Source organism: Burkholderia sp. Bp8984 (genome assembly GCF_003853755.1).
In the GTDB taxonomy this organism is placed as follows: domain Bacteria; phylum Pseudomonadota; class Gammaproteobacteria; order Burkholderiales; family Burkholderiaceae; genus Burkholderia.
This window is the reverse complement of sequence record NZ_QTQN01000003.1, coordinates 1-56,306: the sequence shown is the minus strand read 5'-3', so window position 1 is coordinate 56,306 and position 56,306 is coordinate 1. Positions and strand designations below refer to the sequence as shown.

54 protein-coding genes (1 of these 54 running past the window's edge) are annotated in these 56,306 nt (G+C 69.4%); 15 read left to right on the top strand and 39 right to left on the bottom strand.

Annotated elements, in window-relative coordinates:
- Nucleotides 1–112, top strand: the end of a protein-coding gene (locus tag DID98_RS04450) for a CBS domain-containing protein (protein WP_044843380.1). The gene continues 320 nt to the left of window position 1, outside the view; the window shows 112 of its 432 coding nt (coding positions 321–432); its start codon lies off the left edge, out of view; it ends in the stop codon at nt 110–112.
- Between the two features lie 91 nt (nt 113–203).
- Entirely contained in the window at nt 204–680 is a 477-nt protein-coding gene (locus tag DID98_RS04445) for a PRC-barrel domain-containing protein (protein ID WP_044843379.1), read from the top strand.
- A 96-nt stretch (nt 681–776) separates the two neighbouring features.
- On the opposite strand, the gene DID98_RS04440 is transcribed toward DID98_RS04445, so the two are convergent.
- The 10 genes from DID98_RS04440 to DID98_RS36580 all read right to left on the bottom strand — a co-directional run bounded on the left by DID98_RS04440 (nt 777) and on the right by DID98_RS36580 (nt 9,277).
- Nucleotides 777–2,141, bottom strand: coding sequence for an FAD-dependent oxidoreductase (locus DID98_RS04440; RefSeq protein ID WP_124570424.1), 1,365 nt, complete (start codon nt 2,139–2,141; stop codon nt 777–779).
- A 59-nt stretch (nt 2,142–2,200) separates the two neighbouring features.
- Nucleotides 2,201–3,022, bottom strand: coding sequence for an alpha/beta fold hydrolase (locus DID98_RS04435; protein WP_124570305.1), 822 nt, complete (start codon nt 3,020–3,022; stop codon nt 2,201–2,203).
- A gap of 32 nt (nt 3,023–3,054) precedes the next feature.
- Nucleotides 3,055–4,062, bottom strand: a complete 1,008-nt coding sequence (locus DID98_RS04430; protein ID WP_124570304.1) for a zinc-binding alcohol dehydrogenase family protein — start codon at nt 4,060–4,062, stop codon at nt 3,055–3,057.
- Nucleotides 4,063–4,099: 37 nt separating this feature from the next.
- A complete protein-coding gene (locus DID98_RS04425; protein WP_124570303.1) occupies nt 4,100–4,954 on the bottom strand; it encodes an alpha/beta fold hydrolase in 855 nt (284 codons plus the stop codon).
- Between the two features lie 40 nt (nt 4,955–4,994).
- Entirely contained in the window at nt 4,995–5,714 is a 720-nt protein-coding gene (locus tag DID98_RS04420; protein WP_124570302.1) for a hypothetical protein, read from the bottom strand.
- Nucleotides 5,711–6,757 (bottom strand): alcohol dehydrogenase, encoded by a 1,047-nt coding sequence (locus DID98_RS04415; RefSeq protein WP_124570301.1) that lies wholly within the window; start codon nt 6,755–6,757, stop codon nt 5,711–5,713. The genes DID98_RS04420 and DID98_RS04415 overlap by 4 nt, the downstream gene beginning before the upstream one ends.
- 10 nt (nt 6,758–6,767) lie before the next feature.
- The gene (locus DID98_RS04410; RefSeq protein WP_124570300.1) at nt 6,768–7,487 is read right to left on the bottom strand and encodes a hypothetical protein; all 720 of its coding nucleotides are present in this window, start codon (nt 7,485–7,487) and stop codon (nt 6,768–6,770) included.
- A gap of 98 nt (nt 7,488–7,585) precedes the next feature.
- Nucleotides 7,586–8,440 (bottom strand): alpha/beta fold hydrolase, encoded by an 855-nt coding sequence (locus tag DID98_RS04405; RefSeq protein ID WP_124570299.1) that lies wholly within the window; start codon nt 8,438–8,440, stop codon nt 7,586–7,588.
- Between the two features lie 107 nt (nt 8,441–8,547).
- Nucleotides 8,548–8,874 (bottom strand): response regulator transcription factor, encoded by a 327-nt coding sequence (locus tag DID98_RS04400; protein ID WP_260428036.1) that lies wholly within the window; start codon nt 8,872–8,874, stop codon nt 8,548–8,550.
- Between the two features lie 181 nt (nt 8,875–9,055).
- Nucleotides 9,056–9,277, bottom strand: coding sequence for a DUF3331 domain-containing protein (locus DID98_RS36580; RefSeq protein ID WP_409362329.1), 222 nt, complete (start codon nt 9,275–9,277; stop codon nt 9,056–9,058).
- On the opposite strand from DID98_RS36580, the gene DID98_RS36510 reads away from it, so the two are divergent.
- Nucleotides 9,174–11,135, top strand: coding sequence for a sensor histidine kinase (locus DID98_RS36510; RefSeq protein WP_409362328.1), 1,962 nt, complete (start codon nt 9,174–9,176; stop codon nt 11,133–11,135). The genes DID98_RS36580 and DID98_RS36510 overlap by 104 nt on opposite strands.
- 18 nt (nt 11,136–11,153) lie before the next feature.
- Here DID98_RS36510 and DID98_RS04385 read toward each other — a convergent pair whose 3' ends face one another.
- Both DID98_RS04385 and DID98_RS04380 read right to left on the bottom strand, forming a co-directional pair.
- Complete coding sequence (locus DID98_RS04385; RefSeq protein ID WP_124570296.1) at nt 11,154–11,789, bottom strand: response regulator transcription factor; 636 nt, start codon at nt 11,787–11,789, stop codon at nt 11,154–11,156.
- A 432-nt stretch (nt 11,790–12,221) separates the two neighbouring features.
- The gene (locus DID98_RS04380) at nt 12,222–13,181 is read right to left on the bottom strand and encodes a GlxA family transcriptional regulator (protein WP_124570422.1); all 960 of its coding nucleotides are present in this window, start codon (nt 13,179–13,181) and stop codon (nt 12,222–12,224) included.
- Between the two features lie 307 nt (nt 13,182–13,488).
- Here DID98_RS04380 and DID98_RS04375 point away from each other — a divergent pair, with 307 nt between their 5' ends.
- Nucleotides 13,489–14,784, top strand: coding sequence for an MFS transporter (locus tag DID98_RS04375; RefSeq protein ID WP_124485795.1), 1,296 nt, complete (start codon nt 13,489–13,491; stop codon nt 14,782–14,784).
- Nucleotides 14,785–14,839: 55 nt separating this feature from the next.
- Complete coding sequence (locus DID98_RS04370) at nt 14,840–15,622, top strand: substrate-binding domain-containing protein (protein ID WP_124485794.1); 783 nt, start codon at nt 14,840–14,842, stop codon at nt 15,620–15,622.
- A 24-nt stretch (nt 15,623–15,646) separates the two neighbouring features.
- Here DID98_RS04370 and dctA read toward each other — a convergent pair whose 3' ends face one another.
- The 3 genes from dctA to DID98_RS04355 all read right to left on the bottom strand — a co-directional run bounded on the left by dctA (nt 15,647) and on the right by DID98_RS04355 (nt 18,908).
- Nucleotides 15,647–16,969: a C4-dicarboxylate transporter DctA gene (gene dctA / locus DID98_RS04365; protein WP_124485793.1), complete on the bottom strand. Its 1,323-nt coding sequence runs from the start codon at nt 16,967–16,969 to the stop codon at nt 15,647–15,649.
- Nucleotides 16,966–17,925 (bottom strand): LysR family transcriptional regulator, encoded by a 960-nt coding sequence (locus DID98_RS04360; protein WP_124485792.1) that lies wholly within the window; start codon nt 17,923–17,925, stop codon nt 16,966–16,968. The genes dctA and DID98_RS04360 overlap by 4 nt, the downstream gene beginning before the upstream one ends.
- Nucleotides 17,926–18,014: 89 nt before the next feature.
- Nucleotides 18,015–18,908 (bottom strand): LysR family transcriptional regulator, encoded by an 894-nt coding sequence (locus tag DID98_RS04355; RefSeq protein WP_124485791.1) that lies wholly within the window; start codon nt 18,906–18,908, stop codon nt 18,015–18,017.
- A 223-nt stretch (nt 18,909–19,131) separates the two neighbouring features.
- On the opposite strand from DID98_RS04355, the gene DID98_RS04350 reads away from it, so the two are divergent.
- From DID98_RS04350 to DID98_RS04335, 4 genes are all read left to right on the top strand, one after another.
- Complete coding sequence (locus DID98_RS04350) at nt 19,132–19,392, top strand: DUF4148 domain-containing protein (RefSeq protein ID WP_124485790.1); 261 nt, start codon at nt 19,132–19,134, stop codon at nt 19,390–19,392.
- A gap of 41 nt (nt 19,393–19,433) precedes the next feature.
- Complete coding sequence (locus DID98_RS04345; protein ID WP_124485789.1) at nt 19,434–20,639, top strand: MFS transporter; 1,206 nt, start codon at nt 19,434–19,436, stop codon at nt 20,637–20,639.
- A gap of 325 nt (nt 20,640–20,964) precedes the next feature.
- The gene (locus DID98_RS04340; protein ID WP_124485788.1) at nt 20,965–21,624 is read left to right on the top strand and encodes a UdgX family uracil-DNA binding protein; all 660 of its coding nucleotides are present in this window, start codon (nt 20,965–20,967) and stop codon (nt 21,622–21,624) included.
- A complete protein-coding gene (locus tag DID98_RS04335) occupies nt 21,621–22,943 on the top strand; it encodes an NRAMP family divalent metal transporter (RefSeq protein WP_124570295.1) in 1,323 nt (440 codons plus the stop codon). The genes DID98_RS04340 and DID98_RS04335 overlap by 4 nt, the downstream gene beginning before the upstream one ends.
- A gap of 131 nt (nt 22,944–23,074) precedes the next feature.
- On the opposite strand, the gene DID98_RS04330 is transcribed toward DID98_RS04335, so the two are convergent.
- The 7 genes from DID98_RS04330 to DID98_RS04300 form a co-directional block, all read right to left on the bottom strand.
- Nucleotides 23,075–23,686 carry a DUF892 family protein gene (locus DID98_RS04330; RefSeq protein WP_044843370.1) on the bottom strand — a complete coding sequence of 204 codons (612 nt, stop codon included), beginning with the start codon at nt 23,684–23,686 and terminating at the stop codon, nt 23,075–23,077.
- A 59-nt stretch (nt 23,687–23,745) separates the two neighbouring features.
- Entirely contained in the window at nt 23,746–24,360 is a 615-nt protein-coding gene (locus DID98_RS04325) for a DUF4142 domain-containing protein (RefSeq protein WP_124485786.1), read from the bottom strand.
- A 28-nt stretch (nt 24,361–24,388) separates the two neighbouring features.
- Nucleotides 24,389–25,246 carry an SDR family oxidoreductase gene (locus DID98_RS04320; protein WP_044843368.1) on the bottom strand — a complete coding sequence of 286 codons (858 nt, stop codon included), beginning with the start codon at nt 25,244–25,246 and terminating at the stop codon, nt 24,389–24,391.
- Between the two features lie 127 nt (nt 25,247–25,373).
- Nucleotides 25,374–25,940 (bottom strand): hypothetical protein, encoded by a 567-nt coding sequence (locus DID98_RS04315; RefSeq protein ID WP_124485785.1) that lies wholly within the window; start codon nt 25,938–25,940, stop codon nt 25,374–25,376.
- A gap of 67 nt (nt 25,941–26,007) precedes the next feature.
- Nucleotides 26,008–26,307, bottom strand: a complete 300-nt coding sequence (locus tag DID98_RS04310; protein WP_044843366.1) for a DUF2795 domain-containing protein — start codon at nt 26,305–26,307, stop codon at nt 26,008–26,010.
- Between the two features lie 38 nt (nt 26,308–26,345).
- A complete protein-coding gene (locus DID98_RS04305; RefSeq protein WP_124485784.1) occupies nt 26,346–27,374 on the bottom strand; it encodes an SDR family oxidoreductase in 1,029 nt (342 codons plus the stop codon).
- 25 nt (nt 27,375–27,399) lie between these two features.
- The gene (locus tag DID98_RS04300) at nt 27,400–27,822 is read right to left on the bottom strand and encodes a BON domain-containing protein (protein ID WP_044843364.1); all 423 of its coding nucleotides are present in this window, start codon (nt 27,820–27,822) and stop codon (nt 27,400–27,402) included.
- A gap of 242 nt (nt 27,823–28,064) precedes the next feature.
- Between DID98_RS04300 and DID98_RS04295 the strand changes: the two genes are divergently transcribed.
- Both DID98_RS04295 and DID98_RS04290 read left to right on the top strand, forming a co-directional pair.
- Nucleotides 28,065–29,381: a glycosyltransferase family 1 protein gene (locus DID98_RS04295; RefSeq protein WP_044843363.1), complete on the top strand. Its 1,317-nt coding sequence runs from the start codon at nt 28,065–28,067 to the stop codon at nt 29,379–29,381.
- A complete protein-coding gene (locus tag DID98_RS04290; RefSeq protein ID WP_044843362.1) occupies nt 29,381–30,427 on the top strand; it encodes a UDP-glucuronic acid decarboxylase family protein in 1,047 nt (348 codons plus the stop codon). Before DID98_RS04295 ends, DID98_RS04290 begins: the two co-directional genes overlap by 1 nt.
- Before the next feature lie 87 nt (nt 30,428–30,514).
- Here DID98_RS04290 and DID98_RS04285 read toward each other — a convergent pair whose 3' ends face one another.
- Nucleotides 30,515–32,821 carry an ATP-binding protein gene (locus tag DID98_RS04285; protein WP_124570294.1) on the bottom strand — a complete coding sequence of 769 codons (2,307 nt, stop codon included), beginning with the start codon at nt 32,819–32,821 and terminating at the stop codon, nt 30,515–30,517.
- A gap of 103 nt (nt 32,822–32,924) precedes the next feature.
- On the opposite strand from DID98_RS04285, the gene DID98_RS04280 reads away from it, so the two are divergent.
- Both DID98_RS04280 and DID98_RS04275 read left to right on the top strand, forming a co-directional pair.
- Nucleotides 32,925–33,632: a PIG-L deacetylase family protein gene (locus tag DID98_RS04280; RefSeq protein WP_124570293.1), complete on the top strand. Its 708-nt coding sequence runs from the start codon at nt 32,925–32,927 to the stop codon at nt 33,630–33,632.
- Nucleotides 33,611–34,534, top strand: coding sequence for a glycosyltransferase family 2 protein (locus tag DID98_RS04275; RefSeq protein WP_124570292.1), 924 nt, complete (start codon nt 33,611–33,613; stop codon nt 34,532–34,534). Before DID98_RS04280 ends, DID98_RS04275 begins: the two co-directional genes overlap by 22 nt.
- Before the next feature lie 17 nt (nt 34,535–34,551).
- On the opposite strand, the gene DID98_RS04270 is transcribed toward DID98_RS04275, so the two are convergent.
- A complete protein-coding gene (locus DID98_RS04270) occupies nt 34,552–35,919 on the bottom strand; it encodes a sigma-54 dependent transcriptional regulator (RefSeq protein WP_124570291.1) in 1,368 nt (455 codons plus the stop codon).
- Between the two features lie 348 nt (nt 35,920–36,267).
- On the opposite strand from DID98_RS04270, the gene DID98_RS04265 reads away from it, so the two are divergent.
- A complete protein-coding gene (locus DID98_RS04265) occupies nt 36,268–37,359 on the top strand; it encodes a sigma-54-dependent Fis family transcriptional regulator (RefSeq protein ID WP_124570290.1) in 1,092 nt (363 codons plus the stop codon).
- A 26-nt stretch (nt 37,360–37,385) separates the two neighbouring features.
- Here DID98_RS04265 and DID98_RS04260 read toward each other — a convergent pair whose 3' ends face one another.
- The 11 genes from DID98_RS04260 to DID98_RS04210 all read right to left on the bottom strand — a co-directional run bounded on the left by DID98_RS04260 (nt 37,386) and on the right by DID98_RS04210 (nt 49,869).
- Complete coding sequence (locus DID98_RS04260) at nt 37,386–38,336, bottom strand: glycosyltransferase (protein WP_124521681.1); 951 nt, start codon at nt 38,334–38,336, stop codon at nt 37,386–37,388.
- Nucleotides 38,326–39,402 carry a glycosyltransferase family 9 protein gene (locus tag DID98_RS04255; RefSeq protein WP_124521679.1) on the bottom strand — a complete coding sequence of 359 codons (1,077 nt, stop codon included), beginning with the start codon at nt 39,400–39,402 and terminating at the stop codon, nt 38,326–38,328. Before DID98_RS04255 ends, DID98_RS04260 begins: the two co-directional genes overlap by 11 nt.
- Nucleotides 39,399–40,400 carry a glycosyltransferase family 2 protein gene (locus tag DID98_RS04250; protein WP_124570289.1) on the bottom strand — a complete coding sequence of 334 codons (1,002 nt, stop codon included), beginning with the start codon at nt 40,398–40,400 and terminating at the stop codon, nt 39,399–39,401. The genes DID98_RS04255 and DID98_RS04250 overlap by 4 nt, the downstream gene beginning before the upstream one ends.
- On the bottom strand, nt 40,397–42,142 hold the full coding sequence (locus DID98_RS04245) for a carbamoyltransferase C-terminal domain-containing protein (RefSeq protein ID WP_124570288.1): 1,746 nt from the start codon (nt 42,140–42,142) through the stop codon (nt 40,397–40,399). The genes DID98_RS04250 and DID98_RS04245 overlap by 4 nt, the downstream gene beginning before the upstream one ends.
- A 3-nt stretch (nt 42,143–42,145) precedes the next feature.
- Entirely contained in the window at nt 42,146–43,357 is a 1,212-nt protein-coding gene (locus DID98_RS04240; protein ID WP_124485775.1) for a glycosyltransferase family 9 protein, read from the bottom strand.
- Nucleotides 43,354–43,965 carry an HAD-IIIA family hydrolase gene (locus DID98_RS04235; protein ID WP_044848165.1) on the bottom strand — a complete coding sequence of 204 codons (612 nt, stop codon included), beginning with the start codon at nt 43,963–43,965 and terminating at the stop codon, nt 43,354–43,356. Before DID98_RS04235 ends, DID98_RS04240 begins: the two co-directional genes overlap by 4 nt.
- A complete protein-coding gene (locus DID98_RS04230) occupies nt 43,956–44,708 on the bottom strand; it encodes an SDR family oxidoreductase (protein ID WP_124570287.1) in 753 nt (250 codons plus the stop codon). The genes DID98_RS04235 and DID98_RS04230 overlap by 10 nt, the downstream gene beginning before the upstream one ends.
- Before the next feature lie 177 nt (nt 44,709–44,885).
- Nucleotides 44,886–45,413, bottom strand: coding sequence for a hypothetical protein (locus tag DID98_RS04225; protein WP_124528770.1), 528 nt, complete (start codon nt 45,411–45,413; stop codon nt 44,886–44,888).
- Nucleotides 45,355–48,195: an ABC transporter transmembrane domain-containing protein gene (locus DID98_RS04220; protein WP_260428035.1), complete on the bottom strand. Its 2,841-nt coding sequence runs from the start codon at nt 48,193–48,195 to the stop codon at nt 45,355–45,357. The genes DID98_RS04225 and DID98_RS04220 overlap by 59 nt, the downstream gene beginning before the upstream one ends.
- A gap of 53 nt (nt 48,196–48,248) precedes the next feature.
- On the bottom strand, nt 48,249–49,148 hold the full coding sequence (locus DID98_RS04215; protein WP_124485773.1) for a BON domain-containing protein: 900 nt from the start codon (nt 49,146–49,148) through the stop codon (nt 48,249–48,251).
- A gap of 355 nt (nt 49,149–49,503) precedes the next feature.
- Complete coding sequence (locus tag DID98_RS04210; protein ID WP_124485772.1) at nt 49,504–49,869, bottom strand: chemotaxis protein; 366 nt, start codon at nt 49,867–49,869, stop codon at nt 49,504–49,506.
- Between the two features lie 305 nt (nt 49,870–50,174).
- Here DID98_RS04210 and DID98_RS04205 point away from each other — a divergent pair, with 305 nt between their 5' ends.
- Nucleotides 50,175–51,770 carry an ATP-binding protein gene (locus DID98_RS04205; protein ID WP_124570286.1) on the top strand — a complete coding sequence of 532 codons (1,596 nt, stop codon included), beginning with the start codon at nt 50,175–50,177 and terminating at the stop codon, nt 51,768–51,770.
- 4 nt (nt 51,771–51,774) lie between these two features.
- On the opposite strand, the gene DID98_RS04200 is transcribed toward DID98_RS04205, so the two are convergent.
- From DID98_RS04200 to DID98_RS04185, 4 genes are all read right to left on the bottom strand, one after another.
- Nucleotides 51,775–52,107, bottom strand: coding sequence for a four-helix bundle copper-binding protein (locus DID98_RS04200; RefSeq protein ID WP_124485770.1), 333 nt, complete (start codon nt 52,105–52,107; stop codon nt 51,775–51,777).
- Between the two features lie 29 nt (nt 52,108–52,136).
- A complete protein-coding gene (locus DID98_RS04195) occupies nt 52,137–53,342 on the bottom strand; it encodes a zinc-dependent alcohol dehydrogenase (RefSeq protein WP_044848161.1) in 1,206 nt (401 codons plus the stop codon).
- A 396-nt stretch (nt 53,343–53,738) separates the two neighbouring features.
- On the bottom strand, nt 53,739–55,274 hold the full coding sequence (locus DID98_RS04190; protein WP_124485769.1) for an FAD-dependent oxidoreductase: 1,536 nt from the start codon (nt 55,272–55,274) through the stop codon (nt 53,739–53,741).
- A 318-nt stretch (nt 55,275–55,592) separates the two neighbouring features.
- On the bottom strand, nt 55,593–56,306 hold a 714-nt coding region (locus DID98_RS04185), incomplete at its 5' end, for a PLP-dependent aminotransferase family protein (protein WP_148093539.1).

Genomic DNA, 56,306 nt, shown 5'->3' with positions numbered 1-56,306 from the left:
GCGGCTCGTCGGCATGCTGTCGCTCGCGGACATCGCGACGCGCACGGCCGGCCCCGCACGCGACGACGTCGCGAACACGCTCGAAGGCGTGTCGCAACCGAAGCAGACGTGACGGGGCCATTCGCGCCCCGCCCCGACTACCCGCGCGACCCGCAGGGCCCATCCCGGGCACGGTCGCGCTCCACGCAGCCAGGAGGACAACCATGCAGACTCAAGGACAGACCCGCATCGTCGGCAAGGGGGCCGCAACCGCGGCCGGGCCCGGCCCGGACGTGATGGCAGCCGACACGCTGGAAGGCGACAAGGTCTATACGACCGATGGCGACGACGTCGGCAAGATCAAGGACATCATGCTCGATGTGCGCTCGGGCCGCGTCGCGTACGCCGTGCTGTCGAGCGGCGGCCTGCTCGGCATCGGCGACAAGCTGCTTGCGATTCCGTGGAGCGCGCTCACGCTCGATACCGAGCGCAAGTGTTTCCTGCTGTCGGTCTCATCCGAGCGAATCCGCAACGCGCCGGGCTTCGACAAGGATCACTGGCCGGCGATGGCCGACCCGCAATGGGCCGAGCCCCTGCACGAGTACTACGGCAGCACGCCGTACTGGAGCGCGGGCGACGAGCTCGGGCTGACCGATCCGACCGAGGACCTGAACGATCCGCGCGCGCGCGACCAGCATTGATCGCTCGACTCATCGCTCACGATTTGCCGGTGTCGTTGTAGCCGACGGGCCCCGCGGAATGCGGGGCCTTTTTTTGTCACCGGCATGCGGGCCGATTCAGCCCAACGTGGCAAACAGCAGGTTCAGTCCTTCCGACACGATCGGGTGAGCGATGATCGCGTCGCGCACCGCCGCATACGGCAAGCCGCCGAGCATCGCCATCTGGACAGCGGTCGTCACGTCGCCTGCGCCCGTGCCGAGCATCGTGAACCCCAGGATCGCGCCGGTACCGGGGTGCACGAGCGCTTTCATGAAACCCCGCGTATTGCCGTCGGTGCGCGCACGCGGCACGGACGTCATCGGCAGCTTCGCGACCCGGACGTCGATGTTTCGCGCCTTTGCTTCGGCTTCGTTCAAGCCGATGCGGCCCAGTTCCGGGTCGATGAACAACGCATAAGGGACGACGCGTCCGGCGGTGCTCGCCGGCCGGCGCTCGATACCGGCTTTCAGCACGCGGTAATCGTCGAACGACGCGTGCGTGAACATCGGCGTTCCCGCCACTTCGCCGATCGCCCACGTGCGCTCCGCGGTCGTCGCGAGCCGATGATCGACCTTGATGAACCCGCGCTCGTTCGTCTCGACGCCGGCAAGCTCGAGCCCGATGCCGGCCGTCTGCGGCGTGCGCCCGGTCGCAACGAGGAGGTGCGAGCCATCGACGACGCGGCCGTCGGCCAGCCTCAACGTGACCCTCTCGCCGCTTTTTCCCTGCACGTCGACGAGCCTTGCGCCCAGCTCGAGCCGAATGCCGTCGTCGGTCAGCGCCTGCTGGATGACCTCGCCGACATCGTCGTCTTCGCGCATCGCCACGCGCGGCGTATCGCTGACGAGCGTGACAGCGCTGCCGAGCCGCCGAAATGCCTGCGCCATCTCGAGCCCGATATAGCCGCCGCCGATGACGACGAGGTGCGCCGGAAGCGTCGTCAGGCGCAACGCCTCCACGTGCGTGAGCGGCTGCGCGTCGGTCAGGCCGGGCACGGCCGGGATCGCCGCGACCGTTCCGGTGTTGATGTAGACGTTCTCGCCCTCGTAGATCGTTTCGGTCCCGTCGGCTGCACGCACGGCGATGGTTCGCGGCGCGACGAATCGTCCGGTCCCGATCACCAGTTCGAGTCCCGATTGCGCAAATGCACGGCGATTGACGTCGACCATCCCGCCCACGACCGACGCAACGTACGAGGAAACGCCGGCCATGTCCGCGATCACGTCTTCGCGCCTTGCCGCTTCGCGCCAAGCGTGCATCGCGCGCGCCTGGTGAATCAGCGCCTTGCTCGGGATGCACGCGACGTTGATGCACGACCCGCCGATCAACCCGCGCTCGATCACCGCCACGCGCCGGCCTTGCCGGGCCATGTCCATCGCGAATGATTTTCCGCCCTTGCCGCCGCCCAGGATCAGGTATTCAACCCGTTTGACGTCCGCCATTCTGCTCTCCAGGTTCCATTCGTCCAATTCGAAGTCGGTGAATCCCGCGCGTTCCTGCGTCAGGACTGCAGGAACGCGAGCAGGTCCGCATTGATACGATCGGCATCGACGACGCACATGCCGTGCGACGCGCCTTCGTACACCTTCAGCGTCGCATGCTTGACGATCTGCGCGGACAGCCGGCCTGCATTGCCGATCGGCACGATCTGGTCGTCGTCGCCGTGCAGGATCAGCGTCGGCACGTCGATCTTCTTCAGGTCCTCCGTATAGTCGACTTCCGAGAATTCGCGAATGCACAGGTACTGCCCGTGGATGCCGCCCGTCATCCCCTGCGCCCAGAACGCGTCGACGGTTCCCGCCGACACTTTCGCGTGCGGCCGGTTGAAACCGAAGAACGGCACCGCGAGATCGCGATAGAACTGCGAACGGTTCGCGGCCACGCCGCTGCGGATCGCGTCGAACACGTCCAGCGGCAAGCCGCCCGGATACGCATCCGTTTTCAGCATGATCGGCGGCACCGCGCCGATCAGCACGGCCTTCGCGACCCGCGTCGTGCCGTGACGGCCGATGTAGCGCGCGACTTCGCCGCCGCCCGTCGAATGGCCGACCAGCGTCGCGTCGCGCACGTCGAGCGCATCCAGCAGTGCCGCGAGATCGTCGGCATACGTATCCATGTCGTTGCCGGAAAATGGCTGGCCCGAGCGGCCGTGGCCGCGCCGGTCGTGCGCGATCACGCGGTAGCCGTGCTGCACGAGGAACAGCATCTGCGCGTCCCATGCGTCCGCGTTCAGCGGCCAGCCGTGCGAGAACACGACCGGGCGGCCGACGCCCCAGTCCTTGTAGAAAATCTGCGTGCCGTCTTTCGTCGTGATGGTGGTCATGATGGTGTCGTTGGGGTTGTATCGGAGTGCGCTCAGAAGCCTTCCAGCACGATCTTGCCCTTCGCACGCCCCGCTTCGAGCAATGCGTGCGCGCGTCGCAAGTTGGTCGCGTCGATCTTGCCGAGGTGTTCGCCGACGGTGCTCTTGAGCACGCCGTCGTCGATTAGCGTCGCCACGCGCGCGAGCAGTGCGTGCTGACGGTCCATGTCCGGCGTGCGGAACATCGAACGCGTGAACATGAATTCCCAATGGAGCGAAATGGATTTGCGCTTCAGCGGCATCACATCGAGCGTGTCGGGATCGTCAATCAGCGCGAGCTGGCCCTGGGGCTTGAGGATGTCGACGATCTGCGCGTAGTACGCATCGGTATGCGTGAGGCTGATCACGCGGTTCACCTGCTCGATGCCGAGCGCCTGCAGTTGCGGTTGCAACGGTTTTCCGTGATCGATCACGTGGTGGGCGCCGAGCTCGGCAACCCAGGCTTGCGTGGCCGGCCGCGATGCCGTGCCGATCACGGTCAGATCGGTCAGCTTGCGCGCGAGTTGCACCAGGATGGACCCGACGCCGCCGCCCGCCCCGATCACCAGCAGGCTTTGCCCCGCACCGCCGCGCTCGGCGACGTTCAACCGGTCGAACAGCAGTTCCCACGCGGTGATGGCGGTCAACGGCAGTGCCGCGGCGTCGGCCGCGCCGAGCGTCGTCGGGCGGCGGCTCGCGATACGCTCGTCCACGAGACCGTATTCCGCATAGCTGCCTGGGCGTGTGATGTCGCCGGCATACCAGACCTTGTCGCCCGGCTCGAACAGCTCGACGTCGCTGCCGACCGCTTCGACCGTTCCGGCCGCGTCCCAGCCGAGAATGCGCGGGCCGCTCGGCTGAACGCCGAGCCGCAGCTTCGAGTCGACCGGGTTGACGGCGATCGCGTCGATCTTCACGAGCAGATCGCGCGCGCCGGGTGTCGGCACCGGGACATCGGTTTCGTACAACGCGCCGGGATCGTCGATCGGCAGACCGGCCTTGGCGTAAACGATGGCTTTCATCAATGGCTCCTTGAAGTGGCAAACGAGGGCTTCGCAATCACACGCCGCGCAGGAATTCCCGCACGTGCGAGACATACGTCGGCGCGTGCTGGAACAGCGCACCGTGTCCGGAATTCGGGTAGACGATCAACGTCGCGTCGGGCAAGCCTTCCGCCAGCGCGAAACTGTTGGCGGTCGGAATCATGCGGTCGTCGTCGCCGTTGGTGACGAGCACCGGCTGCCTGATCCCGCTCAACTTGCCGGCCACGTCGCCGCTCCAGTTCGCCCACCCGATCATCGCCTGCAGCTGTGCAGACGCGACTTCAGGCCCGGCCGGCAGATCGCGTTCTGCGCGGCGCGCGTCGAGGCGCGCGACGAACGCGTCGGCCGCCGCCTGGCCGGCCGGCGTCGGCGGAAAAAACAGGCGCCTGAGCTTTTCGTTCATCGGCATCTCGCCGTCCGTATAGATCGCGAGCAGTTCCGGCCGGTCCATCCCCGCGCCTTCGCCGCCTTCGGGCGCGGTGCCGGACAGGATCATCCGCTCGACCAGGTCGGGCCGGGCCAGCGCGATGTCCTGCGCGAGAAAGCCGCCGAGCGAAAATCCGAGGATATGCAGCCTGCCGATCGCCAGCGCGTCGACGAACCGCAGCACGTGCTCGGCCATCTGCGGGATCGATGTCGGAACCTGTCCGCCGGAGCGGCCGACGCCCGCGTTGTCGAACAGGATGATTTCACGGTCCCGCGCGAGCGCATCGACGATCGCCGGGTCCCAGTTGTCGAGCGTGCCGGTGAAATGTTGCAGACAGAGCAGCGGCCGCCCGCCGCCTTCGTTGCCGAAGCGGCGATACGCGTAGCGCACGGCGGATGCATCGACGTAGCGGGTCGGCGCGAGGGATGATGCGATTTCGGTCATGGTTCGGTCCTCGATGGGCGCGATGCGCGGCGTTTCGCGCTCAGCCGAGCGCGATATCGTGCAGGTCGATCGATACGACGAGCGGCTCAGGGAGCGCGTGCCCGTCCGGCGTTCGCGGGTAGATGCGCCGCTTCGTCGGGAAACGGATGCCCGACACGGTCGTGTAGTCGCTGACGTAATGCGCGCCGGGCGTGTTGCCCGCGATTTCGACGTCGTAGTCGAGACGGCGGATCAGGCCGTCGGGCCCGACGTAGATCGTCTGCGCCTTGCTGAACACCTCGAGCGTGTCCGGGTAGTGGACGCGAATCCTGCGCCACGTTTCGCCCTGCTCGTGCCAGATGCCGTCCTCTTCGCAGCTCACGCCGCCCCACGCGAGCACGAACGGTGCGTTCAGATACGTCCACATCGCGCATCCGGCGAAGAATGCGAGCTGAAGCGCGTCCCAGCCCGTTTCCAGCGCATGTCCGTCGAACGAGCGACGCGGCTCTCCGCGCTGCGCGAGCACGCGCCCCGACGAGTCGAACAGTGCGATGCGCTCCCCGGTGAATTCGCTGCGGGCGGCCAATGCGCCGACCGGCGCATGCGACGCCCATTGGCGATCCGTCGCGACCGTGACGGTCGTGTCGTCGAGCACGCCGGCATGCCCCTTGAGGCCCCAGAGTGCGCCGCCCTGAACGAGGCGGGCACGAACCTGCCGAAACTTGCGCCACTGCTCGAGCCCGCCGTGGGCGTCGATGACGGATTGAGCGATTGCGTTCATGCGGCAACTCCCGTGGATGCGGAATTCATCGTCAGTACCGCGCGGAACCGGACGTCCGCGCGCATCATGCGGTCGTATGCGGCCTGCGCCTGCTCGAGCGGAAACGTCTCGATCATCGGCCGCACGTTCTGCAGCCGCGCGAACGCGAGCGTCTCTTCGTTATCCGCCACGGTTCCGGTCAGCGCGCCGACGACGGAGCGGCCGCCGAACACGAGGTCGACCGCGTTCACCGCGATCGGCTCGCTGGGCACGGCGACGACGACCAGCTTGCCGCGCGCGGACAGCCCCGCGACGGTCTCGGCCATCCCGGAGCCGGTCGGCGCCGTGCCGAGCACGACCTTCGCCCCGCCCATTGCGCGCAGGGCGGCGGCGACGTCCTCGGTCCGCGCATCGATATAGCGATGCGCGCCGAGCTGCGCGGCGAGCGCGGCCTTGTCGGCGCCGCGCGCGATCGCGACGGTGTGGAAACCCATCCGGTTCGCGAACTGCACGGCAAGATGGCCGAGACCGCCGAGGCCGTGGATCGCGACCACGTCGCCCGGTCGCGCGCCCGCATTGCGCAGCGCGTTGAACGTCGTGAGGCCTGCACAAAGCAGCGGCGCGGCTTCTGCCGCGTCGAGATCGTCGGGCACGCGAACGAGGCCGCGCGCTTCGGCCAGCATGATCTCCGCGTAGCCGCCGTCGGTCGTCATCCCGGTGATCACGGGGTTCTCGCAGTTCACGACGTCGCCGTGCCGGCACGACGAACACGTGCGGTCTTCGCCGGCCAGGAAGCCGACGCCCACGCGCTGGCCGACGTGCCAGCCTTCGACGCCTTCGGCCACCGCCTCGATGCGCCCGACGACCTCGTGGCCCGGCACGCGCGGCGGTGCGCCGTCGGGCGCCTGGCGTTCGACGGTCGCGCTGTCGGAGTGGCATACGCCGCAGGCTTCCACGCGGATGCGTACCTGCCCGTATGCCGGCTCGGGAATCGGCCGCTCGACCAGTTCCAGCTGGCCGGGTGCCCTGACTACCGCTGCGCGGTAGGTCGCTGCATGAGTCATGTTTTCCTCGTTACTCGAAACGGAAGTTGGACAGATCGACGCCGACGATCAGCGGCGCCGGCAGCGCCACGTTCTCCGCGGTACGCGGATAAATGCGAAAACGCGTGGGCATGCGGATACCCTGCACCTCGACGTAATCGCCGAGATATCGGGCCGCTGCGTTGCGTCCCTGGATGTCGACCTCATAGTCGTGCCGGCGCAGCAGTCCGTCGGCGTCGAAATAGAACGTCTGCACCGCGCTGTGCGTGGCGATCTGCGGCGCGAATTCGACGCGCAGCCGACGCCATGGCAGTCCGTCGACGATCCACGGCTCGATTTCCCGGCTCCTTACGCCGTCGTGCCGCAACAGGAACGGCGACGTCAGATACGTCCACATCGTGTAGCCGGCGAAGTAGGCCAGCTGTGTGTTGGACCAGGGCGTCTCCATTTCGTAGCCGTCGAACGATGTGCGAGGATCGTCGAGCGCATCGGCCACGCTGCCGTCGGCACGCCGGATCTCGACACGCGACGGCGTATAGATCGAGTGGTCCGTCGTCGGTGCGAACGGCGCGTGCGACACGTGCTGATCGTGCAAGCGCACCGTCACGCGCGAATCGGTCAGCACGCCGTCGCGCTGCTTCAGCGGCCAGATCACGCCCGTGTGATGCAACTGCGCCGATACGCTGCGGAAGCTCATGAAGCGGTCCATGCCGCCTGCCGCGCGAATCGCAAATTCAACCAGATCTTCCATTTGTCATCCTGATCAATTTGACAATATTCTTGTGGTCCGTTCATGACGCGGTTCGATCGGCGGCGCGCCGCCGCGTCCCGTCTCTTTCGCGTGCGCGCTCAGCCGGCGTGCGTGCCGACGAACGCCGCGATATGTTTCGCGCAAGCCACCGGATACTCGAGCTGCGGCCCGTGGCCGGTGCGCGGCAGCGTCACGAGATGCAACGTCGGCAACTGACCGTTGAGCGCATACCAGTTCTCGACCGGAAACACGATGTCGTGATCGCCGCCGACATGGAGAACCGGAATCGACGTCGACCTGAGCGCATCGAGCACGGCGTCGACCGGGAAGGCCGGGTTCCGCGGACCGTCGCCGACCTGCTGCCCCGCCCATTCGACCGGCACGGCCGGGCTCGGATCGAGCGTCCGTTGCGCGACCCGAGCCGCGGCTCGCGCGGCCGCCGCACGGCTCGCGGGCGACGCCGGCTCGAAAAATAGCGTGACGAAGTCCTCGAAGTCGTTTTCTCGCTTCGCCATCGTGTAGAACAGCTGCTCGCCGGGCTTGACCAGCGGCCCCGGCGGCGTGGTCGCGATCAGGACCGCATGCGTGACGAGCTGCGGCGCTTTTGCGAGCACGATCTGCGCGGCCATTCCGCCGACCGACCATCCGCCGATGACGGCTTTCCCGAGCTTCAGCGCGACGATCAGGTCGATCGCGTCCTTCGCGAGCGACGCGGGGTGATAAGTGCGCTCACCGGTCGAATGCCCGAGCCCGCTGTAGTCGAAAATCGTGACCTGGAACCCCTGTTCGACGAGACTGTCGAGGAACAGCGGATCCCACGTGTCCATGGTTCCGCGAAAGCGCACGCACAGCACGAGCGGCGTTCCCGCGCCGAAGGTGCGATACGCGAGGCGCCGCCCGTCGACGTCGACGAACTGCGTTCTCGCACCGAGGCTGGTCGTATCGTTTGTCATCAGTTCTCCTGTCGTTTCAAGCGAAACCTGTCGATGAAAAAATCGCAATCGCGATGACGCGGCCCGCGTGCGACGTTGTCCTGCCCGAATGCATCCCTGCCGATCCTTCACGGTCCGGCGAGTGCCCGCATCAGCCACTGCACGAGTTCGCGCGGATCGAACGGCTTCTCCAGCACGCACAATGCGCCGAGACGTCTCGCTTCGAGCAGGCGGCGCGTACTCGCATGCGCGGTCACGAAGATGAACGGCACATCGCAACACGCCGCACGCAGACAGGCGAGCAATTCGATGCCCGACATGCCCGACATCTGGATATCGCACACGATGCAGTGCGACGGCCCGCGCCTTCCATGGTCGAGAAACGCTTCGGCCGACGCGTACAGCCTCACGCGGACGCCCATCGAGCGCACGAGCGATTCCAGCGACTGTCTCATCGCCATTTCATCGTCGATGATGCAAACCGTCTTGTCGTGCACTGAGTGTCTCGCGTGACGCCGCGCCCGCCGGCGGGGCCGGGAACGCAACCGGATTTCGGACAGCGTATCGGCCACACCGTGCCCCGACAATCATGCCGAGGTATGATGCCGCCGCTACTGGCCGCATCCGTTCGCCCCGTCACTCGTCGGCGCGGCATAACCGGGCCGGCGCGACGGCAGCCGCATGGATCATCCGGTCCCAGTTGCACGGAATGGTGCGGCCGCGTCCCTGGGGCCGATATACGCGATCGCCGCGATTGATCGGCGCGCCCGTCAGCACGCAGCGCGACGCCGTTCGCGCGGTCACGCAGTGCCACACCTGTTCGCCGAAATGCCCGAATCTCGGATCGCTCCAGCGCACGGTGACCGACGTATCCGACAGAATCTCGACGATCCTGATCCGCGCGGCCGCCGGCGCCGCGGCGTCGCCCGCACCGTCGTTGCGGGTGCCGCTTCCGCGCCGCCGGTGCCGGCCGGCCGCTTCCGGCAAGCCGTCGCGCGGGCCGGGCATTCTCGATGGATCCAGCAAGCGCAGCAACGCACCTTCGAACACATCGTCGTGTGCAAACGTTGGCTGTGTCATGTCTACCGTTCCCCTCGCATCGAACGCGCATGTGCCGCGAGCGCAACCGGCAGATTCTGCCGCCGGAGTCGCGAACCTCGCAGCTTCGGGACTCCCTGCGCCGCACGCTTCATTTACGTTGAAGCGGAGTCTAGTGGAACGAATTTCGGCGATCCATCAGCCTGTGGTCGATGCGCGCCCATACCAAGGTGTGCACCGTTGCACCGGCCACGCATGCAGCGGGTCGGACGAGCCGATGCACGCCAAGCAAGACTCGACCGATCTGCCTTATAGTTGCAGCTGTATCGAACGCGCACGCAACGCTCGTCCGTCGTCCCGATGCTTCAGATGCTTCACTTACGGCCATCCGGTTTCGCGCGTATCGCGCGAGGCCCAGCGCGAACACCACGTCCTCATGTCCACGTCCGCAGTCGTCACGCTCGACCCGCTTCCCGGCGCCCATTCCGCAGAAAGCGAGCTCTTCACGTCGGCGCCAATACCGATCCTGATCGAGGACTGGTCGCGCGTCTATCGCGCGGTGAAAGAACTGCGGAGCGCCGGCATCGTCGATATCGACCGCTATTTCGACGAGCATCCGCAGGCCGTCGCGGACCTTCGCGCCCTGCACGCGTTCGTGGCCGCCAACGACGCGGTGGTGAGCCTCTTTGAAGCGGAGTCCAAGGAGCATTTCCTGCAGCACGCGGAGATACTGTTGCCGGCCGACCGGCTCAGCAACAGCGCGGTGCTGCGCGCGATCTACGAGAATCGCCCGGCCTGCCAGGGCGAGCGCACGCTGGTGACGTTCAAGGGCCGCCGCGTGCCGATCGTGTGGCGCTGCTCGCTGCCGAAGCACGAGGACGGTTACCGGCGGCTGCATTTCTATGCGTTCGACGTGACCGAACAGAAGGAAAACGGCGACAGACTCGACGCATTGCGCACCGAAGCGGCACGTGCGGCGCGGGTTTCGCTGTTCGGCGAGCTGTCGGCGTCGATCCTGCATGAAGTCAGCCAGCCGCTGTCGGCCGCCGGTTCAGCGGCCGAAGCGGCGTTGCGCTGGCTCGCACGCGACGAGCCCGATATCGCCGAAGCCGCTGCCGCGATCGCGCAGGCGGCGCGCTGGACGCGCGACGCGACGCAAATATGCCGCAAGATCCGCGGCTTCGTCGGCAAGGCACCGGTCAAGTGCGTCGACTTCGCGGCCGCCGACGCGGTGCACGCTGCGTTGTTCCTGGTCGCACCTGAAGCCGCCGCGCGGGACGTTCGCGTCGACAGTGCGATCGATCCGGACGCACACGTCTTCGCCGATCCGCTGCAAGTCCAGCAAGTACTCGCGAACCTGCTGATGAACGGCATCCAGGCGATCGAAAGCGGCCCGTCGCGAGAGCGAACGCTCACGGTCTCGGTCAGGCAGGACGGAGCCGATGTCGTGTTCGACGTGCGCGACACCGGGCCGGGTATCGAGCAGCAATCGATCGATCAGCTTTTCCAGCCGTTTTTCACGAGCAAACCCGACGGCATGGGAATGGGCCTCACGGTCGCACGCTCAATCGTCGATGCGCACAACGGACGAATCTGGGCACGCGGCGAACTGGGCGCCGGCTGCTGCTTCTCGTTCGCCCTTCCCGCGCATCGGCCGGCGCCCGGCCTCGCTGCATGACGGTCGAGCCGTGCTGCGTCATGTCGACAGCGGCACGCCGATTGCCTCGGACTTGCGCACGAGATCGGCGAGCGACGATGCATTCATCTTGCGCATCACCGACGCGCGGTGCTGCTTGATGGTGATCAGGCTCAAACCAAGGCGCGACGCGATCTGCTTGTTCAGCGCGCCGCTGACGACGTAAGCCAGCACTTCGCGTTCGCGGCGCGTGAGCAGCTCGAACGACTGCTGCAGTTCGTGGCGCGTGTCGTGGCGGATGCGCCGTGCCGCATCGAGCGACAGCGCGAGATTCACCGCGTCGATCAACTCGTGATCGGTGAAGGGCTTGACCAGAAAATCGACCGCCCCTCCCTTCAGCGCCTTTCGACACACTTCGACGTCGGCGAACCCGGTGATGACGACGATCGGAATCGGCGGCCGGTCCTGCGCCTGCTGGAACACCAGCCCGCTCTCGCCGCGCAGCCGCACGTCGAGCAGCAGGCAGCTCGTGACGTTCTCCCATTGCGTCGCGCGCAACTCCGCAGTACTCGCGAACGTCACGACGCGCAAGCCCATCGATCGCAACAGCGTATCGAGCGATGCGCGCATGGCCGGATCGTCGTCGACGACGTATACCACCGCGGCCGAATCGTCTTTCGTCGCTGCATCTGACATATCCTGCGCCCCAACCATCCATTCAGTTTCCGCTCGGCGTCGCGAACCGCCTCTCGCCCGATACGACGGTGGCGGCATTCGACTTCTCGTCGGGGGTCGGGCGGCACGCGCGGCGCCGGCCACGGCGGGCCGAACGCCATGACCGCGGCACGCTCGCGCGTCCGGCAACGGACGCGTGCCGCGAGGCTTGCGCGCGGCTCACGCGGACGGCGTCAGCCGGTCGACGTAGGCCGCTACGCGGGGCAGTTCCGCGAAAATGCGGACTGCCACGCGCGCGACCCGCTGTCGACGAGTCCGCGTCGGTTCGGCATGCCGGATCCGGCGCCCCCGGACAGAGAACATTCTATTGATGAAGGCCGCGCGCGGAGGGACGCAGTTCCCTCGTTTCGGGCCATGCTGTCGCAGCGCGGAATGCGGTGCGGCCGGTGCGGCTCAGTCGGTACCCGTTTGTTCCGGCTTGCGCTGCCGACGCAACGCCTGCGGCGACTGGCCGAACGCGCGCATGAAGGATCGCCTCATCCGCTCGGGATCGGCGTACCCGGTCTCCCGCGCGATCGTGTCGATGGTCCACGACGAACTCGTCACGAAATCCCGGGCGGTTTCGAGACGGATGCGCTCGACTGCCTTTGCGGGCGTCAGGCCCGTTTCATCCTTGAACCGGCGCGTAAACTGGCGCTTGCTCATTCTCGCCACGTCGGCCAGCTGTTCGACGCTCAGGTCGGTGCCGAGATTCGCGCGGATGTGGGTGATGACCTCGTGAATCCGGTTGGTCCGCGCCGGATGCTCGATCAGCACGGAAGACTGGGGCTGCGACCCCGAACGCCTCCAGCGCTCGAGCACCAGATCCTTCGCCACCTGCAGCGCCGCGTCAGGGCCCAGATCCTCTTCGAGCATCGCGAGCGCCATATCGATGGCCGTGCTCATGCCTGCCGAGCTCCAGAGCGTGCCGTCGCGCACGAAGATGCTGTCCTGCTCCACCGTCACGGCCGGATAGCGGTTCCGGAACTGCTCGAGAAAAGCCCAATGCGTCGTTGCACGGCGCCCGTCCAGCAGCCCTGCCTCGGCCAGCGTGAATGCACCGAGGCAAATGGATGCCATACGCTCGACCTTGCCGGACAACTCCAGCAGCAGTTCGCGCATGCCGTCCGTGAGCCGCAGCGGCGGAGTCGAGAGCGACGCGCCGACGAACACCGTATGCAGTTCCGACATCCGCGCCGGTTCCGTCGACGCATACATGCCGAACGACGCCTCGACCGGGCCGCCATCTTCCGAGATCACGCTGACTTCATAGAGCGAACGGCCCGCACGGAGATTGGCGATGTCGAACACGGACAACGCGAGCAGACTCATCACCTGGAACTGCGGGACGAGGACAAGCCCAATGCGACGCATACTGACCTCACGCGAATCGGCATCGCCGGTGCGTATCGGCGATGCCGCGACAGACGGAAAAACCGGGCATGCGGCGGCGGGGCGCGGCATGCCGGCAGGCACGCTCGCGATGCTACAGGATTTTCGCGAGTGGAGAGAATGGCGCCGCGCGCGGCCGCAGCGGCCGCGCACTTCTACTCATTGATAACCAAACAACATCAATCCTTCCAAAATTCGCACTTAACGTTTCCCCGTCTCCGGGCGAACATTGCCAAAACGACAATCGGTCGCGCCCCGCGCCATTCCCGCATTCTCTGGAGACACCCTGATGCACCCCTCGCCCAGCCTTTCGACCGGACGTTCGAAGGCCGCCGCGGTATTCCGCGTGACGGCCGGCAACTTCCTCGAGCAGTTCGACTTCTTCCTGTTCGGCTTCTACGCGACGCAGATCGCCGCCGTGTTCTTTCCCACCGCGAACGAGTTCGCCTCGCTGATGATGACCTTCGCGGTCTTCGGCGCCGGCTTCCTGATGCGGCCGCTGGGCGCGATCGTGCTGGGCGCGTACATCGACGACGTCGGCCGCCGCAAGGGCCTGATCGTCACGCTCGCGATCATGGCGAGCGGCACCATCCTGATCGCGTTCGTCCCCGGTTATGCGACGATCGGCCTGCTCGCGCCCGCGCTCGTGCTGATCGGGCGACTGCTGCAGGGCTTTTCGGCAGGCGCGGAACTGGGCGGCGTGTCGGTCTACCTCGCCGAAATGGCCACGCCCGGCCGCAAGGGCTTCTTCACGAGCTGGCAGTCGGCCAGCCAGCAGGTCGCGATCGTCGTCGCGGCCGGCCTCGGCTTCGCGCTCAATCAATGGCTGAGCGCATCGGCGATCGCCGCGTGGGGATGGCGCGTGCCGTTCTTCGTCGGCTGCATGATCGTGCCGTTCATCTTCATGCTGCGCCGCAACCTCGAGGAAACGCAGGAGTTCAAGGCGCGCCGGCACCGCCCGAGCATGAAGGAAGTGTTCGGCACGCTGGCGCACAACTGGGGTGTCGTGGTCGCCGGCATGATGCTGGTCGCGATGACGACCACGAGCTTCTACCTGATCACCGTCTACGCGCCGACGTTCGGCAAGACGGTCCTGCACCTGAGCACCGCCGACAGCCTGCTCGTCACGCTGTGCGTCGGCCTGTCGAACTTCGTGTGGCTGCCGATCGGCGGCGCGCTGTCCGATCGCATCGGCCGCCGGCCGCTGCTGGTCGGCATGACGCTGCTCGCGATCGCCACCGCGTACCCCGCGCTGTCGCTGCTCGCGCATGCGCCGTCGTTCATCAACATGCTGCTCGTGCTGCTGTGGCTGTCGTTCATGTACGGGATCTACAACGGCGCGATGGTCGTCGCGCTAACGGAAGTGATGCCGGTCGAGGTGCGCGTGGCTGGCTTCTCGCTCGCCTACAGCCTCGCGACGGCCGTGTTCGGCGGCTTCACGCCTGCCATCTCCACGGCGCTGATTCACATGACGGGCGACAAGGCCGCACCCGGCTACTGGATGAGCCTCGCCGCGGTGTGCGCGCTGCTCGCGACGTTCGTACTCTATCGCCGCCACCCGGCGACGCTGACACCGGCGCACTGACGCCGCATTCCGAACCCTGCCCCGACTTCGCACGACCCAGGCCACGACCACGACCATGAAGAACCTGCTCCTGAAACTGTGCGCGACCGCACTCGTCGCCACCTCCGCAATCGCCGCGAACGTGCAGGCCGCCGAGCTGCACGTGATGAGCTCGGGCGGCTTCACCGCCGCCTACAAGCGGCTCGGCCCGCAGTTCGCGGCCCGCACGGGCAACACGCTCGACACCGCGCTCGGCCCGTCGATGGGCAAGTCGCCCGAAGCGATTCCGAACCGGCTGGCGCGCGGCGAGCCGGCCGACGCGGTGATCATGGTCGGCTACGCGCTCGACGAACTGATCAAGCAAGGCAAGGTGATCCCCGGATCGCGCGTCGAGCTGGCCGATTCGCGGATCGGCATGGTCGTGCGCGACGGCGCGGCGAAACCCGACATCAGCTCGGCCGACAGCCTCAGGGATGTACTGCTGCATGCGAAGTCGATCGCCTACTCGGACAGCGCGAGCGGCGTCTACATCGAGCGGGAATTGTTCAAGAAGCTCGGCATCGAAGACCAGGTGAAATCGAAGGCGAAGATGATCCCGCGGATCCCGGTCGCCTCCGTGGTCGCGAACGGCGACTACGAAATCGGCTTTCAGCAGGTGAGCGAACTGCTGCCCGTGAAGGGCGCGACCTTCGTCGGCAAGATTCCCGAAGCGCTGCAGTCCGTCACGCGCTTCGCGGCCGGCATCCCGGTCGGCGCGCAGCATCCGGAGGAAGCGAAGGCGCTCCTCGACTATCTCGCGTCGCCCGACGTGCAGGCGGAAGTCAAATCGACCGGGCTGGATTCCGTCTCCGCGCATTGAGCCCGCAAGCCGGGAAGGCGCGCGTCAGACCGCCTTCCCGTCGCGCCCGGCGCCGGCCCCGGCATCGTCGGCGCCATTCGGGCCTTCCGGCCCGGCCGCGTTCAGCACCCGCACGAGACGCGCACGATCGCACGCCCCTTCCCACGACGATACGAAGATCACCGCGCACGCATTGCTGATCACGCTCGTCAGCGCACGCGCCTCGGACATGAAGCGATCGATGCCGACCAGCAGCGCGACCCCGGCAACCGGCAGGTCGGGCATCACGGCAAGCGTCGCGACGAGCGCCACGAGCCCGCTGCCGGACACGCCGGCCGCGCCCTTCGACGTCAGCAGCATGACGGCCAGCATCGCCGCGATCTGCGGCGCGGACAGCGGCACGTCGCACGCCTGCGCAATGAACAATGCCGCGAGCGTCAGATAGATCGCGGTGCCGTCCAGGTTGAACGAATAGCCGGCCGGCAACACGAGCCCCACCACGCCCTTGTCGCAACCGAGCGACTCCAGCTTGACGATCAGCCGCGGCAATACCGGCTCCGTCGACGAGGTCGCGAGGACGATCAGCAGCTCCTCGCGCAGGTAGCGCAGCAGCCGCCACAACGCGAATCCGTGCAACCGCGCGAGCGGTGCGAGCACCAGCGCGACGAACAGCCCGCAGGCCATGTAGAACGACATCATCAGCCGCGCGAGCGAGCCGACCGAGCCGATGCCGAAGCGGCCCACCGTGAAGGCCATCGCGCCGAATGCGCCGAGCGGGGCGAGCCGCATGATCATCGCCAGCACGCGAAAGACGATCTGCGCGACGCCGTCGATCAGCGCCAGCACGGGCCGGCCCGCCTGCGGAGCCGCATTGAGCGAAAAACCGAACAGCAGCGCCAGCAGCAGCACCGGCAGCACCTCGCCCTGCTGGAACGCGCCGAGCATCGTGTCCGGGATCACGCTCAACGCGAACTCCACCAAGCCGCGCGGCGGCGCATGCCGCGTATAGGGCGCAAGGACGCTCGCATCGAGATGGCGCACGTCCACGTGCATGCCGACGCCCGGCTGCAGCACGAACGCGGCGACGAGCCCGAAGGCGAGCGCGGCGGCGGTCAGCAGATAGAACAGCACCAGCGCGCGGACGATCGTGCGCCCGATGGCCGTTCCGTTCGCCAGCGACGTGATGCCCGACACGATCGTGCAGAACACGACCGGCGCGATCATCATCCGCACGAGGCCGACGAAGGCATCGCCGAGCGGCTTGAGCATCGCGCCCGCCGACGGCCAGAAATGGCCGACGCTCACGCCGAGCACCATCGCCAGCAGAACCTGCACGTAGAGCGAACGAAGCGGTCTTGCCAGCGTCACGATGCGGTCTTGCCCGATGTTCCGGCCGTATTCGCCGTATGCGCGACCTGTTTCGATCCATCGCCGCGCTTCGCATCGACGACCGCCTGGTGGAACGCTTCCGCGGCCGGGGTGAGCGGGCGTCCGCGCCGTTTCACGATGCCCACGCGGCGCTTGACCGCCGGCTCGACGAGCGGCACGCTCGTGAGCAGCGGATGGTCGTGCCCGGGCATCGCCATCGACGGTACCGCGGCGACGCCGAGCCCTGCCTCGACCAGCCCGAGCATGGTCGTCACGTGGCGCGTCTCGCACACGCTCGGCGCCCGCGGCGCGACGCTCGTCAGCGCCTGGTCGAGCAACAGGCGGTTGCCGGACGTCTTGTCCACCGACACGTACTCGTACTCGTAAAGCTCGTTCCAGGTCACGCGCTTCTTGCGCGCGAGCGGATGGTCGCGCCGGCACGCGGCGACGAACCGCTCCTGCAGCAGCAGCTTGAACTCGACCTCGGGCTCCTGGCTGCCCATGAAGCTCACGCCGAAATCGGCCTCGCCGCTGATGACGGCGCTCAGCACCTCGTTCGCGCTCGCGTCCAGCAGCTTGACCCGGATGCGCGGAAAGCGGCGGTGATAGCTCGCGATCACGTTCGGCAGAAAGTAGTAGGCGACCGACGGCACGCACGCGATCGTCACGTGACCGAGCCGGCTCGACGAAACGTCGCGGATGCCGAGCAGCGCGACGTCGAGATCGTCCAGCAACTGCTCGGCGCTCGGCGCGAACACGCGGCCGACGGTGGTCAGCGAGACGCTGCGCGTGGTGCGCTCGAACAGACGCACGCCGAGCGCTTCCTCCAGTTTGTCGATCCGGCGGCTCAACGCGGGCTGCGAAATGCTGATCGCCTCGGCGGCCTTCCGGAAGCTGCCCAGCTCCACCACCGCGCGAAACGCCTGCAAATCGGTCAAATCGAAGTTGATTCCCACGGGCCGTGTCTCCACATCTCGAATGCCCGGTATTTTGCATGATTCGGGCAGCCACACCCAGCCCGGAGATGCCCGGCTCCGCCGCCCCGCTACGCGCGATGCCGCAACGCATCGATCACGATCGAAAACGCGCGCGACGCCTGGCGGCGGCTCGGGTAGTACGCGTGATAGCCGGGAAAGACCGGGCACCAGTCCGGCATCACGATGCGCAGCCTGCCGGCGTGCACGTGGTCGAGCACGATGTCCTCGGTGACGAACGCGATGCCGAATCCGTCGAGCGCCGCCTGCAGCATCTGGGGCTGCGTGTTGCAGGTGATCCGCCCGTTCACGCGCGCCTGGATCTCGTTCCTGCCCTTCTTCAGCTCCCATGCGTAGATGCCCTTCGCGGTCGCGAGCCGCAGCGTCACGCAATCGTGATCGAGCAGGTCCTGCGGCGTCTTCGGCGGCTTGCGGCCGTCGAAATAGGCCGGCGACGCAACCATCGCCATCCGGATGTCCGGGCTGATGCGCACCGCGATCATGTCCTTCGCGACCTGGTTGCCGTAGCGCACGCCGATGTCGTAGCGCTCCTCGACGATGTTCGACAGCCCGTAGTCGACCGAGAACTCGACGCGGATGTCGGGGTAGTCGGGCAGCACCTTCCTGAGCTTCGGCCAGATGATCGTGTCGATCGGATGCTCGGTGGCCGTGATCCGCACGACGCCGGCCGGCTTGTCGCGGAAATCGGCCACCGCGGCGAGCTTCGTTTCGATCTCGTCGATGCGCGGCGCGACGGTCCGGAACAGTTCCTCGCCCGCTTCGGTCGTCGACACGCTGCGCGTCGTGCGCGTCAGCAGCCGCACGCCGAGCCGCGCTTCGAAATCGCGCACCGTCTGGCTCAGCGCCGATTGCGACACACCGAGGCGCGCCGCCGCGCGCGTGAAGCTCCGGTCGCGCGCCACCGCGAGAAACGCCAGCAGATCGTTGAGGTTTTCGCGCGGCATGTCGGACGGCTCCTGTCGAAACGGACGCCCATCCTAGCACCGACGCCGCCGCGCGCCACCCGGTACGGCCTCCGTCGATTCATTAGACTGACTTATAAGTCCAAGCGCAGTGCGCTACTTAATCGATTGATCGTGGGTCGATAGACTGCGAAGCCTTCGGGTCCCCGTGCGGCCGTAGCCGACTTTGGAGATCTCCCCTGCATTCCTTTCCGGAGTCCGTCTCGTGAAATCCGCTCTTCGCCTCCTCGTCGCCGCACTCGCCGTGTCCGGCCCGTTGTTCGCCCATGCGCAAGGCTTGACGCGCGAGCAGGTGCGCGAGGACATGATTCGCTACGAAGCCGCCGGCTTCAATCCGGCACGCGCGAATCCGCGCACGTGGGTCGACGATGCCCAGGCCGCGTCCGTACGCGTCATGGCCGCGCACGATGCCGACGGCCGCACGCATCTGGCCGATCGCGGCGCGGCCGCCGCGCGCTGCGACTGACCGACGCCGCCCCTTCGCCCACGATCCGCACCGCTTCGACGATGCAAGCCGTTGCCACCTCCGACCGGCGCCCCGCGCCCGTTCAAACCGCCGCATGGGGCGCCGTCCTCGCGATGGCGCTCGGCGCGTTCGCGCTCGTCGCGTCCGAATTCATGCCGGTCAGCCTGCTGACGCCGATCGCCACCGACCTGCACGTCAGCGAAGGCCAGGCGGGCCAGGCCATTTCCGTGTCCGGCGCCTTCGCGCTCGTGACGAGCCTGATCATCGCGTCGCTGGCCGGGCGGCGCGATCGCAAGCGGCTGCTGCTCGTGCTGACGCTGCTGACGATCGTCTCCGGCACGATCGTTGCGTTCGCACCGAATTACGTTGCCTTCATCGCGGGGCGCGCACTGATCGGTGTTGCGATCGGCGGGTTCTGGTCGATGTCGGCCGCGACCGCGATGCGGCTGGTGCCCGATGGCGAGGTGCCGCGCGCGCTGGCGATCGTGAACGGCGGCAACGCGCTCGCGACCGTCGTCGCGGCGCCGCTCGGCAGCTTTCTCGGCGGCATCGTCGGCTGGCGCTGGGCATTCTTCTGCGTCGTGCCGGTCGCGGCGCTCGCGTTCGGCTGGAAACTCGTCAGCCTGCCGCCGATGAAAGCCGCATCGCACGCGGCGCCCGCCAATGCGCTCGCACTGCTCGGCCGCGTGCCGGTCGCGCTCGGCATGGCGGCCGTCAGCCTGCTGTTCATGGGACAGTTCGCGCTGTTCACGTACCTGCGGCCGTTCCTCGAAACGGTGACGCACGTCGGCAATGCCACGCTGTCGCTGATGCTGCTCGCGATCGGCGTGGCCGGGGTCGCGGGGACGATCCTGATCGGTGCGCGCCTGAAGAACGGGCTGTACCGCACGCTCGGCGTCACCCCGCTGCTGATGGCCGCGATCGCCGTCGCGCTCGTGTGGTGCGGCGCGTCGACCGCCGCCACCGCGGGCCTGCTTGCCCTGTGGGGACTGACCGGCACGGCCGCGCCCGTCGGCTGGTGGACGTGGCTCGCGCGCACGCTGCCGCATGACGCGGAAGCCGGCGGCGGCCTGATGGTCGCGGTCGTGCAGCTCGCGATCGCGCTCGGCGCGACGACGGGCGGCCTGCTGTACGACCTGCACGGCTATCGCGCGACCTTCGCGATGAGTGCGGCGCTGCTCGTTTGCGCCGGCGTGGCGGCGTTCGCGGCGGGACGCGCCGCCGCAGCGCGCACGGCAGGCGGCTGAGCACCGCACGACGGCGCTCTAGGCCGCTTCGGGCCGCTCGATGCCGTTTTGCAAGTCGTACCGTGCAAAGCGGCTGGAGCATCGCCGGGGGCTGCCTGGATCCCCTGTCCCCCGCCATCACCGGATGCGGCTCCGACACACGACGCGTCCATCTCGGCCGCACGCGGCATGCCGGTTGCTGCATGTCGTCGATATCGTCGATACGGGAGCCGCCGATGCACACACTGCCGATGTTCCGCCCCGGCAACGCCTTCGATCGGCCTGTCGCGCGCGCCCGAGCATGCCGCTTCGCGCGCGCGGCGTCGGCCTGCACCGGAGGACTGGCATGAAGCGCGACGCGAGCACGAAACCGGCGGCGGTCCCGGCCGCCGCCGACACACCGGCCACGCTCGACGCCTGCCGCCGCTGCGGGCTGTGGGAACATGCGACGCAGCCGGTGCCCGGCGCCGGGCCCGCCGACGCGCGCATCATGCTGGTCGGCGAACAGCCGGGCGACCAGGAGGACCGCGCGGGCATCCCGTTCGTCGGCGCGGCGGGCCGCATGCTCGACCGCGCGCTCGACGAGGCCGGCATTGCGCGCACGAGCGTCTACCTGACCAACGCGGTCAAGCACTTCAAATGGGAACCGCGCGGCAAGCGGCGGCTGCACAAGACGCCCGCGCAGCGCGAGGTCGCCGCCTGCCGCTACTGGCTCGAACGCGAGCTCGACGCGGTGAGCCCGCGCGTGATCGTCGCGCTCGGCGCGACGGCGCTGCGCGCGGTGCTGCAGGACAACGACGCGACGGTGGAGCGCACGCGCAAGCCGGTGCGCTCGCCGGACGGCTGTCTCGTCGTCGCGACCTATCACCCGTCCTACGTGCTGCGCACGCGCGGCGCCGATTCGCGCGAGCATGCGTACCGGACGCTCGTCGACGCGCTGCGCACCGCGTCGCGCCTCGCGCGCGGCAACGGCGGCGCGCACGAGGCATCCGGAGACGCCGAATGAGCAACCTGCGCGGCGGCGCGTCGCGCGACACCCCGGCCGCCACAACCGACCCGGCCGCCACCACCGCCGCGAAGCCCTGGTACCGTCGGCTCGGCCCCGGCCTGCTCGCGGGCGCGTCCGACGCCGATCCGAGCAACGTCGCCGTCTATGCGCAGGCCGGCAGCCAGTTCGGCTTCCACATGCTGTGGATGATCGTGATCACGCTGCCGATGATGGTGGCCGTGCAGCTCGCGGCGGCATTCATCGGGCGCGCCAACCGCGAAGGCCTCGTGGCCGGCATCCGCGAGCAGTTCTCCGTCCGCCTCGCCAAGGCCCTGATCGTCATGGTGGTGATCGTCAATGTCGTGAACGTCGGCGCCGACCTCGCCGCGATGGGTGATGCGACCGCGCTCGTCGCCGGCGGCCGCAGCTACTGGTATGCGCCCGTCTACGGCATCGCGTCGCTCGCGCTGCAGGTGCTGCTGTCCTACGAACGCTACGCGCGCTGGCTCAAATGGATGACGTTCGGCCTGCTCGCCTACGTGCTCGAACTCGGCTTCGTGCACATCGACTGGCGCGGCCTGCTGCACGCGATCGTCCTGCCGCACATCGCGTTCACGCACGACTATGCGACCACGGCGGTCGCGGTCCTCGGCACGACACTGAGCCCGTACCTGTTCGTATGGCAGGCCGCGCTCGAAGTCGAGGAAACCCAGGCCGAGCGCCGCAACGGCGACACCGCGTGCACGCCCGGCGCGCGCCGTGAAACCGGGCGGCGCATCACGTTCGACACCTGGACCGGGATGATCGTCACCAACGCGGTGTCGTTCTGCATCATGGTGATCGGCGCGGCGGTGTTCTTCTCGCACGGCAAGCACGACATCGGCTCCACCGCGCAGGCTGCCGAGGCGCTGCGCCCGATCGCCGGCGAGGCGGCATTCGTCGTGTTCGCGTTCGGCATCGTCGGCTGCGGGCTGCTCGCGATCCCCGCGTTCGCGGGCAGCGCCGCATACGGTTGCGCGGAGGCGTGGCGGTTCCGCGAAGGGCTGAACGAGCCGGTGCGGCGCGCACCCGCGTTCTATGCGGTACTGGCCGGCTGCGTGGTCGTCGGCATCGCGATCTGCTTCAGCCCGGTCGATCCGATCAAGGCGTTGTACTGGAGCGCGGTGCTCAACGGCGTCGCGGCGGTGCCGATGCTGGTGCTCGTGATGCTGCTGTCGCAGCGGCGCGATGCGGCCGGCCAGCCGGGCAGCGGCATCGCGTCGAAGGTGTTCGGGTGGCTGGCGGTCGCGCTGATGGCGGCATCGGTGGTCGTGATGGCCGCGGACATGCTGAGCTGATCAGGGCGGCATGGTTGCGCCTGCAACCGTTCACGCGTGACGGACGGCGTGGAAAGCGAACGCCCCTGAGGGTCGGGTGACAACCGGGCACGCCGCGCGAGCGGCGTCGCCCGGTTGCCCGACCGGCAGCGTCACATCATCTTGCCGCGCGACTTTTCGGCCCGCGCCGCATCGGCCGCCGACTCGACCTTCTTCACTTCCTCCGGCGGCGGCAGCACCGCCTTGAAGCCCATCGAGTCGATCCACATCTCGCGCGCCCAGCCGCGGGTGTGATACAGGTGATGGTCCTCGTCCGCCTCCACCTCGTCGTGCGCGGCCTTCAGCGCCTTCGCCGCGTCGCGATCGCGCAGCTGGTCGGCCGCATAGCCGATCAGCTCCCAGTTCAGGTGGTCCTTCGTCTCGGCGAGCACCACGCACTCGGCCGCGACGATCTGCGCGACCGCCGGGTCGGCCTGCTTCTTCGCCTGCTCGATCACCTGGACGAGCGACTTGCCGGTTGCCGCCACGGCGGCGCGCCCCGGCGACTGCGTATCCGGATCGAGGCCGAGCGTGTCGAATACCTTGCGCAGCACTTCCTGGTGATGCATCGTTTCGCGGTGGTACTTCTCCCATTCCTTGTGCAGGTCCTCGTCGGTCGCACACTTGAGCGCGGCCTCGTAGATCTTCGCGCCGCCGAGCTCGGTTTCGTATGCCTGGCACAGCAACGCCAGGATGCCTTCGTGCTTCGATTGCCGTTGGCCCATGACTGCTTCTCCGAAAAAACGGGCCGCCCGCGCGGCCCTGGGGTTGAACCGGGCACGCGTTACTGCGCGCCCACCTTGCGCTGGAGTGCTTCCGCCATGCTCAGGTGATGCCTGAGCGTCGGCAGCGCCGCGGTCGCGAACGCCCGCAGCTGCGCGTCCTGGCCGCCGCGCGCCTCGTCTTCGAACAGCGCGACCGCCTTCTTGTGCGCGTCCGGGCCGGCCGCGGCCACATACGCCGTGTCGAAGTCGTGTCCGCTCTTGCCGCGCAGCGCTTCGACGTCCGGGTCGTGGATCTGCTCGACCTGCGGCTTCATGCCCGCGCGTGCGGCGACCTCGTCGAGCTTCGCGTTCGCCTTGCCGTGGTCGGCCACCATGCGTTGCGCGAACGCGCGCACGTCCGGCGACTGCGCCTGCTTCAACGCGAGCTGGCTCGCCTGCACTTCGGCCTTGCCGGCCAGCGCGGCCTTGTCGACGAATTCCGCATCGCCGCGCTGCGGCGCCTTCGCGATGCCCGGATCGCCCGCGCCGGCGGCGCCCGACGACGGGTTGATCACGCCGCCCGGCACATGCGAATTCGACGCGGGCGGCTCGCTCGGCGCCTGTGCCTGCGCGAGCCCCGCCATGGCGAGTACGCCCGCGGCGAGCGCCGCGATCGTCCAGTTGGATTGTTTCATGCGCTTTCTCCTGGTGTGGCGGGCATCGTCACCCGCCGACGATCGAGCCGCCGTTCGGATGCAAGGTCTGTCCCGTCATGTAGCTCGCGCCGTCCGACGCGAGCAGCACATAGCAGCCGATCAGCTCGTCCGGCTGCCCCGGCCGCTTGAGCGGCACGTTCGAGCCGAACGTCGCGACCTGTTCGGCGGTGAAGGTCGACGGGATCAGCGGCGTCCAGATCGGCCCCGGCGCGACGGCGTTCACGCGAATGTCGCGCTCGGCCAGCTCGATCGACAGCGAACGCGTGAACGCGACGATCGCGCCCTTGGTCGCCGAGTAGTCGGGCAGCTTCGGGCTGCCGTGATACGCGGTCACCGACGCGGTGTTGACGATGCGCCCGCCCGCTTTCATGTGCGGCAGCGCGGCCTGCGTGCAGAAGAACATGCCGTACACGTTCGTGCGGAACGTGCGCTCGAGCTGCTCCTCGGTCACGTCCTCGATGCCCGGTTGCGGATGCTGTTCGCCCGCGTTGTTGACCAGCACGTCGAGGCGCCCCAGCCGCTCGACCGTGCGCGCGACGGCGTCGCGCGCCTGCCGGCGGTCGCCGACGTCGCAAGCGATGGCCTCGCAGCGCCGCCCCGCCTGCTCGATCAGGCGCTTCGTGTGCGCGGCATCGTCGGATTCGTTCAGGTAGACGATCGCGACGTCCGCGCCCTCCTTCGCGAAACCGATCGCGACCGCGCGGCCGATCCCGCTGTCGCCGCCCGTCACGAGCGCGACCTTGCCGGCGAGCCTGCCGCTACCGACGTAGTCGGCCGCCTCGTCGCGCGGCTTCGGATGCATGTCCCGCTCGGTGCCCGGCTGCCGGGCCTGTTCCTGGGGTGGCAGGGTCTTTGCCGTCGTCATGGGTTCCTCCTTGAACGGGTGTCGGCGAGACGTCGCAAGCGGCATGCCGCGCGGCGGCCCGGCCCGGTGCACGCGCGATGCCCGCACGCCGCACGCCGCGTTGCAAGCGCGTGCAGAAACGGCATGCTCAGCGCGGCGTGCCCTGCGTCGTGCCGTCCGGCCGGCGCACCGGATCGAAGTCGCGCCATTCGCCGTCCTGCCAGTCGCCTTCGACACGTTCGATCGCTTGCGCACCGGTCGCACGCAGCACGTCTTCCGCGGTGGCCGCGGTCGTCGACGTCACGCGCGCGGCCAGGATCACGCCGGTTTCGGTCTTCGCGAGCGCGCCCTTGCCTTCGGCCTGCTCGCCGCGCATCCGGCCGAGCGCGCCGCCGAACGCACCGAGATAGGCACCGGCGAGCGCACCGGCGGCCGGCACGAACCAGTAGCGCACGCCGAACGCATAGACGATCAGCCCGACGATCGCGCCGATCAGCAGCCCGCGCAGCGCGCCGACCAGCGCGCCGCGGCCACCGGGCTTCGCGGCCGTATCGGCATACACGTCGCCGCCGATCGGAAAGCGCGCGTGCTGGCCGCCCGGGTTCAGGAAGAAGATCGACACGTCGTCCGGGCCGAACGCGCGCTCGTAAAGGTGGCGCGCCCCACCTTCCGCTTCATCGAACGTCGTGAAGCGGCCTGCGACGATCATCGCCATGGTCGTGCTCCTCGTGGCCGTAGGGTGCCGCACACGCGAGCGCGGGCGCGACGCGACGCGGGGGCGCTCACATCAGCCGCCCGAGTTCCTTCGATACCGATGCCGGCGTGCCGTATTCCCGGTCGGGGATCTGCCTGAGCATGTCGAGTACGCGCGGGTCGGCATGCGAGCGCTCCGCGCACTCGACCACCTCCGCCTTGCTCGCCGGATAGTCCATCCCCTTCAGCGCCTTCTGCACGTCGACCGGGCTCGGCGCCTTGCCGTGCCCGCTCTGGTGGCCGCCCTTGTCGTGATCCTGCTGCTCGCGCTCGCCTTCATGCGCGCGCGCGTGGCTGTATTCGTGGCCCGTATGTTGTCGGGAAGACATGGAAACCTCCTTCGAATGAAAAACGGAAAGGCACGCCATTACGTCGAGGTGCGCCGCGACCGCGCGAACGCGGCAACCATCAGCGCCGCCGCGCCCAGCGCGACCGCGCCCGCGACCTTCGGCCGCTGCACCACCGCGTTGTATGCGCAAGCGCGCAGCACGGGCCCGTCCATCCCTTCGCGCTCGTGCAGCGCATGGCGGGACTCGTACAGCGCGTTGTCGTCGCGCGGCCGCGCGGGGCGCACCGTGCGCTGGCCGCGCGAGAACAGCGTGGCCGCGATGCGATCGAACAGGCGCGGCGCGTGATACGCGCCGGCCGACGTGAGCTTCGCGGCGCCGCCGACGAACAGCGCGCGGCGCGGGTGCGCCGCCGCGAACAGGATCGCGTCGGCGACGAGCTCCGGGTCGTAGATCGGCGGCGGCAGCCGCGCCTCGACATTCATGTAGTTCTTCGCGTGCATCACGAACATCGTGTCGATCGCGGCCGGCTTGATCAGCGTGACGGACACCGGCAGGCGATCGGACTCGAGCTCGAGGCGCAGCGAATCGGTGAAACCCTTCACCGCGTGCTTCGATGCCGCATACGCGCTCTGCAGCGGCACCGGCGCGTCGGACGCTTCGCTGCCCATGTTGATGATCGCGCCGCCGTGGAAATCGCTCTTGCGCCGGAAATGATCCGACGCGACGAGCGAGCCGTGCACGACACCCCAGTAGTTGGTGTCGAACAGCCGGCGCTGATCCTCGAGCGGCACCGCCGCCGCCGTGCCGAAGATCGACACGCCCGCGTTGTTGACCCAGGTGTCGAAGCCGCCATAGGTATCGGCCGCCGTCGCGGCCGCGCGCTGCAGGTCCTCGAGAATGCCGACGTCGCCGGCGACCGGCACCGCGAGGCCGCCGTGCTGGCGGATTTCCTCGCACAGCGTGTTCAGCGCGTCCGCGTTGCGCGCGAACAGCACCAGCTTCGCCCCGCGCCGTGCCGCCTTGCGCGCGGTGACGAGGCCGATGCCGCTGGTGGCGCCCGTGATCACGATCGTCTGCTCGCCGACCGGTTTGAGCATGCAGTTCATCACTGGACTCCTTCTGCGGGGCCGGTTATTTCGGGCGGATGGTCAGCTGGTCGCGCACGTCCTGCACGCCGTCGATCTGCCTGACCACGCCGACGGCCTGCGTGCGCTGCTGCTCGTCCGGCACGCTGCCGGTCAGCATCACGACGCCGTGACGCGTCTTCACGTGAATGTCGCCGGCCGACAGGCCGCTCGTGCCGACCAGCTCGGCCTTCGCCTTGGTCGTGATGGTCGCGTCGCGGATTTTCGTGCCGGTGCTCGAATGCGTCATCGACGACGATGACGACGACGACATGGATGACGATGCCGAGCCGTCGTCTCCGGCGGCGAACACATTCGGCGCGACGGCGATACAGGCGGTGGCCGCGGCGATCGCGACCGCCATGCCGAGACGGCTGGCGGGATGACGGCGGAATCGCGGTGCGCGGGCTTGCAGCGGGAATACCTTCATCGTGACCTCCTATCGTGAGGCCGGCGTGGCCGGCGGACGTCCGGGTGTCGCAAATCGCGTGCCGCGCGCAACCGGCCGCATCCCCGCTCGGCCCGCCGATCGGACGCCCTTTCATCCAACCCGTTGTAATTTTTTCGGCACCTGGGCGGGGCGTGCCGCCCGCAAAGTGACGGGCATGGCGATTGCCGCAGAGGGACGCAACGGGGCTCGCCGGCGCGGGCCCCGACCTCGGGAGCAATACCATGCAAAGAATCGCGTTGATCAGTGAACATGCGTCACCGCTGGGGGTGATCGGCGGCGTGGACGCGGGCGGCCAGAACATCTACGTCGCGAACGTCGCGAAGCAGTTGGCCGAGCGCGACCTCGACGTCGACGTCTACACCCGCTGCGACGATCCGCACCTGCCGGAAGTCGTGCAGATCGGCCCGCGCATGCGCGTGATCCACGTACCGGCCGGGCCGCCCGCCGCCGTGCCGAAGGAACGGCTGCTGCCGTACATGGGTGCGTTCGCGGACTACATGACGGCGCGCATGCGGCGCGAGCCCGACCCCGTCGACGTGATGCACGCGAACTTCTTCATGTCGGGCGAGGCCGCGCTGCGCGTGAAGCAGCGTCTCGGGATCCCGCTCGTCATGACGTTCCATGCGCTCGGCCGCGTGCGCCGGCTGCATCAGGGCGCGGCCGACGGCTTCCCCGACGAACGCTTCGCGATCGAGGACACGCTCGCGCGCCGCTCGGACCGGCTGATCGCCGAGTGCCCGCAGGATGCGCTCGACCTGACCACGCACTATCGCGCCGATGCCGCGCGCATCGAGATCGTGCCCTGCGGGTTCGATGCGGGTGAATTCCGGCCGGTGCCGCGCGTCGATGCGCGTGCGCGGCTCGGCTGGCCCCACGATGCATTCGTCGTGCTGCAGCTCGGGCGGCTCGTGCCGCGCAAGGGCATCGACACCGTGATCGATGCGCTCGCGCGGATGCCACGTGACCCGAACCGGCCGACGCGGCTCTACATCGTCGGCGGCAGCCACGCGACGCCCGACCCGGCGCGCGATCCGGAACTCGCACGCCTCGCCGCGCTCGCGCACGACGCCGGCATCGCGGAACGCGTGACGTTCGTGGGCCGGCGCGAGCGCGACGCGCTGCACCTGTACTACAGCGCGGCGGACGTCTTCGTGACGACGCCGTGGTACGAGCCGTTCGGCATCACGCCGGTCGAGGCGATGGCATGTGCCGCGCCGGTGATCGGCAGCGACGTCGGCGGCATTCGTACGACGGTCGACGACGGCGTCACCGGCTACCTGGTGCCGCCGCGCGACCCGGCCGCGCTCGCCGGGCGGCTCGTGCAGCTGCGCGCGCAACCGGCGCTGTGCGATGCGCTCGGCCGGGCCGGTTATCTGCGCGCCCACCGCTTCTACACATGGCGCGGCGTGACCGACCGCCTCGTCGACATCTACCGCGACGTCGCGCATCCGCAACGTGCCGGCACGGCGGCCGGCAGCCGCCGCACGCCCGTCGCGACCACGCCGGGCGTACTCGCCCACCGCAAGGAGAATGCATGATGAAGGGCTACGATCGCAAACGGGTACTCGTCACCGGCGGCGCCGGGTTTCTCGGTTCGCATCTGTGCGAACGCCTCGTGACGGCCGGGCACGACGTGCTGTGCGTCGACAATTTCTACACGGGCGCGAAGGACAACATCGCGCACCTGCGCGACGCGCCGAACTTCGAGCTGATGCGGCACGACGTGACGTTTCCGCTGTACGTCGAGGTCGATGAAATCTACAACCTCGCATGCCCGGCGTCCCCCGTGCACTATCAGCGCGACCCGGTGCAGACGACCAAGACCAGCGTGCATGGCGCGATCAACCTGCTCGGCCTCGCGAAGCGCGTGAAGGCGCGCATCCTGCAGGCATCGACGAGCGAAGTGTACGGTGATCCCGACGTGCATCCGCAGGACGAGCGCTACTGCGGCCGCGTGAACCCGATCGGCATCCGCGCGTGCTACGACGAAGGCAAGCGCTGCGCGGAAACGCTGTTCATGGACTATCACCGCCAGTACGGCGTCGACGTGCGGATCGCGCGGATCTTCAACACGTACGGGCCGCGCATGCATCCGGCCGACGGGCGCGTGGTGTCGAACTTCATCACGCAGGCGCTGGCCGGCGAAGCATTGACCGTCTACGGCGACGGCAGGCAGACGCGCTCGTTCTGCTATGTCGACGACATGGTCGATGCGCTGATCCGGCTGATGGACGAACCCGGCGACGCCTGCGAGCCGGTGAACCTCGGCAGCGACGACGAGATCGCGATGATCGACGTGGCGCGCGAGGTCGTGAGGATCGTCGGCGCGACGGTCGCGATCGAGTTCCGTCCGTTGCCGTCCGACGATCCGCGTCAGCGCCGGCCCGATCTCGACGCCGCGCACCGGCGCCTCGGCTGGCGCGCGACGACGCCGCTCGCGAGCGGGCTCGCGCATACCGCGCGGTATTTCATCCATCGGCAGGTCGCGAATCACACGCCGGGCGATCTCGTGCGCAGCACGCGGATCGCGTCGCACATGCTCGCGCAGATCAGCACACGGAACCGGCCGGGGGCGGCGACGTGAACGGCACGACGTGACACGACGCTGCGTCGTCGCGCGCCCGGGGCGACGGGCGCCGCGCATCAGCCGACGCGCATCGGCCGACGCGCATCAGCCGTCGCGCGTCGTCACGCGCGCGATCCGGCGGGCCAGCTCGCGCACGTCGACCGGCTTGCACAGATAGCCGTCGAAGCCCGCTTCGAGCGCGCGGCGTTCGTCGCCGAGGCCCGCGTGCGCGGTGACCGCGAGCACGCGCAGGTTGGGCGGGCTGCCGCCGTTCGCGCCGCCGCGGCGCAATGCATCGAGCAGCCAGAAGCCGTCGCCGTCGGACATCGCCAGATCGGACAGCACGACGGTCGGCTTCACCTCCGCGACGATGGCGAGCGCGTCACGGCCCGACGACGCGACCGCGACGACCGCACCGAGCGTCGCCAGCGCGGCGGTCAGGCTCGCACGCGTGGTCGGGTCGTCGTCGACGATCAGGATGCGCTGCGACTCGAGCATCGGCGTACCGCGCGCGACGTCGTCCGGCGTGACGCTCCACGCCATCGCCCCCGCCGGCTGCCAGCCGGCCGGCAACGTCACGGTGAACGTGGCGCCGCGATTGCGGCCCGGGCTCGCGACGCTGACCGTGCCGCCGTGCAGCTCGGCGATATGCCGCACGATCGACAGGCCGAGCCCGAGCCCGCGCCGCGACGAGGCAGGCGACTCTTCCGCGCGGCGGAACATGTCGAACACGTACGGGATGAAATCCGGCGCGATGCCTTGCCCGGTATCGGCGACGGTCAGCATCGCGTGCCCGGCGTCGCGCGACAGCGTGACCGTCACCGCGCCGCCGGCCGGCGTGAATTTCAGCGCGTTCGACACGAGGTTCGACAGCATCTGCCGCAAGCGCTCCGCGTCGCCCGACACCACGCATGCGGACGTGGCGCAGTCGAATTCGAGCGCGATGCCGGCCGACGACGCGGCCGTCTGGAACGTGCCCGTCGCATCGGCGAACAGCCGCACCACGTCCACCGGCATCGAATCGATCCGCAGCTTGCCGGTCGCGAGCGACGATGCGTCGAGGATGTCGCCGACCATGCGCGTGAGCGAACGCGCGCTGCGATCGATCGCGTCGATCGCCTGCTGCTGCAATCCTTCTTCGCGCGAATTGCGCAGCACCTCGACCCAGCCGTAGATCACGTTCAGCGGCGTGCGCAGTTCGTGCGACACGGTCGCGAGCAATTCGTCCTTCAGGCGGTTCGACGTATCGGCCTGGTCGCGCGCGTCGCGCGCGCCCTGCAGCGAGCGGTGCGCGCGCAGGTCGCGGCGGCGCTGCGCGCCGGTCTCGCGCAGCGTCAGCGACAGCGCGACGCTGGCGCGCAGGTCGCCGCGCACCGGGCATGCGGACACCGTTGCGCGAAAGGGCCGGCCGTCGCGGCGCACGCACAGCAGTTCGAGCGGGCCGACCGGTTCGCGCATCGCGTCGAACGTTTCGGCCAACGGATTGCGCTGCAGCCAGCGCATCGCGACGAGCGATTCGAACGGGCGCCCGTAGGCCTCGGACTCGTCGTACCCGAAGATCCGCTGCGCGGCCGGGTTCCAGCTGACGATGCGGCCCTCGCCGTCGACCCCGACGATCGCGTCCGGCGATGCCTCGACGACCGCGAGCTGCAGCCGCGACTTGTCGGCGCGCGCGCGCGCCACGCCGGCATCGCAGAACAGCAGCACCGCGCCGTCGATGTTGCCGTCCGCATCGGCGATCGGCGCCGCCGCCTCGGCGATCGGCACCGGCGTGCTGCCGGCGGCGCCGTGCAGCCAGTGCCGGTCGGACAACGCATGCACGCCGCCGAGCGCCCGCTCGAGCGGCGTCGCCTGCACGCGCCGGCCGTCGTGATCGAACAGGCGCAGCACGTCGCTCACGGGCCGGCCCGTCGCCTCGTCCACGCCGCAGCCTGCCAGCTCGGCCGCCACCGCATTCAGGTAAGTCACCCGGCCTTTCCCGTCGGTCGCGATCACGCCGTGCGGCAGCGACTGCAGCACGGCTTCGAGCTGCCGCCGCGCGGCCGCGTCACGCCGGCGCGCGACGTCGTTCGTGAGCCGCGCGTGGTGCAGCATCGCCGCGCCCGCGCAGACCAGCATGCCGACCAGCAGGAAGACGAAGAGCTGCACGAGCCGGGCCGACAGCGGCCCGGTGTACGCGGCCGGATCGGACAGGAACAGCGTCCAGATCAGCAGCCCGCTGACCACGGTCGACACGATCCCGAACAGGAACGACGTCACCCAGGCCGCGCCGGCCAGCATCGGGTAGTACATGATCAGCGACAGGTTCACGCCGCCGAAGCGGATCGCCAGCGCCTGCAGCACGGTGGCGATCGCGACGAACATCACGGCGGTTGCGTAATTTCCGACCTGCGGCCGTGCAAATTCAAACATCGGACACGCTCCTGCCGACCCACCGGCGGCAGCCGGCCACGCGCAGCCGGACGGGCACGTCACCTGCTCGGCCGCCTGTGCTGACCTGGCAGACCTTCATACCATGACCGCTCCGACACGCTGGCTCGTCGTCTCGCCGCACCTCGACGACGCCGTATTCAGTTGCGGGCAGCTGCTCGCGCAGGCACCGGGCTCGGTCGTCGTCACGGTGTTCGCGGGCATTCCGGAACACGGTACGGCCGCGCCGCCGTGGGACCGTCGCGCGGGATTCCGCACGGCCGACGACGCGATGCGCAGGCGCCGCGACGAGGACCGTCATGCGCTCGCGCTGCTCGACGCGCGGCCCGTCTGGCTCGACTTCCTCGACGACCAGTACGGCACGCCGGCCGCGTCGGCGGCAATCGCCGCGCGCGTGGCCGACGTGATCGACGCGCATCCGGGCTTCGGCGTGCTGGCGCCGGCCGGCCTGTTCCATCGCGATCACTTGCAGGTTCAGCAGGCCGTGCTGGCGCTGCTGCGCGATCACGACCGGGCCGGCGACGCAGCGCGCGTGTGGCGCTTCTACGAGGATGTGCCGTACCGGCGGATCGACGGGTTGATGGCCCGGCGCGTGACCGGCTGGCGCGAGCACGGCTGGATCGGCCGCCCGGTCGGCGCGCCGGCCGGCAACGGCATGGACACGGCGGCAGCGAAGGCCGCCGCCGTCGCCGCGTATGCGAGCCAGATTGCGCTGTTGGAGCCTCATATGCGTGCCGATCTCCGTGAACCCGAAACATACTGGCGGCTCGAATGCGACGGCACGTCCGCGTGACGCCCGCGCGTGTCGTGCTGCCGCCGCGCGAACCACGCGTGACCGCGGTGGTGCTGACCTGCCGGCGCTCGATGGAGCTCGCGCGCACGCTGGCGCGGCTCTCCGCGCTGCCCGACCGGCCGGCGATCGTCGTCGTCGACAACGGCTCGGACGACGCGACCGCGGCGCTCATGCACAGCCGCTTTCCTCATGCGACGCTGGTGCATGCGCCGGCCAACCTCGGGGCCGCCGGCCGCAATCTCGGCGCGGCCGTCGCCCGCACGCGCCACGTCGCGTTCTGCGACGACGACACGTGGTGGGCGCCCGGCTCGCTCGCCGAAGCCGCGAACCTGCTCGATGCGTACCCGCATGTCGCGGCCGTCACCGCGCGCGTGCTGGTCGGCCCCGACCGGCGCGAAGACCCGACCTGCCGGCTGATGGCCGACAGCCCGCTCGATGCGCCCGTCGCGCTGCCGGGCCGCCCGATCCTCGGGCTCTTGGCCGGCGCGAGCGCATTCCGGCGCGACGCGTTCGTGGCCGCGGGCGGCTATCATCCGCGCTACTTCCTCGGCGGCGAGGAAGCGCTGCTCGCGCTCGACCTGTATCGCGCGGGCGCGTGGCTCGTCTATGCACCGCGTCTGACGGTTCATCATTACCCTTCGAAGCAACGCGACGTGCAGACGCGCGCGAGCGTGTCCGCCCGCAACGCGGTGTGGACCGCGTGGCTCAGATGGCCGGCCCGCGCCGCGCTCGCGCATACCGTCCGCATGCTGCCGCGCCTGTGGCGCGAACGCGGCATCGTGCCCGCCTTCGCGGGCCTGCGGTGGATCCTGCGCGAACGGTGCGCGCTGCCGCCGCACGTCGAACGCATGCGCCGCCGGCTCGACGACGACGCGCGTCGCCGCGCGGGCGGGCGCGCATGAGCGCGCCCGGCACGACATCAGGAGTCCGGTTTTTCCGCTTCGTCTTCCAGTTGCGCGAGCCGGTTGTAGATCGTCTTCAGGCTCACGTCCAGCACTTCGGCCGCCTGTGCCTTCACGCCGCCGCATTTCGCGATCGTGCCGAGAATCAGCTTGCGGTCGACTTCCTCGAGCGGCGTGCCGAACGGCACCGTCACGCGATCCTCGTGCGCGTCGACCATGTTCGACAGTTCGTCCATGATCGGCGGCGGCAGCGTGTCGATCACGTCCGCGTCGGCGAAGATGCTCGCGCGCTGCACGAAGTTGCGCAGCTCGCGCACGTTGCCGGGCCATGCGTAGGACTTCAGCGCTTCGCGCGCGGCGGGCGCAAAGCGCAGATTGCGGCCGCTTTCCGCGTTGTAGTGCTGCAGGAACGCGTCGGCGAGCATCGGGATGTCGTCGCCGCGCTCGCTCAGCGACGGCAGCGGAATCGGGAACACGTTGATCCGGTGATAGAGGTCGGGCCGCAGCTTGCCATCGGCCATCGCGGCTTCCGGATCGCGGTTGGTCGCCGCGACGATGCGCACGTCGACGTCGATCTCGCGCGTCGAGCCGAGCCGCGTGAGCCGCCCGGTTTCCAGCACGCGCAGCAGCTTGACCTGCGATTCGACCGGCATCTCGGTGATTTCGTCGAGGAACAGCGTGCCGCCGTCCGCGCGTTCGAAGAAGCCCTTGTGCTGCCGCTCGGCGCCGGTGAAGCTGCCGCGGTCGTGGCCGAACATCTCGCTCTCGACGAGATTCGCGGCGATCGCGCCGCAGTTCACCGCGAGGAACGGGCCGCGGCGGCGCAGGCTCAGGTCGTGCACCGTCTGCGCGGCGAGTTCCTTGCCGGTGCCCGACTCGCCGGTGAGCAGCACCGACGCCTCGGTGCGCGCGACGCGACCGATCGCATCGTAGACGGCCTGCATCGCGGGCGAGCTGCCGAGCATCCGGCCGAAGCGGCCGAGACGCTTCAGTTCGGAGCGCAGTTCGGCGATTTCCTCATGCAGTGCGGTGGTGCGCGGCACGCGCGCGAAGATGCTGTTCAGCCGCTGCATGTTGATCGGCTTCACCAGATAGTCGGTCGCGCCGCGCCGCAATGCGTCGATCGCGGTTTCGAGGCTCGCGTGACCGGTGGTCAGCACCATTTCGCAATGCGCGCGCTTCGGCAACGCGTCGAACAGATCCATGCCGTTGCCGTCCGGCAGCACGAGATCGCACAACACGAGATCGGGGGTGTGCGTCGAGACGAGCGTGCGCGCTTCTTCGAGCGTCGCGGCCGTGTCGCATGCAAGCTGCTGCGCTTGCGCGAGCGTCGCGAGCATCGTTCGCGTATCGGCGTCGTCTTCGACGATCAGGACGTAAGGCATCGAAGCTCCTGGTGGGTGCGGCCCGGGCGCAAGGCGTCGGCCGAAACCGCGGCGGGCGTGCGATGCGGGGTACGACGCCGGAACCCGGCGGCACATCCGCACCGCACACGAATGAGCAAATTAGCTGTCCTGCAGTGACAAACGCGTGCCTAGAAGTATAGAAGAAGTGCGTCGTGCCTTCGCCGATCATCGAACAAATCTATCTGTCGTCGACCACCGCATTGCCAGATTCAATCCGGCGAATCGGGCATAAAAGGTATGCTTTCCACATGAAAAAATGATGCGTGGCGGTCATTTTTTCGCCTGCTCCTCGACGGTTTCGGTCAATACTTCCAACTCGATACACTCATGTCGAAATCCGACGATGACGGCGCGCGGCTGTTCGGCCGCTCGCCAACGATTCAGGACCTGCTGCTGAAGGTAGCGCGTGTCGCCGCGACGCGCGTCAGCGTCCTGGTGGTCGGCGAGAGCGGCGCCGGCAAGGACATCGTCGCGCGGCTCATCCACGACATGAGCCCGCGCCGGCGCGGGCCGTTCGTGCCCGTCAACTGCGGGGCGATTCCGAAGGACATCGCGGAATCCCATTTGTTCGGACATGAAAAAGGCAGCTTCACCGGCGCGATCGCGCAACATGTGGGCATGTTCGAAGCCGCGCGCGGCGGCACGCTGTTTCTCGACGAAATCGCGGAAATGCCGGCGGAATTGCAGGTGAAACTGCTGCGCACGCTGGAGACGAACACGATCGTGCGCGTCGGCGGTCACGAAGCGATTCCGCTCGACGTGCGGATCGTCGCGGCCACCCATCACGATCCGGTCGAGGCCGTGCGCAGCGGCCGGCTGCGCGAGGATCTGTTCTACCGGATCGCGACGATCGCGCTGCACGTGCCCGCGCTGCGGCAGCGCGAGGACGACGTCGGCGACATCGCGCTGCAGATCGTCGAGCGGCTGAATGCACGGCATCGCACGCGCAAGCGTCTGTCGCTGCAGGCGATGAAGGCGCTGCGCGCCTATACGTGGCCCGGCAACGTACGCGAGCTGCGCAACGCGCTGGAGCGCGCGTTCATTCTCGCCGACGAGCAGATCGAACTGCAGCTGCCGCGCCGCCAGCCGCCGCGCGAGGAGGTGCGTCACAACGCGATGACGCTCCATATCGGCACGACGCTCGCGCATACGCAGCAGCGCTTCATCGTCGCGTCGCTGCGCCATTTCAACGGCGACAAGCCGCGCACCGCGAAGGCGCTCGGCATCAGCCTGAAGACGCTGTACAACCGGCTCGCGCTGTTGCCCGAACACGAGCGCAACGCGGCGAGCGCCGCGGCTGCGCCGACGCCCGCCGCGAGCAGCGCAAACGGCGCCGGCGGCACCGCCGGTGCCGACGGTGCGGCCGGTGCGGCCGGCAGCCCGAGCGCCGGTATGCCGCCGGGCGCAACGAACCCGTAACCGGGCCGCGACGGCGGCCGCCCGGTCTACGCCGCGACGTCGCACAACGCGCTGTCCCACTCGCGCACGAACCGCTCGATCCCGAACCGCTCGCACGCGTCGCGCTTCGCAGCCGCGCCCCACTCGCGCGCGAGATCCGGATCGCGGAGCAGCATGCGCATCGCGTCGATCAACACGGCAGGCCGCGTATCGGCGACCCCGTTGCAGCCGCTCCTCACGAGCTGCGCCATCTCCGTCGTTGCGAGCGCAACGATCGGCAGCCCGATCATCATCGCCTCGATCACCGCGAGCCCGAGGCTCGTGTAGCGGATCGGATTGAAGAAGAAGCGGTAGTGCGACAGGAACTGCGGGAGCGCCGGATTCGGCACCTCGCCGATGCCGCCGAGTTCGGCCGAGCCCATCCCGACCAGATCGAGCGGCACGCTGTGACGCACGGTCTCGAACAGGTCGGCGCCGAGGCGCCGCCCGCGTCGCGCGAGGTGGTTCACGACCGTCACGCCCTTGGGCAGCGTGCCGCGATACTCGACACCGTCGGGCAGCAGCACGCCGTGCTCGATCACGCGCGTCGGCGTGACGCCGCTGTCCCACATCAGCGCGTTGAAAGGCGTCACGTGCACCAGCAACACGTTCGGGTCCTGCACGGGGTGCAGCGTGTCGGTCGGGTGCTCGCGCGGCGGATCGTGTTCGACGAACAGCGCCGGCAGCGCGCGCTGCGCGTCGCTCAGGAGCCGCAACCGGTCGTGCGCGTAGTGATTGTGATGCTGATACAGCACGCAGTCGAACTCGGTGTCGCGCACGCACTCGACGGGCACCTCGTACACGTTGTCGCCCCACGGCAGGTGCCCGACCCGACCCGCGTAACCGGGCGGATGCTGCGGCTTCGTCACGATGTAGAAATCGTGCGGCGCCTGCGACAGGTAATACAGATAGTTGCCATGCACGTGCCAGGTGAGCACGCGCAAGCGCTTACGTGACATGACGTCTCTCCTCCGCGAGCAGCTTGCCCGCCCGCTCCATCACGTCGTCGACGCCGATCGCCGTCGCGCACTCGTGCCCGTACGGGCAGGTGTCGAACGCGCACGGCCGGCAGGCCGGATAGTGCGCGAGCACGCGATGGCGTTCGGCGTCGAGCGGCGCCCAGCGGGCCGTGTCGCTGCCGCATGCGACGACGATGCTCGGCGTGCCGAACGCCGCCGCGACATGCGACACGCCCGTGTCGTTGCACAGCACGAGCCGCGCGCGGCCGATCAGCGCGGCCAGCGCGCCGAGCGGCGTGCGCCCGCACAGGTTCACGCACGGCCGCGCGAGATGTTCGACGAACGCGCCGGCCAGCGCGAGTTCCGCGCGCGTGCCGGTCAACACGATCTGCCAGCCGTCGTCCGCGAGCTGTCGTGCCGCGCTCGCGAAACGCTCGACCGGCCAGCGCCGCGACGCCATCCGCGCGCCCGGATGAACGATCACGTAGCGGCCCGGATCGAGCGCATGCTCGTCACACAGCACGTGCCACAGCGCGTAGTCGAGGCCGCCCAGCGGAAATTCCAGGTAGTCGCCCCAGTCCGGATAGCCGAGCTTGCGGGTCAGCGCCAGGTAGCGCGTGACCTCGGGCTCGCCGTCGCGCCAGACGAGCGCACAGTCGAGCGCGGTCGTGCCGCCGTCGGGCGGCACGAAACCGGCGGTGCGCGTCGCACCGAGCGACGCGACGATCGCGTTGGTCTGCACGCCGCTGCCGTGCAGCTGGATCGCGAGATCGAAGTCGCGCGCGCGGCATTCCGCGACGAACGCCTCGCGCGCGGCCGGCTCGGCGTCCGGCTGCTCGCCGAGGCCCGGCGCGCCGGGAAACGCGATGAAATTGTCGATGTAGTCCGAGAAGCGCGATGCGAACTCGCGCGCCCACGGCAAGCCGATCAGCGTGATGCGCGCATCCGGCTCGCCGCGCCGCAGCGCGCGCAGCGCCGGCACCGCGCACAGCATGTCGCCGAGTTGCAGCGCGCGGAACACCGCGATGCGCATCGGACCGGACGACGAAACGGATTCGAGCATCATAGGAAGAACACCCGGAAGTGAAGCGCACCGCGCACGCGCCAGTACAGCGACACGGGCGGGATCGCGATCGACGTGACGATCATCTCGGCGACATGCGACGGCGTGAGCCGCGTGCCGCGCAGCCGCTTCGCGCAGAATGCGGCCGTGATCACGGCCCAGGCCGCCGCGCATGCGATGCCCGGCACGCGCCATCCGGCCGCGAAACAGCCGAGCGCGCCGAGCGCGAACAGCACGGCCGCGTAGTAATTCCACGGCGGCATCGCGCGAATATGACGCCGGTAGGTCGCGCGATGCTTCTTGTACAGCAGCGCGTCGAAATACACCTTCGACTGCTGGCCGATGCTCGCGCCCCAGCGCGCGGGACGCACTGGATGCACGATCCGCGCGGCATCGACGCCGACGATCGGCCCCGCATGCTCGCGCAGCGCGAACATCAGGTCGGCGTCCTCGCGCCATGCGCGCGTGAAGCGCTCGTCGAACCCGCCGACGCGCTCCAGCGCCGCGCGCCGCACGAAGCAGTTCGCGGTCGCGAATTCCGCATGCGCGAGGCCGGCCGCGTCGCGCTCGTGGTCGGTCGGGCGCGCTCGCAACGGCACGTCGATGCGCCCGGCCGCGGCCGCCGCCGACGGTTCGGCCAGCAGTGCGGCCGCGCCGTGGCGCAGCCAGGTCGGATCGGGAATCGTGTCGTCGTCGGTGAACGCGATCAGCGCGCCGCGCGCGCTGCGCCAGCCGATGTTGCGCGCGCCCGCCGGCCCCTGCGTATCGGGTGCGGTCATGTAGCGGATCACCGGCACGTCGGTCACCCGCGCACGGCACGCGTCGACGGTTTCCCATGCGCTGCCGGCCGGGTCGTCGTCGACGACGACGATCTCGTAGGTGGTCGGATCGAACACCTGCGCGCACAGCGCGTCGAGGCAGCGTTCGAGCAGGCGGGGCCGCCGGTACGTCGGCACGACGACCGACACGACCGGCGGCAACTGCGTGTCGCGCATGTTCATCTCGGCTTCTCCAGCAGGAACGAACCGATCACGAGCGCGTCGAGCGGCGAAGTCCAGAAGCACTCGAGCGCGTCGCGCGGCGTGCAGACGATCGGTTCGCCGCGCGTGTTGAACGACGTGTTGACGAGCACCGGCACGCCGGTCAGCGCGTCGAACTCGGACAGCAGCGCGTGCAGCAGCGGATGCTGGTGTGCGTCGACGGTCTGCACGCGCGCGGTGCCGTCGATGTGGCGCACCGCCGGAATCGTCGCCTCGGCGCCGGGCGCGATGTCGTACACGAACAGCATGAACGGCGCGCGCAGCGGCGTGCGCCGCCCGCCGTTGAACCAGTGGTGTGCGTGGCTTTCTAGCACGACCGGCGCAACCGGCCGGAAGTCCTCGCGATCCTTGATCCGGTTCAGCTTGCGCTGCATGTCCGGATCGATCGGCGACGCGAGGATCGAGCGCGCACCGAGCGCGCGCGGCCCGAACTCCATGCGGCCCTGGAACCAGCCGATCACGCGGTTTGCCGCGAGCAGCGCGGCCGTCTGGCTGGCGACGTCCGCGAGCCGCCGGTACGGCAGCCGCGCTTCCTTCAGGAACGCCTCGATCGCATCGTCGCCGTACGACGGCCCGAGATACGCGTGATCCATCCGCCAGTCGCCGCGCATCCCGCGCATCCGGAAATCGGTCCACAGCGCGGCGCCGAGCGCGGTGCCCGCGTCGCCTGCCGCCGGTTGCACCCACACGTCGTCGAACGGGCCGCGATCGCGGATCTTCGCGTTCATCACGCAGTTCAGCGCGACGCCGCCCGCCATCGCCAGTTGCTGCTCGCCGCTCTCGGCCGCGAGCCAGTCGACCGCCTGCAGCGTCGTTTCCTCGAGCACCAGCTGCAGCGCATGCGCGATGTCGCAGTGATGCGGCTCGATCGGTCCGCCGCGCTCGCGCGGCGCGCCGAACAGCGCGACGAGATCGCCGTCGGCAACCTCGTAGCGCCCGTCGCCGTTGTAGCTCACCAGCTTGCGCATCGCGTCCGCGAACACCGGCTTGCCGTACGACGCGAGCGCCATCACCTTGTACTCGTCCGACGAATGCAGGAAGCCGAGGTAGCGCGTCACGCGCTCGTACAGCAGGCCGAGCGAATGCGGCAGGTTGACCTGGCCGAGCCGCCGGTACGACTGGCCGTCGAACACGCCGTAGCTCGTCGTCGCGCGTTCGCCGCGTCCGTCCATCGTCATCACCGCGCAGTGCTCGTACGGCGCCGCGAGAAACGCGCTCGCCTCGTGCGCGAGGTGGTGCTCGATGAAATGCCAGCGAAACGGCCCGTCGTGCGCGACGCCGCGAAAGCGCCGCTGCAGGTGGTGCGGCGCGCCGCCCGCGAGCTGGCGCGGCGCGTTCACGATCGACGACAGGAACAACGGATGCCACGGCGATGCGCCGTCGGCACGCCGCGCATGCGCGGACGGCGCGAGCGGCAGCGTCAGCTCGGGCGCGTCGCCGTGACGGTCCAGTTCGAGCCACGGATCGTACGAATATGCGACATGGTCGACGTCCGCGAGCGTGATGCCGGCTTCCGCCAGACAATAGTCGATCGCGTGAAACGGCAGCTCCCAAGTCGAGAACGGCACCGGCCGCTTCGCGTGCTTCACGTGCGTGAAGCGTTCGTCCTCGGCCGCCGCGATCACCGCGCCGTCGCGCACGAGGCACGCGGCGCTGTCGTGAAAGGCGGCATTGATGCCGAGCGTATAGGTCGGAGCAGGCATGCGTCAGGTCCTCGTGATGACTTGCGCGAACGGAATCACGTTCGACACGCTCGACGCGTTCGCCGCGACCGGCTCGGCAGCGTGCAAGGTGGCGCGCGCGGCCGCGTGTTGCGCATGGCGCGCGCTGCGGCGCAACAAGCCGTGCGTCGCCTCGACGACATCGTCGACGCTCACGCCGAGCAGGCACGGATGGCCGGGCTGGTTGCAGACGCTGCGGTAGCAGTTGCGGCACGGCACGTCGACGTTCAACGCGCGGTGCGGCACACGCCACGGCGTGTGCTGCGGATTGGTCAGCGCGTACAGATCGACGACCGGCGTGCCGAGCGCGGCCGCGAGATGCACGGGGCCGCTGTTGTTCGTCAGCAGCAGGTCGGCCGTCTCGATCAGCGCGCCGAGCTCGCCGAGCGGCAGCACGCCGGCGAGCGGCACGGCGCGCGGCCCCGCGCGTTCGCACACGGCATCGACGAGCGCGCGCTCGTCGGCGCCGCCCGTCACCGCGATGCCGTCGAACAGCGGCGCGAGCCGCGCGGCCACGTCGCCGAAGCGCTCGGCCGGCCAGCGCCGCGATGCCGCGCTCGCGCCCGGATGCACGACCAGCCAGCGCGTGCGCGCCGGCGCCGGCCGGCGCGGGCCGCCGATGCGCAGCAGCGCCGCGCGCAAGCGCGAGTGCAGCGCGCGTCTCGCCGCATCGCCCGGCTCGAACGCCATGCGCCAGTCGCACGTCTTCGCGCCGATCGCGCGGACCAGTGCAAGCTGGCGCGCGACTTCGTGGCGCACGCGCGAATCCGGCTCGGTCTCGGGCACGCGGTCGGTCAGCAGTTCGTAGGGGTTCTCGCGGCAATGCGCGAGCCGCAGCGGGATGCCCGCGAGCCAGCACATCATCGCGGCCGGCAACGGACTCTGGCTGTATACGGTGAAGATCACGGCCGCGTCGAAGCGGCCGGCCAGCAGCCGGTCGATCATGTCGAGATCGACGACCGGATCGCCGCGCACGTCCGGATGCTTGACCCACGGCGCGTCGTACGTCCACACGTCGTCGACCATCGGCAGGTGTTTCGCCAGCGCGGCGCCGGTGCGCGACGTCAGCAGCGTGAGCCGGCGGCCGCGCCCGCTCTCCTTCAGCGCGCGCAGCGCGGGCGTCGTCATCAGCACGTCGCCGAGGCTGTCGAGGCGCACGCACAGAATGCGCCGCGCGCGATCCCAGGCGGCGCTCATCGCCGCACCCACGAGCCGTGGCGGCGCACGGCCTCGCGCGCGACGAGGTCGGCGGCGAGGTCGAGCCGGTCGACCACATGGTGCGGCGTGCGCGCGGCATCGAGCCGCCATTGCGTCTCGTTGCCGCGGTCGACGAGTATCGTGCCGCAGCGCGCGGCGCGGCCGGCCTCGACGTCGTCGAGAATGTCGCCGATCATCCAGCTCCACTCGGCGACCGCGCCGAGCGTGGCGATCGCGCGGCGCACCATCCCCGGGCGCGGCTTGCGGCAGATGCAGTCGCAGGTGTAGCGCGGCACGCTGCCCGCCGGGTGATGCGGGCAATAAAAAAAGTCCGCCAGCACCGCGCCGTTCGCTTCGAACAATTCGGCGAGACGCTGACGGACCGCGCCAAGCTTCGATTCGGCAAAGTAGCCGAGCGCGACACCCGGCTGGTTCGACACGACCGCGATCGGCATGCCCGTCGCGCCGAGCGTGCGCAATGCGCGCGCGGCGCCCGGCGCAAGCTGCATCCGCGCGGGGTCGACGTTGTACGGCAGGTCCTCCAGCAGCGTGCCGTCCTTGTCGAGCAGCACCGCGCCGGGCAGCCGTCGCGCGCGACTCACGGCCATGACGTCTCCTTCATCGGCAGCACCATCAGTTCCGGCACGACGGTGCCCGGCGGCTGCGTCAGCACGAAACGCACGGCCACCGCGACGTGTTCCGGCGGCTGCAGCGTGTCCACGTCGATGTCGGGGAAGCGATCGAGCAGGAACGGCGTGCGCATCCCGCCCGCGACGATCGCCGACACGCTCACGCCGGCCGGCCGAAGCTCCGCATGCAGCGCATGCGACAACCCGAGCAGCCCCCACTTCGTCGCGTGATACGCGGACGCATTCGGCCATGCGCGCTTCGATGCGGTCGACGCGATGTTGACGATGTGGCCGCTGCCGCGGGCCTTCATCATCGGCACGGCCGCGTGGCACATCAGGTACGGGCCGAACAGGTTGGTCATCATCACCTGCTGCCAGGCGGCGACGCTGACGTCGTCGATCGGCGCGGTCACGTCGATCGCCGCGTTGTTGACGATCACGTCGACGTCGCCGAGCGCCTCGCGCGCGTCGTGCATGACCTGCAGCACCGACGCCTCGTCGCGCACGTCGAGCGGCCGTCCGACCGCGCGGCCGCCATGCCGCTCGAGGCGCTGCGCGACGGCCGCCGCGCGATCGCCGTCGAGATCGGCAACGATCACGTGTGCGCCGTGTTGCGCCAGTTCCTCGCAGATGGCCTCGCCCAGGCCGCGACCGCCGCCCGTCACGAGCGCGGTGCGACCGGCGAGCGACGCTCGCGCTGGATCGTGAGTCGCGTTCAACATGCACCTCCTGTAAGCGTCCGGAATATCGAGGCGTTGACACTTGTCGTGACAAACGTCGTACCAGAGGTACAGCGAAAACCGTGCCATTGCGCGAATGCCCGCGCCACATCGCGCTCCCCCCGCGCGCCCGCTGGCTTTTTTATAACCGGCTGTAAAAACGTGCCCGCTCGCCTGCGCTCAGATCGCGAGCGCGTCCGGCGTCGCCTGCGCGCGGTGTTTCGCGAGCGCACGCAGGCAGTGCGCGATGCAGCCCGCGAACGCCTCGTCGAACCAGGGCTGCGCACCCGACACGCCGACCACGATGCCGTGCTGCGCGACGCCGCCCCACAGGTTCGTGTCGCCCGCGCGCAGCCGGTACGGCTCGAGCGCCTGCACGACGTGGCCGTCGCAGCCGGTTTCCCACGACAGCCGCGCCTTCGCGCGGGCGTACGCACGATAATCGGCATCCCAGTCCTTCGGATCGGGCAGCGAGAACTCGTACAGGATCGCATCCTCGAACGCCGCGTCGCGCGGCCCGAGCGCCGGATCCATGATCACGACGTGCAGGCAGCCGCTGTCGCCGACGAAGTCGCTCTGCAACGCGGCCGACAACGTCGGCAACAGCAGCTCGACGGCGGCGACCGCGGCCTGGCGGTCGGCGAACGCGCTACCGGCGCGGCGCTCGGTCAGGACTTCGGGGGGCGTCGGATTCGAAAGGTTCGGCATGGATATCTCCGGAGGAAAGCGCGAGCGCCCGCAGCGTCGCGATCAGGTCGGCCGCTGCCGCGGGCTTGGTCAGATAGGCGTGGAAACCCGCTTCGACCGCGCGCGTGCGGTCGCGCTCGCGGGCATGGCCCGACAACGCGAGCGCTTCGAGCGGCGCCCGGCCGTCGCGCGCACGCTCGGCGTCGAGCTGGCGCACGCGGCGCATCACCGTGTAGCCGTCTTCCTCGTCGGCGCCAAGGTCGATGTCGCATACCAGGAGCGCCGGCCAGTCCGCGCGGCGCGTGTTCCGCATCTCGTCGAGCAGCGCGTGGCCGGACGCGAACACGCGCACCTCCGCACCGGCGACCTGCAGCAGCGCGGCAAGCGCTTCGCGCGCCTCGTCGTGATCGTCGACGCACGCGATGCGCACGCCGTCGAGCGGCTTCGCGTCCGCGGCCGCGACGGCGCCCGGCCCGGAATTCGGTGCGGCTGCGTCGGCCGGTTGCAGCGACGCCGGCGCGACCGCGCACAGCGGTAGCGACAGGTGCAACGTCACGCCGACGTCGTCGCGCTCGCGAACGACGTAGCCGCCCGCGTCCTCGATCGCGCCCTGCAGCCGTTCGAGATCGGCCAGCGACAGCTCCGGCGCGTCGACGCCGGTGCACGTGATCGTGATCCGCGCGTCGGGGTCGTGCCGCGCGGTCCGCACCTCGACCCGCCCGCCGGCGCTCGTATCGATCCCGCCGCGGCACAGCTCCCACACGAAGCGCCGCAGTGCGGCCGGATCGGCCTTGACGACCAGATCCTCGTTCGACAGCTCGCGGAACACCGGCACGCCGCGGCGCGCGGCGGCTTCCGCCAGCGCATCGAGCACCTGCGCCACCAGCGGGTTGATCCGCACCGGCTGCAGCGCGAACTTCGCCTCGGTGCGCTCCAGTTCGCGCTGCTTCGCCTGCAGCGACCACATCTGCGCATACACGCCGTCGCTCGCCAGCAGTTCGTCGTGGGTGCCCTGCTCGACGAGCCGGCCATGCTCCATCACGAGGATCCGGTCCGCATCGACGATCGTCGACAGCCGGTGCGCGATGACGAGACTCGTGCGGTGCCGCGCGACGCGCATCAGTTCCTGCTGGATCGCGCGCTCCGAGCGCGTGTCGAGCGCCGACGTCGCCTCGTCGAACACGACGATCGGCGGCGCCTTCAGCAGCGCGCGCGCGATCGCGACACGCTGCCGCTCGCCGCCGGACAGCCGCACGCCGCGCTCGCCGACACGCGTGTCATACGCATCGGGCAGCCGCTCGATGAACGCGTCGAGTTGCGCGCCGCGCGCGGCCGCGATCACTTCGCCGCGCGTCGCATCACGCTTGCCGTACGCGATGTTGTAGGCCAGCGTGTCGTTGAACAGGATCGTGTCCTGCGGCACGATGCCGAGCGCATCGCGCAGGCTGCGCTCGGTCACGAGGCGCAGGTCCTGGCCGTCGATCCGGATCGTCCCCGCATCGGGCTGGTACAGCCGGAACAGCAGCCGCGCGAGCGTCGACTTCCCCGAGCCGCTCCCGCCGACCACCGCGACCGACTGTCCCGGCTCGACCCGAAACGACACGTCCCACAGAATCTGGCGGCTCGGCTCGTAGCCGAAGTCGACGTGCTCGAACTCGATCGCGCCGCCGCGCACCGCGAGCGGCTGCGCGCCGGGCGCGTCGCCCTCCTCGCCCGGCTTGCCGCGGGCGTCGAGCAGCCCGAACAATCGTTCGATGTTCGTCATCGCGTCGTGCGCCTCGCGGAACACGAAGCCGAGCGCATTCAGCGGCAGGCTGATCTGGATGATGTACGCGTTGATCAGCACCAGGTCGCCGACCGTCATCGTGCCGCGCGCGACATGCTGGCCGGCGAGCAGCATCACCGCCGCGATGCCCGCGCCGATGCATGCGCTCTGCCCGATATGCAGCGCCGACAGCGCGTACTGGTTGTCGACGCCGGCCTCGCGCCATGCGTCGAGCACGCGTTCGAGCCGGCTGCGCTCGACGTCCTCGCGCGCGAAGTACTTGACCGTATCGACGTTGAGCAGGCTGTCGACCACGCGCGCGTTCGATTCGGCCTCGAGCACGTTCACGCGACGCTGGTAGCGCATCCGCCGGCGCGTGAAGACGGTCGTGTAGGCCGCATAGACGGCGAACGTGACGAGGATGATCGCGGTGAAGCCGCCGCCATACTTGCCGATCACGATCACCAGCACCGAGCCGATCTCGATCGCGGTCGGCACGACGGTAAACACCGCGACGCCGAGCAGGTAGCCGATCCCGGCCGTGCCTTTCTCGAGGTCGCGCACGACGGCGCCGGTCTCGCGCTGCGAATGAAAGCGCGCGCCGAGCCGGTGCAGATGACCGAACGTGCGGACCGTAAACGACGCGACCGCGTGCTGCGTGACCTGCACGAACGTCATGTCGCGCACTTCGTTCAGCGCGTTCGCCGCGAAGCGCACGACCGCATACGCGAACAGCAGCAGAACCGGCAGCGCGACCGGCTGGCCGGCCGTGCGGCCCAGCCCGTCGACGATGTCCTTCAGCAGCAGCGGCACCGAAACGGCCGCCGCCTTCGCGAGCAGCAGCAGCGCCAGCGCGGCCAGCACGCGCGCGCGGTAATGCCGGATCGCGCGCCACAGCTCGACCGCGATGCGCGCGCGCAGGCCACGTGCGTCGCGGCCACGACCGTCGCGCGGCGCGCTGGCGCTCGAGTCGCGATCGTCGCGATCGTCGCGAATGTCGCCGTCGTCACGCGGTCCGTCGTCAGAGCCGGTCGTCATGCGCGCATTGGCTGTGTCCGTGGCCTTGGCCGGGTCGTCCCGCGCATCGGCCGTCAACGGCGCGGATCGCGCTCGCGACCGGCGCCGCTACCCGGTTCGGGATCGCGCGCCGCAGGCTGCGTCGGCGTGACCGTGCGTTGGGACGGATGCAGCACCATGCCAGTATCGGGTTGTTCGCCGTCGCGGCGCACGCGCACGCGGTTCTCGACGTCGCGCACGCCCATGCAGCCGTCGGCGATGTCCTCGATGTCGTGCTTCATCCAGCGCTGCGGCACGGTGCCGTCGAGTTCGACGCGGCCGTCGCGCACCTGCACGGAGACATCGCTCACGTCGATGTCGAGCGCATGCGCGAGCCGTTCGCAGACGTCCTCGCGAATTCGCTCGTCCGAACGCGTATAGCCTTTCGGGCCGCGCCGATGCCGCATGGCCTCGCGTTGCGCGGCGTCACCGAAGCGCGACAGGCCGGACGCATCGGCACGGCGCTGGTCGCGCCCGTTGTAGGCGTCGTAGTCGCCCTCGCCGCCATGCCAGCCCGTCCGGTGCTGGCCGCGGAACCGCGGCTGGTCGGCATGGGCGCCTTCACGTCCCTGGCCGCCTTCCGCTGTGCGGCCGCGGTTGCCGTAGCCGCGCCCGGACTCCCACGCCGGATCGCGCGAACCGCCGGGGCCGCCCGGCCCGCCCGGCGCACCGCGCCAGTCGGCGCCGGCGTCTGCGCCGCGCTGTTCGGCCGACGAGCGGGCCGAGCGCTCGCTCCATTCGCTGCCCCAGTCTTCGGGGCCGACGTCCTCGCTCGCGAAGCGCCGGTACGCGGATTCGTAGTCGGCATCGTGGCGCCGGGATTCGTCGCCGCGAAAATCGCGCTCGCCGGTGTCCCGGTACGCGCGTTCGCCGCGCTCCTGCCAGTCGGGCGGGCCGCTCCGTTCGGCTTGCCGTCCGGGAGATCGTCGTTGCATCGTGTCCCTCCTTGATCGCGCCTGTGCCTGATCGCGCGTGTGCCGCGTGCGGACCCGGACCCATGTCGCGTCGCGGCGCACGTCGGTCAGGTTGATGCAAGTCGCGTGCCGCCCGTTGGCCAGCACACCGCGGGGGCGCGGCGAAGCCCAGGGCGGCACGCCCGCGCCGACGATCGCGGTCCACGTCGCGATCGCCGCGCAGCGCGCTGACGGGGCAATGCGGATCGTCGCGCCTCGGCGGGTGTCCCTGGCAGGGCGCACCTGGCCGGGCACCCTTTGCGCGGTGCCCCTGGCCGGACGCCCCTATCTGCAACGCAATTGCAGTTTTTGCGCGGAGGGTCGCGGTGCAGCGACCCTATGCGCCGCCCGCACCCGGTTCGTCCGGCGCATCCGGATCCTCGGTGCCGCCGGGCTCGCTCAGCCGTTCCGTGCGATCCGGCTCGATATCGGCGCCTTCCTCGAGCCCCGCGTCGCCGTCCGCCGACGCGCGCTCGCCGGTGCCCGCGCGGTCCGTATCGCTGTCGAGGGCCGCGTCGCCGCGCTCCAGCGCGTGCTCGTCGAGCGGCGAATCGACGTCGAACGGATGGCGCCGCGCGCCGGCCGTGTCGCTGCCGCTGTCGGACGAATCGCTCGGACCCAGCGCGCGGCCGTCGCGGCCGCGCCGTACGTTGTCGTCGTCCGGGCCGGCCGGTTCGTTGTCGGGGTTCAGTGTGCTGTTCATGTCGATGCCCTCGGGTAGCCGTGAAGCGGCGCGCCGCCGCCGGAGGCCGGCTTTCGCGCCGGGCCGGCCGCGGCGTGCGGACCGGAGGGCGACGCAATCGGCATGCCGCGCCGCCGTCGCCGGGCCGCCACCGGCAGGATTTCGCACTGCGGGCGCGACGCGGCACAGGCCATGCGCCCCCATTGATCAGGCGATTCGACCTCCCTTATGCTTTCGGGGTGTCAATCCGATTTGAATGGCCGCAGCCGGCTCGTCCGGCCGCGGCGGGGCGGCGTTCCTCCGCCCGCATCCGACTTGCCGTTCCGATGAAGAAAGACGACGCCATTTCCGATCTCCACCCGCCGCTCGGGCCCGCCGATGCACGCGACCTGCTGCACCGCTTCGCCGAGTTCCGTTTCGAGACCGTCGTCGGTGCGATCACCGACTATGCGGTGTTCATGCTCGACGCGCACGGTAACGTCGCGACGTGGAACGCGGGCGCGGAGCGCATCAAGGGCTATCGGACGGCCGAGATCGTCGGCCACCATTTCTCGCGTTTCTATCCGCCCGATGCGATCGTCGCCGGGCGGCCCGCATTCGGGCTCCGCGAAGCCGTCGTGCACGGCCGCTTCGAGGACGAAGGCTGGCGCGTGCGCAAGGACGGTTCGCTGTTCTGGGCCAGCGTGACGATCACGGCCGTGCACGACCATGCGGGCCAGCTGGCCGGCTTCATCAAGATCACGCGCGACATGACCGAGCGCAAGCGGCTCGCCGAACTCGAGGTGTCGACGCACCGGCTCAGCGTGTTCATCGCGATGCTCGCGCACGAGCTGCGCAACCATCTCGCGCCGCTGCGCAATTCGGTCGGCGTGCTGCAGAGCCTGCCCGATCCGGCGCCCGCGCTCGCGCAATGCCGCGACGCCGTGCATCGCCAGGTCGGCCAGCTGACGCGGCTGGTCGACGACCTGCTCGACGTCGGGCGCATCACCGCCGGCAAAGTCCAACTCGACCACGCGCCGGTGACCGTGCGCGACGTCGTCTGCCGCGGCGTGGAAAGCGTCCAGCCGAAGCTGGCCGCACGCGAGCAGAACATTCGCGTCGACCTGCCGGCCGATCCGCTGGTGGTGCGCGGCGACGCCGCGCGGCTCGTGCAGGTGCTGCACAACCTGCTCGACAACGCGTCGAAATTCTCGCCGCAGGGCGCGCGCATCGACGTCAGCGCGAGCGCCGAAGGGTCGGTCGTCGCGATTCGCATCACCGATCACGGCGTCGGCATCGCGCCGGGTTCGCTCGAATCGATCTTCGACCTGTTCGAACAGGAAAGCGTGCCGGGCCGGCGCGCGTCGGACGGCTTCGGGCTCGGCCTCGCGATCTGCCGGTCGTTCGTCGAACTGCACGGCGGGAGGATCGCCGCGGAAAGCGCCGGCCCCGGCCACGGCGCGACATTCACGGTGCGGCTGCCTCTCGAGCGCGCGATGCGCCCGACGCCCGGCGACGCGCCGGCGCCGGCGCCGCGCACGACCGAGCCGCCGGCCGGCGCGCCGCTGCGCATCGTCATCGTCGACGACAACCGCGACTCCGCCGACACGCTCGCCGTGCTGCTGCAGATCAAGGGCCACGCGCCGCGCGTCGCGTACCACGCGGACGACGCGCTGGCGCTCGCGCGCGACATCGTTCCGCACCTGATGCTCGTCAACTTGTCGATGCCCGACGTCGACGGCTTCACGCTGCTGCGCGAACTGCGCGCGATCGATGCGCTGGCCGGCACGACCTGCGTCGCGTTGTCCGGCCATGCGAGCCCGGCCGACTTCGCACGCACCGCGAGCGAGGGCTTCGACGATCACCTCGTGAAGCCCGTCGAGATGGCGGTGCTCGACGCGCTGCTGGAGCGCGTCGCGCGCAAGGTTCACGGCGCGCCGTAGCCGCTCATGCCATCGCGCGGCACATCGCCGCGCACGCATCGCATGCCAGCGCGCAGCGCCGGCAATGGTCGTGCGCATGCAGCAGGCATTCGGCCGCGCACACCTCGCACGCACGCGCGCACAGGGCGCACACCTGCGGCGCGAGCACGCTGTCGCGCGCCATCGCGGCCGAGGCAAGGCGGCACAGCTGCGCGCACTCGATGTCGAGCGCGATGCAAGCGGCCAGCGCGTGCGTGTCGGGGTCCGCCAGGCACCCCGCCGTACACGCGTCGCATGCATGCGCGCACGCATCGCACGCGGCCATGCAGTTGTCGTAGAGATCATGGAACTCGTTCATGGCAGTACTCCTCGTTGCGGTTCGCAGCGTCATGGCGTCAGCTTCACTTTCAGCCAGCCCGGCTCGCGCACGTCGAACGCGCGATACGCGTCGATCGCGTTCGTCAGCGGCTCGCAGCGCGTCAGCACGGACGCCGGGTCGAACGCACCGCTGCGCACGAGCTCGATCAGGTGCGGCGTGACGGTCCGGTGATTGCAGTTGCCCATCTTGATCGTCAGGTTCCGGTTCATCGCCTCGCCGACCGGAAACACGCGCGCCTGCGGCGGATACACGCCGATCACCGCGACCGTGCCCGCCTTCGCGACCGCGCGCACCGCCCATTGCAGTACCTGCGAGGGCCCGTCGCCGGGCGTCCAGTAGCGGCCGTCGGGCTTGCGGCGCGGCGCGACGGCGTCGACTTCCGCATCGAATGCACGCGCCGCGTCGTGGTCGGCGGCGGCCGGCCCATGCGTCGCGCGCATCGCGTCGACGCCCACCGCATCGATCGCACGATCGACCCCGATCCCGCCGGTGAGCCGCAGCACCGTGTCGACGGGGTCTTCCTCGGAGAAGTCGATGGTCTCGGCGCCTTGCGCGCAGGCCATCTCGAGCCGCGACGCGATGCGGTCGATCGCGATCACGCGCCCGGCGCCCATCAGCTTCGCGCTCGCGATCGCGAACTGGCCGACCGGCCCGGCGCCGAACACGGCCACCGTGTCGCCCGGCTTCACTTCCGCGAGCTGCGCGCCGAAGTAGCCGGTCGGAAAAATGTCGGACATCAGGATCGCCCGGTCGTCGTCGATCGCGTCCGGCAACCGGATCAGGCTCGCGTTCGCGAGCGGCGTGCGCGCGTATTCGGCCTGCAGCCCGTCGAACGGCCCCGTGTCGGCCGGGCCGCCGTAGAACGCGGTGCCCGCGCGCGGCCCGCCCGGGTTCGCGACGTCGCATTGCGCGGTGTAGCCCGCGCGGCAGTACACGCAGCTGCCGCACGCGATCGTCGACGGAATCAGCACGCGATCGCCGCGCTTCAGGTTGCGCACGTCGCGCCCGACCGTCTCGACGATGCCGACACCCTCATGGCCGAGGATCGTGCCGGGCTTCATCCCGCCGAGCGTGCCGCGCACCATGTGCAGGTCGGTGCCGCAGATCGCGCTGGCCGTCAGGCGCACGACCGCATCGGTCACGTCGACGACTTGCGGGTCGGGTACCGTATCGATGCGAATGTCGCCGATGCCGTGAAATACGACTGCTTTCATGTCAGGCCCTCCTTGTCGAAAGCGGTAACGGTGCAAGTACCGTCACACTGTTCGAGCAAGGCGCGCGCCCGTGCGCGCAGGGGGCGGTGCGGTGCGTGGTCAGCCGGCCGGTGCGTCGTTGTCGATCGACATGCCGATCGCGGCCGGCAGCGCGGCCGTGCGGCGCATCGTGTCGACTGCACCTCCATGTCGGCACCGGAAATGCCGGAATGTTCACGCTCGGGTTCATGATCGCGAACGGCGCCGCGATTACCTCGATCGAGAAACCGCAGTCGGAAGTCACGGGAGTCTGTCCGGCTCGGCGGTCTCTGCGCATGTCGCAACGATGCGACGACCATTGTGTACGCAACGACTTCACCAGCGCGCGCACCGGTCAGCGCACAGTCGGCAGCCCGTTCACGCGCGCGTCGTGCCCTGCTGCTCGAGCGCCGCTTCCGCGCGCAGGCAGTCGAGATCGCGGCCGATCGTCGCGACCGCGAGCCGTGCGTTGCCGCGCCAGAACGCGACCGAAGCGTCATGCGTGCGCAGGTCGCCGTCGATCTCGACGCGGTCCCATTGCTCCGCATGTCCGACATAACGGACCGTCAGCTCGTAGTGCTGGCTCCAGAAGAACGGCACCGCGTCGAACGGCCGCTGCTGGCCGAGCATGTTGCGCGCCGCGGCGATGCCCTGCCGCTCAGCAACGACCCAGTGCTCGACGCGTATGCGTTCGCCCGTCAACGGATCGGGCCAGCGCGCGATGTCGCCGGCCGCGTAGATGTCCGGTGCGCTCGTCCGCAGGAAACGGTCGACCGTCACGCCGCGATCGACGGCGAGCCCCGCATCCTGCGCGAGCGCGAGGTCCGGATGCACGCCGATGCCGACCACCACCACATCGGCCGGCAGCGCGTCGCCGTTCGACAGCGTCACGCGCTCCGGCGCGATCTGCGTGGGCGTCGCGCCGAGATGGAACACCACGCCGTGCGCTTCGTGCAGCGCGCGGATCGTGTCGCCGAGCGCTTCGCCGAGCACGCGCGCCATCGGATGCGCGTCGGGCGCGACCACCTGCACGTCGAGCCCGCGCGTGCGCAGCGCGGCGGCCGCTTCGAGGCCGATGAAGCTCGCGCCGACCACGACGCAGCGCCGCGCCGTCTTCAACTTGCCGATCAGCGCATCGCAATCGGCGCGCGAACGCAGCACGCACACGTGCGGCAGATCCGCACCCGGCACGGTCAGCCGGTTCGGCTCGGCGCCGGTGGCCAGCAGCAGCGCGCCGTAGCCGACGCGGCTGCCGTCCGCGAGTTCGACCGTGTGCTGCGCGGGATCGATCCGCGTGACGCGCGTGCCGCAGCGCACGTCGATGTGCTGGTCGGTATAGAACGACGCGCCGCGCAACGGCAGCCAGTCGGCCTCGGCCGTGCCGGCCAGATAGTCCTTCGACAGGTTCGGACGGTCGTACGGCGGCTCGCTGTCCGCGCTCAGCAGCGTGATCGCATGCGGATAGCCTTCCTGGCGCAGCGTCACGGCCGCCGCGATCGCGGCCGCACCGCCGCCGACGATCACCACCGATGCGGGCAGCCCCGCCGCATTCAGCGCGGGCGGCGATGCGGCTGGCCGCGCATCGAGCACGACCGCGCGGCCGTCGCGCCGCTCGACGCGCCAGCACGTCAGGCCGTCGAGCGCCGGCGCGCGCAGCAGTGCGCCGGTGCGCAGGCAGAACGCCGCGTGATGCCACGGACAGCGGATCGTATCGCCGACCAGCAGCCCGTCGGCGAGCGGCGCGCCGTAGTGCGGGCATTGCGCACCCACGGCAAACAGTTCGTCGGCGCGGCGCACCAGCAGCACCGTGGCGTCGCCGACCTGGCCCTCGATCATCGCGCCGTCGGCGAGGTCGTCGAGCGCGATCCCCTGCGCGAGATCGGGACGTGAAGACGAGGCGTCGCTTCCGGACATGGCGTGGCTCCCGGAGTGTGGGGTAACGATCCCATTATCGGCGTCCTTCCCGAAAAGAACAGGTACAGACGACCCCGCAGCGCACGCAAACACGGACTGTGGCTTGTACGCGATCCGCGACCGGCGTAGAACGTCATCGACGTTGCGGCGCAACACGCCGGATGCGCGTGCGCGGGGGGCCGGCGAGCCGAGCAATCCGCGTACCGCCCCGCCTTCATCCCGTCACGAGGAGCGACCCAATGGCGACCGTTCTATGCGTGCTCTATCCCGACCCGGTCGACGGCTAGCCGCCGCATGGCGTGCGCGACGCGATTCAGGTCATAACGCGAGCTTCCCGACCGTGACGATCGCGCGTTCGATCTCCGGCGACCACGGGCTGCTGTAGTTCAGCCGGATGAAATTGCGGTAGGTGTCCGCGATCGAGAACATGTAGCCGGGTCCGATCGTGATGCCCTGCTCCAGCGCGAGCTGGTACAGCCGCATCGCATCGACCTGCGCCGGCAACTCGACCCACAGCACGTAGCCGCCCGCCGGGCTCGAGATGCGCGTGCCTTCCGGAAAGAACCGCGACACCATCGCGCGCATCAGGTTCGCTTGCTGCGCATACGCCTTGCGAATCCGCCGCAGGTGATGTTCGTAGCCGTCGCGTTCGAGGAACTCGGCGATCGCGAGCTGCGGCAGCGACGGCGTCGCCAGCGTGTTCAGGAACTTCAGCTTCTCGACCTGTTCGCGATAACGGCCCGGCAACGCCCAGCCGATCCGGTACGCGGCCGTCAGGCTTTTCGAGAACGACGCGCAGTGCAGCACGATCCCGTTGCGGTCGAACGCCTTCAGCGCACTCGGGTGCGCATTGCCGAAATACAGTTCGTTGTATACGCCGTTCTCGATCACCGGCATATCGGCTTTCGTTGCGAATTCAACCAGTTCGCGCTTGCGCTCGTCGGGCATCTGGAAGCCGAGCGGATTCTGGAAGTTCGGCATCACCATGCACGCGGCGATCGGCTGAGACTTCGCGATCGCCGCCAGCGCCGC

Bases quoted from the DNA above. Each gene is read 5' to 3' on its own strand.
- DID98_RS04445 (WP_044843379.1), top strand. From the start codon at position 204: ATGCAGACTCAAGGACAGACCCGCATCGTCGGCAAGGGGGCCGCAACC.
- DID98_RS04440 (WP_124570424.1), bottom strand. From the start codon at position 2,141: ATGGCGGACGTCAAACGGGTTGAATACCTGATCCTGGGCGGCGGCAAG.
- DID98_RS04435 (WP_124570305.1), bottom strand. From the start codon at position 3,022: ATGACCACCATCACGACGAAAGACGGCACGCAGATTTTCTACAAGGAC.
- DID98_RS04430 (WP_124570304.1), bottom strand. From the start codon at position 4,062: ATGAAAGCCATCGTTTACGCCAAGGCCGGTCTGCCGATCGACGATCCC.
- DID98_RS04425 (WP_124570303.1), bottom strand. From the start codon at position 4,954: ATGACCGAAATCGCATCATCCCTCGCGCCGACCCGCTACGTCGATGCA.
- DID98_RS04420 (WP_124570302.1), bottom strand. From the start codon at position 5,714: ATGAACGCAATCGCTCAATCCGTCATCGACGCCCACGGCGGGCTCGAG.
- DID98_RS04415 (WP_124570301.1), bottom strand. From the start codon at position 6,757: ATGACTCATGCAGCGACCTACCGCGCAGCGGTAGTCAGGGCACCCGGC.
- DID98_RS04410 (WP_124570300.1), bottom strand. From the start codon at position 7,487: ATGGAAGATCTGGTTGAATTTGCGATTCGCGCGGCAGGCGGCATGGAC.
- DID98_RS04405 (WP_124570299.1), bottom strand. From the start codon at position 8,440: ATGACAAACGATACGACCAGCCTCGGTGCGAGAACGCAGTTCGTCGAC.
- DID98_RS04400 (WP_260428036.1), bottom strand. From the start codon at position 8,874: ATGAGACAGTCGCTGGAATCGCTCGTGCGCTCGATGGGCGTCCGCGTG.
- DID98_RS04385 (WP_124570296.1), bottom strand. From the start codon at position 11,789: ATGTCAGATGCAGCGACGAAAGACGATTCGGCCGCGGTGGTATACGTC.
- DID98_RS04380 (WP_124570422.1), bottom strand. From the start codon at position 13,181: ATGCGTCGCATTGGGCTTGTCCTCGTCCCGCAGTTCCAGGTGATGAGT.
- DID98_RS04375 (WP_124485795.1), top strand. From the start codon at position 13,489: ATGCACCCCTCGCCCAGCCTTTCGACCGGACGTTCGAAGGCCGCCGCG.
- DID98_RS04370 (WP_124485794.1), top strand. From the start codon at position 14,840: ATGAAGAACCTGCTCCTGAAACTGTGCGCGACCGCACTCGTCGCCACC.
- DID98_RS04355 (WP_124485791.1), bottom strand. From the start codon at position 18,908: ATGCCGCGCGAAAACCTCAACGATCTGCTGGCGTTTCTCGCGGTGGCG.
- DID98_RS04345 (WP_124485789.1), top strand. From the start codon at position 19,434: ATGCAAGCCGTTGCCACCTCCGACCGGCGCCCCGCGCCCGTTCAAACC.
- DID98_RS04340 (WP_124485788.1), top strand. From the start codon at position 20,965: ATGAAGCGCGACGCGAGCACGAAACCGGCGGCGGTCCCGGCCGCCGCC.
- DID98_RS04335 (WP_124570295.1), top strand. From the start codon at position 21,621: ATGAGCAACCTGCGCGGCGGCGCGTCGCGCGACACCCCGGCCGCCACA.
- DID98_RS04330 (WP_044843370.1), bottom strand. From the start codon at position 23,686: ATGGGCCAACGGCAATCGAAGCACGAAGGCATCCTGGCGTTGCTGTGC.
- DID98_RS04325 (WP_124485786.1), bottom strand. From the start codon at position 24,360: ATGAAACAATCCAACTGGACGATCGCGGCGCTCGCCGCGGGCGTACTC.
- DID98_RS04320 (WP_044843368.1), bottom strand. From the start codon at position 25,246: ATGACGACGGCAAAGACCCTGCCACCCCAGGAACAGGCCCGGCAGCCG.
- DID98_RS04315 (WP_124485785.1), bottom strand. From the start codon at position 25,940: ATGGCGATGATCGTCGCAGGCCGCTTCACGACGTTCGATGAAGCGGAA.
- DID98_RS04310 (WP_044843366.1), bottom strand. From the start codon at position 26,307: ATGTCTTCCCGACAACATACGGGCCACGAATACAGCCACGCGCGCGCG.
- DID98_RS04305 (WP_124485784.1), bottom strand. From the start codon at position 27,374: ATGAACTGCATGCTCAAACCGGTCGGCGAGCAGACGATCGTGATCACG.
- DID98_RS04300 (WP_044843364.1), bottom strand. From the start codon at position 27,822: ATGAAGGTATTCCCGCTGCAAGCCCGCGCACCGCGATTCCGCCGTCAT.
- DID98_RS04295 (WP_044843363.1), top strand. From the start codon at position 28,065: ATGCAAAGAATCGCGTTGATCAGTGAACATGCGTCACCGCTGGGGGTG.
- DID98_RS04290 (WP_044843362.1), top strand. From the start codon at position 29,381: ATGAAGGGCTACGATCGCAAACGGGTACTCGTCACCGGCGGCGCCGGG.
- DID98_RS04285 (WP_124570294.1), bottom strand. From the start codon at position 32,821: ATGTTTGAATTTGCACGGCCGCAGGTCGGAAATTACGCAACCGCCGTG.
- DID98_RS04280 (WP_124570293.1), top strand. From the start codon at position 32,925: ATGACCGCTCCGACACGCTGGCTCGTCGTCTCGCCGCACCTCGACGAC.
- DID98_RS04275 (WP_124570292.1), top strand. From the start codon at position 33,611: ATGCGACGGCACGTCCGCGTGACGCCCGCGCGTGTCGTGCTGCCGCCG.
- DID98_RS04270 (WP_124570291.1), bottom strand. From the start codon at position 35,919: ATGCCTTACGTCCTGATCGTCGAAGACGACGCCGATACGCGAACGATG.
- DID98_RS04265 (WP_124570290.1), top strand. From the start codon at position 36,268: ATGTCGAAATCCGACGATGACGGCGCGCGGCTGTTCGGCCGCTCGCCA.
- DID98_RS04260 (WP_124521681.1), bottom strand. From the start codon at position 38,336: ATGTCACGTAAGCGCTTGCGCGTGCTCACCTGGCACGTGCATGGCAAC.
- DID98_RS04255 (WP_124521679.1), bottom strand. From the start codon at position 39,402: ATGATGCTCGAATCCGTTTCGTCGTCCGGTCCGATGCGCATCGCGGTG.
- DID98_RS04250 (WP_124570289.1), bottom strand. From the start codon at position 40,400: ATGAACATGCGCGACACGCAGTTGCCGCCGGTCGTGTCGGTCGTCGTG.
- DID98_RS04245 (WP_124570288.1), bottom strand. From the start codon at position 42,142: ATGCCTGCTCCGACCTATACGCTCGGCATCAATGCCGCCTTTCACGAC.
- DID98_RS04240 (WP_124485775.1), bottom strand. From the start codon at position 43,357: ATGAGCGCCGCCTGGGATCGCGCGCGGCGCATTCTGTGCGTGCGCCTC.
- DID98_RS04235 (WP_044848165.1), bottom strand. From the start codon at position 43,965: ATGGCCGTGAGTCGCGCGCGACGGCTGCCCGGCGCGGTGCTGCTCGAC.
- DID98_RS04230 (WP_124570287.1), bottom strand. From the start codon at position 44,708: ATGTTGAACGCGACTCACGATCCAGCGCGAGCGTCGCTCGCCGGTCGC.
- DID98_RS04225 (WP_124528770.1), bottom strand. From the start codon at position 45,413: ATGCCGAACCTTTCGAATCCGACGCCCCCCGAAGTCCTGACCGAGCGC.
- DID98_RS04220 (WP_260428035.1), bottom strand. From the start codon at position 48,195: ATGACGACCGGCTCTGACGACGGACCGCGTGACGACGGCGACATTCGC.
- DID98_RS04215 (WP_124485773.1), bottom strand. From the start codon at position 49,148: ATGCAACGACGATCTCCCGGACGGCAAGCCGAACGGAGCGGCCCGCCC.
- DID98_RS04210 (WP_124485772.1), bottom strand. From the start codon at position 49,869: ATGAACAGCACACTGAACCCCGACAACGAACCGGCCGGCCCGGACGAC.
- DID98_RS04205 (WP_124570286.1), top strand. From the start codon at position 50,175: ATGAAGAAAGACGACGCCATTTCCGATCTCCACCCGCCGCTCGGGCCC.
- DID98_RS04200 (WP_124485770.1), bottom strand. From the start codon at position 52,107: ATGAACGAGTTCCATGATCTCTACGACAACTGCATGGCCGCGTGCGAT.
- DID98_RS04195 (WP_044848161.1), bottom strand. From the start codon at position 53,342: ATGAAAGCAGTCGTATTTCACGGCATCGGCGACATTCGCATCGATACG.
- DID98_RS04190 (WP_124485769.1), bottom strand. From the start codon at position 55,274: ATGTCCGGAAGCGACGCCTCGTCTTCACGTCCCGATCTCGCGCAGGGG.